Origin of the sequence: Niallia circulans NBRC 13626 (genome assembly GCF_001591585.1) — a bacterium.
Classification (GTDB): Bacteria; Bacillota; Bacilli; order Bacillales; family Cytobacillaceae; genus Niallia; species Niallia circulans.
Genome location: NZ_BCVE01000019.1, coordinates 1 through 57671, shown reverse-complemented (window position 1 = coordinate 57671; position 57671 = coordinate 1). Strand labels below are relative to the sequence as shown.

Annotated in this window: 60 protein-coding genes (1 of these 60 running past the window's edge); 43 read left to right on the top strand and 17 right to left on the bottom strand. The window is 36.1% G+C overall.

The features are described 5' to 3' along the window. Positions 1 to 1340, top strand: the 3' portion of a protein-coding gene (locus tag BCI01S_RS19005; protein ID WP_235844540.1) for a bacteriocin-associated integral membrane family protein. Its footprint begins 235 nt before the window's first position; 1340 of the gene's 1575 nt are visible here — the last part of the coding sequence; its start codon lies off the left edge, out of view; the stop codon is at positions 1338 to 1340. A gap of 657 nt (positions 1341 to 1997) precedes the next feature. Here BCI01S_RS19005 and BCI01S_RS19000 read toward each other — a convergent pair. Continuing rightward, positions 1998 to 2960, bottom strand: coding sequence for a serine hydrolase domain-containing protein (locus tag BCI01S_RS19000; RefSeq protein WP_061800749.1), 963 nt, complete (start codon positions 2958 to 2960; stop codon positions 1998 to 2000). Positions 2961 to 3582: 622 nt separating this feature from the next. On the opposite strand from BCI01S_RS19000, the gene BCI01S_RS18995 reads away from it, so the two are divergent. From BCI01S_RS18995 to BCI01S_RS18975, 5 genes are all read left to right on the top strand, one after another. Continuing rightward, positions 3583 to 4251 (top strand): response regulator transcription factor, encoded by a 669-nt coding sequence (locus tag BCI01S_RS18995; RefSeq protein WP_061800747.1) that lies wholly within the window; start codon positions 3583 to 3585, stop codon positions 4249 to 4251. Continuing rightward, complete coding sequence (locus BCI01S_RS18990) at positions 4248 to 5648, top strand: HAMP domain-containing sensor histidine kinase (RefSeq protein WP_061800706.1); 1401 nt, start codon at positions 4248 to 4250, stop codon at positions 5646 to 5648. Before BCI01S_RS18995 ends, BCI01S_RS18990 begins: the two co-directional genes overlap by 4 nt. Positions 5649 to 5745: 97 nt before the next feature. Further along, positions 5746 to 6657: an ABC transporter ATP-binding protein gene (locus tag BCI01S_RS18985; RefSeq protein WP_061800705.1), complete on the top strand. Its 912-nt coding sequence runs from the start codon at positions 5746 to 5748 to the stop codon at positions 6655 to 6657. After that, positions 6654 to 7364, top strand: a complete 711-nt coding sequence (locus tag BCI01S_RS18980; RefSeq protein WP_061800703.1) for an ABC transporter permease — start codon at positions 6654 to 6656, stop codon at positions 7362 to 7364. The genes BCI01S_RS18985 and BCI01S_RS18980 overlap by 4 nt, the downstream gene beginning before the upstream one ends. A 3-nt stretch (positions 7365 to 7367) precedes the next feature. After that, a complete protein-coding gene (locus tag BCI01S_RS18975) occupies positions 7368 to 8099 on the top strand; it encodes an ABC transporter permease (protein WP_061800701.1) in 732 nt (243 codons plus the stop codon). A gap of 181 nt (positions 8100 to 8280) precedes the next feature. Here the strand turns inward: BCI01S_RS18975 and BCI01S_RS18970 are convergent, their stop codons facing one another. Further along, on the bottom strand, positions 8281 to 8640 hold the full coding sequence (locus BCI01S_RS18970; RefSeq protein ID WP_047943959.1) for a winged helix-turn-helix transcriptional regulator: 360 nt from the start codon (positions 8638 to 8640) through the stop codon (positions 8281 to 8283). A 209-nt stretch (positions 8641 to 8849) separates the two neighbouring features. On the opposite strand from BCI01S_RS18970, the gene BCI01S_RS18965 reads away from it, so the two are divergent. Further along, positions 8850 to 9869: a zinc-binding alcohol dehydrogenase family protein gene (locus BCI01S_RS18965; protein ID WP_061800699.1), complete on the top strand. Its 1020-nt coding sequence runs from the start codon at positions 8850 to 8852 to the stop codon at positions 9867 to 9869. 181 nt (positions 9870 to 10050) lie between these two features. Here BCI01S_RS18965 and BCI01S_RS18960 read toward each other — a convergent pair whose 3' ends face one another. Next, positions 10051 to 10896, bottom strand: a complete 846-nt coding sequence (locus BCI01S_RS18960) for an SDR family NAD(P)-dependent oxidoreductase (RefSeq protein ID WP_235844539.1) — start codon at positions 10894 to 10896, stop codon at positions 10051 to 10053. Between the two features lie 161 nt (positions 10897 to 11057). Between BCI01S_RS18960 and BCI01S_RS18955 the strand changes: the two genes are divergently transcribed. The 10 genes from BCI01S_RS18955 (at position 11058) to BCI01S_RS18910 (ending at position 19795) form a co-directional block, all read left to right on the top strand. Further along, the gene (locus tag BCI01S_RS18955; protein ID WP_053215771.1) at positions 11058 to 11603 is read left to right on the top strand and encodes a TetR/AcrR family transcriptional regulator; all 546 of its coding nucleotides are present in this window, start codon (positions 11058 to 11060) and stop codon (positions 11601 to 11603) included. Between the two features lie 66 nt (positions 11604 to 11669). After that, a complete protein-coding gene (locus tag BCI01S_RS18950; RefSeq protein ID WP_061800697.1) occupies positions 11670 to 12239 on the top strand; it encodes a helix-turn-helix domain-containing protein in 570 nt (189 codons plus the stop codon). 211 nt (positions 12240 to 12450) lie between these two features. After that, positions 12451 to 13668, top strand: coding sequence for a CynX/NimT family MFS transporter (locus BCI01S_RS18945; RefSeq protein ID WP_061800695.1), 1218 nt, complete (start codon positions 12451 to 12453; stop codon positions 13666 to 13668). A gap of 183 nt (positions 13669 to 13851) precedes the next feature. Further along, positions 13852 to 14163, top strand: a complete 312-nt coding sequence (locus BCI01S_RS18940; protein ID WP_061800693.1) for a DUF3243 domain-containing protein — start codon at positions 13852 to 13854, stop codon at positions 14161 to 14163. A gap of 580 nt (positions 14164 to 14743) precedes the next feature. Further along, a complete protein-coding gene (locus tag BCI01S_RS18935) occupies positions 14744 to 15793 on the top strand; it encodes an iron-siderophore ABC transporter substrate-binding protein (RefSeq protein ID WP_047943963.1) in 1050 nt (349 codons plus the stop codon). After that, complete coding sequence (locus tag BCI01S_RS18930) at positions 15794 to 16828, top strand: FecCD family ABC transporter permease (protein ID WP_172885210.1); 1035 nt, start codon at positions 15794 to 15796, stop codon at positions 16826 to 16828. Beyond that, on the top strand, positions 16825 to 17856 hold the full coding sequence (locus BCI01S_RS18925; protein WP_061800688.1) for a FecCD family ABC transporter permease: 1032 nt from the start codon (positions 16825 to 16827) through the stop codon (positions 17854 to 17856). Before BCI01S_RS18930 ends, BCI01S_RS18925 begins: the two co-directional genes overlap by 4 nt. Continuing rightward, positions 17856 to 18659 (top strand): ABC transporter ATP-binding protein, encoded by an 804-nt coding sequence (locus BCI01S_RS18920; RefSeq protein ID WP_047943965.1) that lies wholly within the window; start codon positions 17856 to 17858, stop codon positions 18657 to 18659. The genes BCI01S_RS18925 and BCI01S_RS18920 overlap by 1 nt, the downstream gene beginning before the upstream one ends. Before the next feature lie 162 nt (positions 18660 to 18821). Next, positions 18822 to 19295: a hypothetical protein gene (locus tag BCI01S_RS18915; RefSeq protein ID WP_047943967.1), complete on the top strand. Its 474-nt coding sequence runs from the start codon at positions 18822 to 18824 to the stop codon at positions 19293 to 19295. After that, a complete protein-coding gene (locus BCI01S_RS18910; protein ID WP_047943968.1) occupies positions 19292 to 19795 on the top strand; it encodes a hypothetical protein in 504 nt (167 codons plus the stop codon). Before BCI01S_RS18915 ends, BCI01S_RS18910 begins: the two co-directional genes overlap by 4 nt. A gap of 105 nt (positions 19796 to 19900) precedes the next feature. Here the strand turns inward: BCI01S_RS18910 and BCI01S_RS18905 are convergent, their stop codons facing one another. Both BCI01S_RS18905 and BCI01S_RS18900 read right to left on the bottom strand, forming a co-directional pair. After that, positions 19901 to 20281, bottom strand: a complete 381-nt coding sequence (locus tag BCI01S_RS18905) for a DUF1634 domain-containing protein (protein ID WP_047943970.1) — start codon at positions 20279 to 20281, stop codon at positions 19901 to 19903. Then, positions 20281 to 21123, bottom strand: a complete 843-nt coding sequence (locus tag BCI01S_RS18900) for a sulfite exporter TauE/SafE family protein (RefSeq protein ID WP_047943971.1) — start codon at positions 21121 to 21123, stop codon at positions 20281 to 20283. The genes BCI01S_RS18905 and BCI01S_RS18900 overlap by 1 nt, the downstream gene beginning before the upstream one ends. A gap of 384 nt (positions 21124 to 21507) precedes the next feature. Between BCI01S_RS18900 and BCI01S_RS18895 the strand changes: the two genes are divergently transcribed. From BCI01S_RS18895 to BCI01S_RS18880, 4 genes are all read left to right on the top strand, one after another. After that, on the top strand, positions 21508 to 22143 hold the full coding sequence (locus tag BCI01S_RS18895) for a helix-turn-helix domain-containing protein (protein ID WP_061800685.1): 636 nt from the start codon (positions 21508 to 21510) through the stop codon (positions 22141 to 22143). 19 nt (positions 22144 to 22162) lie between these two features. Beyond that, a complete protein-coding gene (locus BCI01S_RS18890; protein ID WP_047943973.1) occupies positions 22163 to 23134 on the top strand; it encodes an LCP family protein in 972 nt (323 codons plus the stop codon). Between the two features lie 317 nt (positions 23135 to 23451). Then, a complete protein-coding gene (locus tag BCI01S_RS18885) occupies positions 23452 to 25026 on the top strand; it encodes a hypothetical protein (protein ID WP_061800683.1) in 1575 nt (524 codons plus the stop codon). 124 nt (positions 25027 to 25150) lie between these two features. After that, on the top strand, positions 25151 to 26020 hold the full coding sequence (locus BCI01S_RS18880; RefSeq protein ID WP_061800681.1) for an aminoglycoside 6-adenylyltransferase: 870 nt from the start codon (positions 25151 to 25153) through the stop codon (positions 26018 to 26020). A gap of 58 nt (positions 26021 to 26078) precedes the next feature. Here BCI01S_RS18880 and BCI01S_RS18875 read toward each other — a convergent pair whose 3' ends face one another. Continuing rightward, positions 26079 to 26555, bottom strand: a complete 477-nt coding sequence (locus BCI01S_RS18875; RefSeq protein ID WP_047943977.1) for a DsrE/DsrF/DrsH-like family protein — start codon at positions 26553 to 26555, stop codon at positions 26079 to 26081. Between the two features lie 135 nt (positions 26556 to 26690). Between BCI01S_RS18875 and BCI01S_RS18870 the strand changes: the two genes are divergently transcribed. The 3 genes from BCI01S_RS18870 to BCI01S_RS18860 all read left to right on the top strand — a co-directional run bounded on the left by BCI01S_RS18870 (position 26691) and on the right by BCI01S_RS18860 (position 30601). Then, the gene (locus BCI01S_RS18870) at positions 26691 to 27167 is read left to right on the top strand and encodes a GNAT family N-acetyltransferase (protein ID WP_047943978.1); all 477 of its coding nucleotides are present in this window, start codon (positions 26691 to 26693) and stop codon (positions 27165 to 27167) included. 106 nt (positions 27168 to 27273) lie between these two features. Continuing rightward, positions 27274 to 28602 (top strand): branched-chain amino acid transport system II carrier protein, encoded by a 1329-nt coding sequence (brnQ, locus tag BCI01S_RS18865; protein ID WP_061800679.1) that lies wholly within the window; start codon positions 27274 to 27276, stop codon positions 28600 to 28602. A 307-nt stretch (positions 28603 to 28909) separates the two neighbouring features. After that, positions 28910 to 30601 carry a methyl-accepting chemotaxis protein gene (locus BCI01S_RS18860; RefSeq protein ID WP_047944021.1) on the top strand — a complete coding sequence of 564 codons (1692 nt, stop codon included), beginning with the start codon at positions 28910 to 28912 and terminating at the stop codon, positions 30599 to 30601. Positions 30602 to 30703: 102 nt separating this feature from the next. On the opposite strand, the gene BCI01S_RS26250 is transcribed toward BCI01S_RS18860, so the two are convergent. Genes BCI01S_RS26250 through BCI01S_RS18850 form a run of 3 tightly spaced genes read right to left on the bottom strand, consistent with a single transcriptional unit; the run spans position 30704 to position 32597 of the window. Further along, positions 30704 to 30931, bottom strand: a complete 228-nt coding sequence (locus BCI01S_RS26250; RefSeq protein WP_268874871.1) for a WYL domain-containing protein — start codon at positions 30929 to 30931, stop codon at positions 30704 to 30706. 47 nt (positions 30932 to 30978) lie between these two features. Continuing rightward, positions 30979 to 31611 carry a helix-turn-helix transcriptional regulator gene (locus tag BCI01S_RS18855; protein ID WP_268874870.1) on the bottom strand — a complete coding sequence of 211 codons (633 nt, stop codon included), beginning with the start codon at positions 31609 to 31611 and terminating at the stop codon, positions 30979 to 30981. A gap of 53 nt (positions 31612 to 31664) precedes the next feature. After that, a complete protein-coding gene (locus BCI01S_RS18850; RefSeq protein ID WP_016201423.1) occupies positions 31665 to 32597 on the bottom strand; it encodes an RNA polymerase sigma factor in 933 nt (310 codons plus the stop codon). Between the two features lie 203 nt (positions 32598 to 32800). Here BCI01S_RS18850 and BCI01S_RS18845 point away from each other — a divergent pair, with 203 nt between their 5' ends. Then, positions 32801 to 33358 (top strand): DNA-3-methyladenine glycosylase I, encoded by a 558-nt coding sequence (locus BCI01S_RS18845; RefSeq protein WP_061800677.1) that lies wholly within the window; start codon positions 32801 to 32803, stop codon positions 33356 to 33358. Positions 33359 to 33896: 538 nt separating this feature from the next. Then, positions 33897 to 35153, top strand: coding sequence for a GTPase HflX (hflX, locus tag BCI01S_RS18840; protein ID WP_061800745.1), 1257 nt, complete (start codon positions 33897 to 33899; stop codon positions 35151 to 35153). A 69-nt stretch (positions 35154 to 35222) separates the two neighbouring features. Here the strand turns inward: hflX and BCI01S_RS18835 are convergent, their stop codons facing one another. Next, positions 35223 to 36347, bottom strand: coding sequence for a hypothetical protein (locus tag BCI01S_RS18835; RefSeq protein WP_061800675.1), 1125 nt, complete (start codon positions 36345 to 36347; stop codon positions 35223 to 35225). Further along, the gene (locus tag BCI01S_RS18830) at positions 36331 to 36864 is read right to left on the bottom strand and encodes a sigma-70 family RNA polymerase sigma factor (RefSeq protein WP_095320609.1); all 534 of its coding nucleotides are present in this window, start codon (positions 36862 to 36864) and stop codon (positions 36331 to 36333) included. Before BCI01S_RS18830 ends, BCI01S_RS18835 begins: the two co-directional genes overlap by 17 nt. Before the next feature lie 138 nt (positions 36865 to 37002). Between BCI01S_RS18830 and BCI01S_RS18825 the strand changes: the two genes are divergently transcribed. Next, the gene (locus tag BCI01S_RS18825; RefSeq protein WP_047944024.1) at positions 37003 to 37908 is read left to right on the top strand and encodes an NAD(P)/FAD-dependent oxidoreductase; all 906 of its coding nucleotides are present in this window, start codon (positions 37003 to 37005) and stop codon (positions 37906 to 37908) included. Between the two features lie 74 nt (positions 37909 to 37982). Here the strand turns inward: BCI01S_RS18825 and BCI01S_RS18820 are convergent, their stop codons facing one another. After that, positions 37983 to 39140 (bottom strand): class I SAM-dependent methyltransferase, encoded by a 1158-nt coding sequence (locus BCI01S_RS18820; protein ID WP_016201418.1) that lies wholly within the window; start codon positions 39138 to 39140, stop codon positions 37983 to 37985. A 175-nt stretch (positions 39141 to 39315) separates the two neighbouring features. Here BCI01S_RS18820 and BCI01S_RS18815 point away from each other — a divergent pair, with 175 nt between their 5' ends. From BCI01S_RS18815 to BCI01S_RS18785, 7 genes are all read left to right on the top strand, one after another. Next, complete coding sequence (locus tag BCI01S_RS18815; RefSeq protein WP_161798408.1) at positions 39316 to 39822, top strand: GNAT family N-acetyltransferase; 507 nt, start codon at positions 39316 to 39318, stop codon at positions 39820 to 39822. Beyond that, positions 39819 to 40319 (top strand): GNAT family N-acetyltransferase, encoded by a 501-nt coding sequence (locus tag BCI01S_RS18810; RefSeq protein ID WP_061800674.1) that lies wholly within the window; start codon positions 39819 to 39821, stop codon positions 40317 to 40319. Before BCI01S_RS18815 ends, BCI01S_RS18810 begins: the two co-directional genes overlap by 4 nt. 5 nt (positions 40320 to 40324) lie before the next feature. After that, on the top strand, positions 40325 to 40798 hold the full coding sequence (locus BCI01S_RS18805; protein WP_061800672.1) for a GNAT family N-acetyltransferase: 474 nt from the start codon (positions 40325 to 40327) through the stop codon (positions 40796 to 40798). A gap of 217 nt (positions 40799 to 41015) precedes the next feature. Then, on the top strand, positions 41016 to 41588 hold the full coding sequence (locus BCI01S_RS18800) for a sigma-70 family RNA polymerase sigma factor (RefSeq protein WP_082138416.1): 573 nt from the start codon (positions 41016 to 41018) through the stop codon (positions 41586 to 41588). Beyond that, entirely contained in the window at positions 41581 to 42405 is an 825-nt protein-coding gene (locus BCI01S_RS18795; RefSeq protein ID WP_061800670.1) for a hypothetical protein, read from the top strand. Before BCI01S_RS18800 ends, BCI01S_RS18795 begins: the two co-directional genes overlap by 8 nt. Before the next feature lie 32 nt (positions 42406 to 42437). Further along, positions 42438 to 43358 carry an LCP family glycopolymer transferase gene (locus BCI01S_RS18790; RefSeq protein WP_047943987.1) on the top strand — a complete coding sequence of 307 codons (921 nt, stop codon included), beginning with the start codon at positions 42438 to 42440 and terminating at the stop codon, positions 43356 to 43358. Positions 43359 to 43641: 283 nt separating this feature from the next. After that, on the top strand, positions 43642 to 44007 hold the full coding sequence (locus tag BCI01S_RS18785) for a YybH family protein (protein WP_061800669.1): 366 nt from the start codon (positions 43642 to 43644) through the stop codon (positions 44005 to 44007). A 105-nt stretch (positions 44008 to 44112) separates the two neighbouring features. On the opposite strand, the gene BCI01S_RS18780 is transcribed toward BCI01S_RS18785, so the two are convergent. Next, positions 44113 to 44574 (bottom strand): GNAT family N-acetyltransferase, encoded by a 462-nt coding sequence (locus tag BCI01S_RS18780; RefSeq protein ID WP_061800667.1) that lies wholly within the window; start codon positions 44572 to 44574, stop codon positions 44113 to 44115. A gap of 193 nt (positions 44575 to 44767) precedes the next feature. On the opposite strand from BCI01S_RS18780, the gene BCI01S_RS18775 reads away from it, so the two are divergent. The 5 genes from BCI01S_RS18775 (at position 44768) to BCI01S_RS18755 (ending at position 47993) form a co-directional block, all read left to right on the top strand. Continuing rightward, a complete protein-coding gene (locus tag BCI01S_RS18775; protein WP_061800665.1) occupies positions 44768 to 45409 on the top strand; it encodes an FMN-dependent NADH-azoreductase in 642 nt (213 codons plus the stop codon). Between the two features lie 176 nt (positions 45410 to 45585). Further along, on the top strand, positions 45586 to 46011 hold the full coding sequence (locus BCI01S_RS18770; RefSeq protein WP_047943997.1) for a DMT family transporter: 426 nt from the start codon (positions 45586 to 45588) through the stop codon (positions 46009 to 46011). 12 nt (positions 46012 to 46023) lie between these two features. Beyond that, positions 46024 to 46737, top strand: coding sequence for a Crp/Fnr family transcriptional regulator (locus BCI01S_RS18765; protein ID WP_061800662.1), 714 nt, complete (start codon positions 46024 to 46026; stop codon positions 46735 to 46737). A gap of 5 nt (positions 46738 to 46742) precedes the next feature. After that, positions 46743 to 47216 (top strand): DMT family transporter, encoded by a 474-nt coding sequence (locus BCI01S_RS18760; protein WP_061800661.1) that lies wholly within the window; start codon positions 46743 to 46745, stop codon positions 47214 to 47216. A gap of 69 nt (positions 47217 to 47285) precedes the next feature. Then, positions 47286 to 47993, top strand: a complete 708-nt coding sequence (locus BCI01S_RS18755) for a YjjG family noncanonical pyrimidine nucleotidase (RefSeq protein ID WP_061800743.1) — start codon at positions 47286 to 47288, stop codon at positions 47991 to 47993. Here BCI01S_RS18755 and BCI01S_RS18750 read toward each other — a convergent pair. Both BCI01S_RS18750 and BCI01S_RS18745 read right to left on the bottom strand, forming a co-directional pair. Next, entirely contained in the window at positions 47990 to 48475 is a 486-nt protein-coding gene (locus BCI01S_RS18750; protein ID WP_047944002.1) for a CBO0543 family protein, read from the bottom strand. The genes BCI01S_RS18755 and BCI01S_RS18750 overlap by 4 nt on opposite strands. Positions 48476 to 48621: 146 nt before the next feature. Further along, positions 48622 to 49611 (bottom strand): LacI family DNA-binding transcriptional regulator, encoded by a 990-nt coding sequence (locus BCI01S_RS18745; protein ID WP_061800656.1) that lies wholly within the window; start codon positions 49609 to 49611, stop codon positions 48622 to 48624. Positions 49612 to 49884: 273 nt separating this feature from the next. Between BCI01S_RS18745 and ganS the strand changes: the two genes are divergently transcribed. The 4 genes from ganS to BCI01S_RS18725 all read left to right on the top strand — a co-directional run bounded on the left by ganS (position 49885) and on the right by BCI01S_RS18725 (position 55442). Beyond that, positions 49885 to 51153, top strand: coding sequence for a galactooligosaccharide ABC transporter substrate-binding protein GanS (ganS, locus tag BCI01S_RS18740; RefSeq protein ID WP_047944006.1), 1269 nt, complete (start codon positions 49885 to 49887; stop codon positions 51151 to 51153). A gap of 73 nt (positions 51154 to 51226) precedes the next feature. Then, positions 51227 to 52516, top strand: a complete 1290-nt coding sequence (locus BCI01S_RS18735) for a sugar ABC transporter permease (RefSeq protein ID WP_047944007.1) — start codon at positions 51227 to 51229, stop codon at positions 52514 to 52516. A gap of 1 nt (position 52517) precedes the next feature. Continuing rightward, positions 52518 to 53378: a galactooligosaccharide ABC transporter permease GanQ gene (ganQ, locus tag BCI01S_RS18730; protein ID WP_047944009.1), complete on the top strand. Its 861-nt coding sequence runs from the start codon at positions 52518 to 52520 to the stop codon at positions 53376 to 53378. A gap of 18 nt (positions 53379 to 53396) precedes the next feature. Then, positions 53397 to 55442: a beta-galactosidase gene (locus BCI01S_RS18725; RefSeq protein ID WP_061800654.1), complete on the top strand. Its 2046-nt coding sequence runs from the start codon at positions 53397 to 53399 to the stop codon at positions 55440 to 55442. A gap of 48 nt (positions 55443 to 55490) precedes the next feature. Here BCI01S_RS18725 and BCI01S_RS18720 read toward each other — a convergent pair whose 3' ends face one another. Next, entirely contained in the window at positions 55491 to 56402 is a 912-nt protein-coding gene (locus BCI01S_RS18720; protein ID WP_061800651.1) for an SDR family oxidoreductase, read from the bottom strand. Between the two features lie 19 nt (positions 56403 to 56421). After that, complete coding sequence (locus BCI01S_RS18715) at positions 56422 to 57042, bottom strand: cupin domain-containing protein (protein WP_061800649.1); 621 nt, start codon at positions 57040 to 57042, stop codon at positions 56422 to 56424. Between the last annotated feature and the right edge of the window lie 629 nt (positions 57043 to 57671).

Here is a 57671-nt window from a genome sequence, read left to right as displayed (position 1 = left end):
TTACAGAGTTTTGTGTGGCGCTAATAGGCTCGGCAGGAACAGTAGCTATAATTGCGGCAAGCTATGTAGGGATTTTTCATGGCTGGATATATGTTAGTACCTTCCTAAAAATACTGATTAGTTTACAAGCAGTTGTTATTGCTATATCTATATTTGTGGCACTCATTATGTCAGCCTCTGCATGGCCGAGTGTTTTCATGCTAGCTACTAGACAGCCAGCTGTAAAAAGTCTCCGATCAGCAGCGATTGTAATCCAAGCGCTGACGTTTGTTTTAGTGGTGGCTACGACTGCTCCTGCTTGGTCTGCCTATAAACAATCGTCTGCTAAGGAAGCTGAAATGACGCAGTGGAAGAAGCTTTCAGACCAAGCGTCAATTGTGTTCACAACAGATATTGACGAAATGGATCGGATGCAGCCGATGATAGGCAGGATGATAAAGGATTCAGAATTGATGGATGCAGTAGCGCTTTCTTATACTTATAAAAAGGAAATGTGGGCACCGCTTGATTTTGGCGAGTACTCCGGTGTCTCTTTTGTAAACCAGCGTTGGCTTGACTTAGTCTCTAAAGGAGTGAAACAGCCGACTGTAACGAAAATTGCACTCGGCAGCATTTCAAATGATCTTGTTCACGCAATCCAGGAAGAGGTTGATATATTGTCGAGAGAAGAGCATTCCAAGTATCTATTCGAACAATTACAATTCTTCGAACCAGTCGAAGGATACCAACTTCCAGTAGCACAAGGGGGAGGGGGAGAAAGTCTCTATTTTGGAGATGATATCCTGCTTGTTGTCGTTCCCTCGCTGTATGACAGCTTTAATGACACGACTTTGACATCCATGGTCTCGAGTGGCAACATAGTGTTTACTGGTATAACTGCTACGCAGCAATTATTAGAACAACACAGCCTTAATGCCAAGGCGCTGCGCAATCGCGGCATCAGTGGGGAACTAAAAATTGTTTACATCGCAGAAGAGGGTATACTACAAGCTCAGTTCGCAGCATACCTTGTATGGCTGCAGAATCTTTCCATGTTTGCACTGATGATTGCTTTCAGTATTGCTACTGTAATCAGGTCATTAATTGCAGCAGCATCACAGGCAAAACGTGACTTCCCATTACGATTAGCAGGTCAGTCATGGATGAGAATCCTTCAGAACCGTGTGATAAAAGAATTGTTTGTAGGAACTATACTTGTAATCTTTGTTGTCATGTTACAAAGACCTAATGAAATTGAAATTATACTTATGACTGCTGCATATGGATTGCTTATTGGACCAATGTCCCATCTGTTTGCCGTACATTGGTGTTTTAATGGAGTCAGTAAACGCAGGATTTGATTAGATTAATGGAATAGCCAGAGATTTCTCGGCTTTTTAATTGATAAGAAAGGGTTGTAGAAAAACTAGAGAGAAAGTTTATTGATTTCCAACATGTGAATTCGGTAACTTAATCTAAAAAACACTTCATAATAATTTTAAATTTATATCTATACTAATTAATTTAGACGGGACAACAAAGGCTTTGGAGGTTATGGTAAAACTGCTGAACAAGAAGTCTTTTATGTTTATTATAATGTAAAAGAAAAACGCTATTATGAGTTAGCTCTAAAACCCTATACAGCTAACTTTATGCACTTATGTGAGGTTAATTACTGAAAAAAGCTAGAAGCAAACAACTTGTGTGATGGGATTAAGACTAATAGCATCACTCCTAATGGTTTTAAGAAAAAAGAAGATGGAACCACCTATCAAAAGAGAAGTTCTCGGTTATCTTGAGGAGTATCAGTGAAGCTGATACCACCCACAAAAAGAAAATGTCAAGGTTATAATTAAGTTGTTCAATGTCGAATACTTCTACTTACCCCCGTCCTGTTTTGGATGGGGGTGAAATAATAGTGTTTTTCAACACTTGTTCCGGAGCACTGAAGAACTTTATTATCTTGTTCCCCTCACGGTTACCTGAGTTCAAGCAGAAAACTTCACAATTTCTTGACTCTATTCGAACAATGGCATTATATACGTTCTAATCATTTCAATTCTATCCTTGGCACGTGGCATAAAACGAGAAGCAATAGTAATTACCATTTCCTGTTTAGGGTTTATATAAATTACATTGCCCCCATCGCCAAAAGCTGCATAGCAATAATCATCAACAATCCACCACAAGTATCCATATGAAAACTTTCCCCATCGACTTTTTTCCGTTGTGCTGTCCTCTATCCACTGGGAAGAGAGAATTTGATGACCGTTCCATACACCATTATTTAAAAATAACTGACCTATTTTTGCCATATCCCGAGGTGTTAAGGTAAGCCCCCCACCTGCAGTGTTTACACTTTTAGGATCTGTAATCCAACCAGTTACATGTTTATCCTTAAGGAAGGCAAAATATTCTTCTTTATTTAGTATAAATGCACTATTAGGAGCTTTAATATCAAGAGGTTTAAACAAGTTCTCTGTCGCGAAATCAATTACACATTGACCAGTTGCATTAGTAAGTATACCTGATAAAATATGTGTGCCAACAGTAGAATATTTAAATTCTCCAATATCGCCTTTTCCCCCTAGCAAATCCAGTGTAGCTTTTACCCAGTCGTCACTTGTATAAATCTTTGTATATGGCTCTGATTTGTATTTATATGGTGCAGTCATTGTCATCAAATTTTTTATTGTTATATTTTGTATTGTTTTTTCACCACGCTTAACTGTGTAATCTGGAAAAAATTCTAATACTTTCTGTTCTATATTTTTTATATATCCTTTATCTATTGCAATGCCAATAAGAACTGATATAACACTTTTTGTTACAGATGCAATATGCAATACATCCTCTTTGGTGTATCCATCAAAATATTTTTCATAAATCAAACTTTCATTTTTTCTAATAACAATGCCTGCTATATTTGCATATTCTTTTTTTATTAAATTTTCAAATTTAGAAATGGGAGTATTATTCATTTCTACCTTTTCGAATAGACATATTGACGTCAAATACATCCATCCATTCCTTTCGTTAATTCATTGATCAATAATGATGTAAGAATAATTTATTATAAAATTAATTTCAATGCATTTTTAAAAAGAAATGAAATGTGGAAAAAAAGTAGATTTGTTATGCAATTATTGTAATAAAAACGCCACTCTATTTGAAATGTATTATTTTCTATTCGGGTATATATTTATAATTAATATTGGAAATTACTCCACTAATTAGAATAATGATATAATTTTTAGGAAGGCACTTTTCATTAATTTATAGTCATATTTCTCTCTACTAATCAATTACATTAAGCGGGCAAACATGTATGAATTCTTTTAGTAGATACGGCTATCCGTTTGAATACTATCAAAAATTAAAAGAGGTAAATCTTCTGTAGATTTAAAATAAAGTCGATATGTTTATAAAAGTTGCACAGCTTTACCCACCCCTTGGATAATATTGTAAAAAAGGATGTTTTTTTAGATTGAGCAGTGGATGAAACAAGGCCAAGGGAGAGGTTGGAACAAAGATCTCTTTTGATAGGTTGATATAGGTATGTTATATGTTAAAGAAAGCAGCTATTTTAAAAAGGAGGAAGAAATGGTTCATGTATTGTATATAGAAGATCAAAGTGATATAGGCAGCTGGGTGACAAAGGATCTAACGGAAAGAGGATATGAAGTAACATGGCTACAGTCAGGCGAAGGAGTGGAAGAGTATCTATTAACCGTAGATATCCTCATTTTGGACGTAATGTTACCAGGATTAGATGGTTTCTCTATCGGAAAGCGTATCAAAAAAGAAAATAGTGATTTGCCTATTTTAATGCTTTCCGCACGTACCTCAATTGAGGATAAAATAGAAGGTCTTCATTTTGCAGATGATTATTTAACAAAACCTTTTCATCCTGATGAGCTTGCAGCTCGTGTCGAAGTATTAATAAGAAGATATCAAAAAAATGACGATATATTAGAATTGCGACATCTAACTATTTATACAAAAGACATGAGATTAGTAAACAATGACACAGGAAGCGAAATTCAATTAACAGGAAAACAATATCATTTATTTCAATTCTTTATTCGACATTTGAACCAAATATTAACAAAGGAACAGCTATATGAAGGCGTTTGGGGCGAGCGATATATCGAAGGAGATAAGACTTTAATGGTTCATATTCGTTATTTACGAGAAAAAATTGAAAAGAATCCTTCAAATCCAACAATCATTGAAACGATTCGCGGCATCGGATATCGGGTGAAAATATGAGAAGGTTTTTCCAATCATTATTGGCGAAGTACATGATGATTATTTTAATTGCCATTTTTCTTGTTCAATTCGCCTTCCTAGTTGTCACAATATTTGTGTCTGGTGTTGCAGAAAACATGGAAAGTGGAAGTCAATCCCAATATAGGAATGATTTCAATGAAATAGAGACAAAGTGGCATGCTGAAGCAAACCATTTGAAAAACGTCACGCCTGAAACAATTGAACAGCATTTTTCCAAGTGGAAAAATCAATTTCACGATGCCTCTATGTTTTGGGTGGATGAAAATGGTAAGTTAGGAAAGCAAGTAAATGTAAGAGAACAACTTCCTTCCGAATGGTCATCTTTTTTTACAGCAAAATTTATCAAAGGTCGTTATGAAGGGGACCCCTTTACGGTTATTGCCTTTGTTGGAAATGAAGAATCTCGAGGCTTTATAGTTTTTGAGATTCCTAGAACTGCGTTAAAATCTCCGCTTGAAAAAGTAAATGATAATTATGGCACGATATTATTAGTCGGTGTTATCTGTATCATCTTCTTATTTATTATAGCTTCCTTTTTATTTTTTAGAGGCATCAGAAAACGATTATTACAATTACAAGATGCGATGGAGATACGGGATGTTGACGGTTTGCCAATCCAGATTAACGTAAAAAAGCAGGATGAAATTGGACAACTTGAAAAAGCGTTTAATCAAATGGTATTTGAACTCAAGGAAAGTAAGCAACGTGAACAGAAGGAAGAACAAATACGGCGGGAATTAATTGCTAATCTTTCTCATGACTTACGGACACCTTTAACCAAAATAAGAGCTCAAACCTATTCAATTGCTAAAGAAGATTTATCAGAAGAGGGTACAAAAGCAATAAAGGCGTTGGAAGCCTCGGTAGTGAATATTGATAGATTAATTGAAAATTTGATGTCATATACTCTACTAATGGCTAGTAAATATAAAGTTGATTGGAAGGATATAGATGTTATTCGTTATGTGCGTGAATGTTTAGCTTTATGGTATCCGGTTTTTGAAAAAGAGGGATTTGAAATAGAAGTTAAATTACTCCCGTTTAAAAATAGTAAATGGACGGTTGATCCAATTTGGTTAGGACGTATATTAGATAATTTATTGCAAAATGTATTGCGTCACGCTAAAAGTGGAAGATATATTTGTGTGAAAACGGAATCCACAGATCAATATGATGCTATAGTTGTTTCAGATAAAGGAAAAGGGATGAAGAGTATTTCAAATGAAGCAGGTGCAGGAATTGGATTGTCTATTGTTGATATGATGGTGAAAGGTATGGAGTTATATTGGGAAATTAAGTCAAGTGAACATGGAACAACAATAAAAATAATAAAAAAAAGAGACTCAAGTAAAGGTAGATTGGAAAAGGTCATTTAGCACCTTTTCCAATCTATCTTTTTTTAAACAAAATTTAACCTGTCAGCATACCCAGTTTTAACCTTCTTTTCCTAGGATAGAAGATGAGGTGAGAGAAATGGAATATGTAGTGCAGACGGAAAATTTATCTAAACGTTTTGGTAAAGAAGAGGCTGTTGCAGGCTTGAACATGAAGATTAAAAAAGGAGAAATATACGGATTTTTAGGGCCGAATGGTGCAGGGAAGACAACGACGATTCGTATGCTTTTGGGGTTGATGAAATCAACATCGGGTATGATTCATATTTTTCAAAAGGATTTAAGGCTGGAAAGAAGAGACATATTAAAAAGAGTAGGTTCACTAGTAGAGAATCCATCCTATTATCCTCATCTAACTGCTTATGAGAATTTAGAAGCATTGAGAAAGATTTTAGGGGTGCCGAAAACGAGAATTAACGAAGTATTAGAGATTGTTCGATTACAAGACGTGGCAAATAAAAAAGTAAAAGGCTTTTCATTAGGAATGAAGCAACGGTTAGGAATTGCGGCTTCTCTATTAAACAATCCCGAATTATTAATCTTGGATGAACCTACAAACGGACTAGACCCATCCGGAATTATTGAGATCCGGAATTTAATTAAACGATTGCCTGCTGAGACAGGAATGACTATATTAATTTCTAGTCATTTATTGTCAGAGATTGATCAAATGGCGACAACGGTAGGGATCGTTACAAAAGGAAAAATGATTTTTCAGGATTCCATTGAAGCATTACGTATGTATGCGCAGCAAAGGATTTTATTAAAGGTTAGTGATAGTAAGCTAGCTTGGCGCTCCTTATTAGGAAAAGGGATAAATGCTGATTGGCAAGATGGGATCATTTTATTAACCGAGCATTCAAATGAGGGGGTAGCAAAAGCTGTACAGTCTCTTGTTCAAGAGGGTTTTTCGATTTATCGTGTTGAAGAGGAAAAGAGATCATTGGAAGAAATATTCCTTCAAATGACTATGGAGGAGAAAGCAGTATGATTGGAAAACTTTTAAGGGCAGACTTTTTAAAAATTAAACGAAAAGGATTTTGGTTTCTAACCTTTTTAGGCCCCTTTGGTGTTGTCGCATTACAGATGGTTAACTATGGAGTGAGAAAGGATTATTTATTAAAACAAAGTGAGGATGATTGGGGATATTATTTATTGAATGTAAGTTCTTTTACACCACTTGCACTTGCATTAGGCATCGTCATTTTAACATCCTTTATGGCTAGTATTGAAAATGAAACGAATTCATGGAAGCAACTGATTTCGTTGCCTGTTTCCAAAATGAATGTTTATTTATCAAAATTTACAGTGCTTGCATTTTTTTTATTCCTATCATCCGTGCTATTGATGGTATTTACCATAGCTTTGGGAGTCTTTTTAGATTTGGGTGAGCAAACTCCATTTGCTGAGATAGTAAAATATAGTTTTTATCCGTATTTTGCCGCACTGCCTATATTGGCATTACAGCTTTGGATTGCGACTGTTAGTCAGAATCAAGGGATTCCGATTACCACAGGGGTTTTAGGCGTGATTTTTGTTTATTCGGCTTTGGTTTTACCAGATTGGATGATTTGGAAGTGGCCTTCATTAACGAACGAATGGAATGAGCCGATGATCAATGTCCTGCTTGGAATTGGAGTAGGTATTTTATTATATATGGCTGGAATGATAGATTTTACAAGAAGGGATGTGAAATAATAAATGCTCTCTATTCTTCAATCAGAATGGTTTAAATTGCGAAAATCAAAAATCCTATTAATTATTTTTACCGGTCCTCTCATTGGCCTTTTTACAGGGATGACTGCTAAACCCTTCCATGTAGAAATTGAAATAAATGAATGGTATTTACCATTATTATCAATGAACTTGACATATGCTTTACTATTTTTACCTTTGGTCACGGGGGTGCTGGCGAGTGTGATATGCAAATATGAACATCAAGCTGGTGGTTGGAAGCAGCTGTTAGCACTGCCTGTAACAAGAGGACAAGTATTTACAGGGAAATACATATTGTTAATGCTCCTCGTATTGGTTATACAATTATTCTACCTTGGTGCCGTTTATGGAGTGGGAATGATGAAAGGTTTCACAGATCCATTTCCAATTGAAATTGTTTGGAAAAGTATTTTCGGAGGATGGATTGCCACGTTTCCATTAGTGGCTTTTCAATTGTGGATGTCTATTCTATTCAAGAGTTTTGCTGCTCCTTTGGCTGTCAATGTGATCTTCACATTACCGTCAATATTAGCGGTTAATTCTGAGCGTTTTGGACCTTATTATCCATGGGCCCAGCCCTTTGCAATGATGTATATCAGTGATACTAGTGATGATGTGTTTTCTGTTCCTTGGGAGCACTTACTAACCGTGGTGGGAGGAAGTTTTATTTTATTTTTTCTTGGAGGGTATTTATATTTTCATAGGAAAACTGTATAGAACGGATAAGCCTTATTCCCAATCAACTTACTTAATTGTTGTAAATTTATTTTTCCGCATCACAACAAGAAAACCTTGGTATATTCAATTCTTGCTGTACCAAGGTTTTCTTTATAAAATATAAAGGAAGACTCTACAAAGGTGGAGAGACTATATCCGATCGATATATAAGCTTAAAAACCTATTTTAATTCCCGCTTATTTTCTTTTAAAAACTCTTTGTAATTTTCTCCCCATTCATTCATTAGAGAAATAATTGGTTCGAGCGTTCTTCCAAATTCCGTTAATGAGTATTCCACTTTAGGGGGGATTTCGGGATATACTTCTCGATGAACAATTCCGTCTTCTTCCAGTTCCCTTAATTGGAGAGATAACATTCGTTTGGTAATACCAGGCATTAATCTACTGAATTCATTAAATCTTTTCTTTCCATCTAATAAATAAAACAAAATAACGCCTTTCCATTTACCCCCGATCACATCAAGCGTTCCTTCAACCGGACATCCTTCAGGGCATCCATACCCCTTCTTTCGATTTCTCATCGGTACTCATACCTTTCTCATTTCTGCTTGTTCTTCTTTTCTTAATTAGTAACATAGTTAATAGCAGATTACAAGAATGTCAGTTGCAGCTGCTTTCATTTCTCTCCTAATAGGTAACATGTGTGATACCAGATTACAAGAATGTGCGTACTTACTCTTAATATATTTCTTTTTTATAATAAACATGAATAAAAAAGGAGGGCTTTTAAATGAAAGCAGTTGGATTGTATAAATATTTACCGATTGAAAAGGAAGAAAGTTTGATAGATGTCCAAGTGGAAAAACCGACACCAACCAAAAGAGATATACTTGTTAAAATAAAAGCTGTTTCGATTAATCCGGTTGATGTAAAGGTACGTGCTCCTAAAGATAAAGAAGAAACAGAACCAAGAATTTTAGGCTGGGATGCAAGTGGAGTGGTGGAAGAAATTGGACCGGATTGTACAATGTTTAAACCTGGAGACGAAGTGTTTTATTCTGGTGACCTAACTCGACCAGGGACGTATAGCGAATACCATTTGGTTGATGAAAGAATTGTCGGATTAAAGCCAAAGTCTTTAAATTTTGCACAATCAGCGGCTTTACCACTGACATCGATAACAGCATGGGAAAGTTTATTTGATCGATTAATGATAGATATTAATAACTACGAAGAAAATCAATCTAAGAGCATTCTTATTATTGGCGGGGCTGGGGGAGTGGGCTCCATAGCGATTCAATTAGCTAAAATGGCAGGTTTACAAGTGATTGCCACAGCATCTAGAGAAGAGAGTAAGCAATGGGTGAATAAATTAGGTGCTGATTATATCATTAACCATCACGAAAACTTTCGAACTCAACTACAAGATCATGATATAAAAGGCGTTGAGTACATTTTATGTTTGAACGAAACAGAGCAGCATTGGCAAAACATGGCCGATATTATTTTCCCTCAAGGAAGGATTTGCTCGATTGTAGAAATGGCTAATCCTATCGACCTTACTGCTTTAAAAAATAAAAGTGTCACGTTTGTTTGGGAATTTATGTTTACAAGATCCATGTATGAAACTCCAGACATGATCAAACAACATGAACTTTTATCCAAACTAAGTAAACTAATAGATGACGGGAAAGTAACAACAACCCTTACAGAAACTCTTAGACCAATTAATGCCGAAATGCTACGTAAAGCACATAAAATCGTAGAAACAGGAAGTATGATTGGTAAAATAGTAGTTGAGAATGAATAAATGCCTAATGAGATGGTCATCTTATCTAAAAAGTAGACTGTTTGGTTAACAATGACTTAGGATTGAAGATTATTAGTCTATTTAGAACTAAATTTTGGGGATTTGCCTTATAAAAGGGAGAGGAAAACCAGCAAAGCTGTTATCCCCTCCCTAAATAGATTTTTTATTATTGAATTATTCTCTACTCCTCACTATTCAAAAATTCCCTCACATAAATCCTATGTACTCCCTCTAAAACAATGGAACTATATTCAGCAAATGTAACCTTCGTGCTTTTCCCCTTTACAATAAAGTCCCCAGAAACTGCTCCAGTCTTATCCATTGCGGCATCATAGAGTAAAGCAGCCCCTTTTGTCGGTGGGGAAAAGAAAAACTTCATCAATGGTTTTATATAAAAGGGAATACCTGATTTTTTTTCTTTCCGTAACGTATTGTTACTCCCGGGGTCTACACTTAGAAACCGGAATCCATTGGCACTCTCTCTTTTTGCTATTTCTTTTGTCCATAAAGATAAAGCTAGCTTTGCTGTCGCATAGGGACCAAATAACTTTTTAAAGGAAGATGGGTTTTCCAATGTATCTGGATCAAACTGTTTCACGCGAAGGATGACAGCTGAAGATGTATTAACAATTGTCTTATCTTCTCCCATTTCAAATAAAGGGGACAGCTCCTTAAAAATAATATAAGGCACTACTGTCTGAAGTTCATAATGTAGTTCGCGATTTTGCTTAGAAAATAATAACGAAGGAAAACTGCCGCCAGCGTTATTGAAAAGGAAATCTATTTTCTTCTCCGTTGCTTTTATTTCTTCCAGCGCATTTTTTAGACTGTTAAAATCAGATAAATCGGCTTTATAAATTCGTAATTGTCCTGTAGTAATTTTTGATTGAATAAAGAGGTCGTCCTTTGAAAAAGAAGAACGTATTAATGCAATAACTTGACTCCCTTCTGCTAGCATTTTTTTGGCTAATTCTAGACCAATCCCATTATTGGCTCCAGTAATGACTACTACCTTTCCTGTTCCCAAAATAATTACCTCCGATATGATAAATAATTTTTGTTGGTAAATGAACAATTGACACTTAAGTTACAATTGTCACTTAGATTGAAAGGATTGTATAATAAATTTAAGCAAAGAAAAAGCAAAGAATTTTTTTATGTGACACAGGAAAGGAAATTGGTGCATAAATGGATAAACGGGTCGAAAGAACACAAAAATTATTGCTGCAAAGTTTAATGATGTTTAATCTTAAGAATAAAAACTTTTATGAGATTTCCATCCGAGATTTATGCGAGCAAGCTGGAATTGCAAGGCAAACATTTTACAGGAATTATTTAGTGAAAGAAGACATCATTATAAGACAGATATCCAACGTCATGAGTGATTTTAAGTCGGTTTTAAAGCAGCAATCTTTTAACGCTTCAGGCTTTATTCAACTACTAATACAATTTTGGAAACAAAATCAACAGACATTTGCATTAATTGAATGGGCGGGCATTAGTAACGAATTTATTCGTCAGTTAGCCAATTTTAATAAGCTTGTAATGGAGCAACATAAAGCGTTCGGTAAGAATAGTGAATATATTGCAAACTATTATGCAGGCGCTACTTACATGTTTTTAAAGACATTTATGGAAAAGAACGATTTTAGCCAAGAGGCTTATGCCAAAGGAGCTGCGGTTTATAATCAGTTGACCAACCAATGCAAAGGTTTGTTTGAACCACTTAATTAGGAATGGAGTTAAGCTCCTACCATAGGAATAATAATATTTCCCATAATAGAAAAATGGAGGACGAATATGAATAGAGAAACAGATGATTCAAAACAGGTAGTTATTCAAGTTGGAACAGTGCTTAAAAAATTGCGAAAGGAGAGGCGGTTGAGTCTTGAAAATTTATCTGAGATATCAGGTGTAAGTAAGCTGACGCTGGGAAATATTGAGCGAGGAGAAACTAATCCAACAATTGGGGTATTGTGGAAGATTTCGCGAAGTTTATCGATCCCTCTGATGGCGTTATTTTCCTCAGGAAGCAGTGTGAATGTATCGCGGGCTGGTAGCGGGGTAAGAATTTTCGGAGATGATGGCAATTGGGCTGTAGAGCCGATTTTTCAAAATCAAAAGGATGAGATGGAAATGTGTCGAGCATATTTACAACCACATAGTTCTTATTATCCAGAAATGCATCACCCCAATACGACGGAAATAGCTACGGTGATGTCGGGAACCATAACCATTAATGTAAATAATGAGTCATATATCTTAAATGAATATGATTCGATTAGTTTTGATGCAAATGGAAGCCATTCCTATATAAATCATACCGATAAAGTTGCTGTACTCTATATCTTATTGAGATACGGGAGGTAGTGGTTAGGTTATTCCGTCCAATAGCGGGGATATATTTTGTTTCTTCAACTTCTAGAAAAAAGAATGGACAAACACCTGCTTGTTATATTATATTATTCATTATCATAGTGAAAATATATTATAGTATACCAAATTGCTTAACTGACTACTTCTTATTAATGATGAAGGACTCATTTCATAGTCATTTGGCTACTATAATCAGGAGGAAACAATGACTAATCAACATATACAATCAAATCGAGCTGTTCATAAGTCAGCCGTTTGGATGGTTATTATAGGAATAATCTTTATTGCTGCCAATTTAAGAGCTCCGTTAACATCAGTGGGTCCAATAGTAGGATTTATTAGGGATGATCTTCATATTTCTAATACATTAGCAGGGATGATTACCACATTGCCATTATTATCTTTTGCGCTTTTTTCTCAGATTGTACCTAAATTGGCTCGTAAATTTGGTGTGGAAATGATGATTCTGATGTCTATAATCTTTCTTACACTAGGCATTATTTTACGTTCATTATCTGGGGTGGCTGCTTTATATATTGGTACTGCTGTGCTAGGATTGGCGATTTCAATTTCTAATGTGCTATTACCTAGTCTGATTAAACAAGAGTTTCCAACTCGAATTGGATTAATGACAGGCGTATATTCTATTTCGATGAATTTATTAGCTGCTATTGCTTCGGGACTAAGTGTTCCAATTGCCATTGGACTTGGAATTGGCTGGCAGGGTGGATTGGGAATTTGGGGGATACTTAGCTTCGTATCCATTTTATTCTGGCTGCCTCAAATAAAGCATCTCAACAAGGAAACAGCAGCTGTTCGAAATAAAGTAGTAGATTCTCAGGTGAACTTGTGGCGCTCTCCATTAGCTTGGCAGGTGACCTTATTTATGGGGTTACAATCGATGGTCTTTTACATTCTTATTGCATGGCTGCCTGAGATTTTACAACAACAAGGAATAAGTTCAGATCAATCTGGCTGGCTCCTTTCTGTGATGCAATTAGCATTACTTCCCTTTACCTTTATTGTACCTATTATTGCAGGGCGTATGAAAAGTCAGCGTTCTTTAGTCATTATCATGAGCGCTTTGCTTTTAGCGGGGACACTTGGACTAATTTATGGAAGTGCAAAGTTAATTGTATGCTGGATTATCATGATAGGTATTGGGGGAGGTTGTGCCTTCAGTTTATCGATGATGTTTTTTGGCTTGCGAACGGAGAATGGCAGACAGGCAGCAGAACTATCTGGCATGGCTCAATCAGTTGGTTATTTACTAGCGGCTATTGGTCCTACGCTTTTCGGATATTTACATGATGTAACGAATAGCTGGACTATTCCGTTGTTCATTTTAGCTGGTGCGTCATTGCTGCTCTTTGTATTTGGATTAGGAGCAGCTAGAGATCGGTATGTAAGCACAAGTAAATAGTTTATCATAACGAAGGTTTTTTCCGGTGCAACACTGGAGAATCTTCGTTTTTTTTACGGATAACAAAGGACCTGTGAGGAATGAGATAGAAATGGAGATTATTGCTAAGTCGATATAAAGTTTCGCGCGGCTTTTCTGGGGAATAGTTAAGGGACAAACAAATAATTGGAGGGAAGATTATTGATGAATAATTATAATGCAGATCCCAACAAGGCCGAAGAAACAGTGAAAGAAATGGATAGAAAAACAATCCAAGAGAAGCTAGAGAATTTTAATGAGTTTAAATCTTATCTAAGCAGTAAAATAGAAGTGGGCAAAAATCTTGGCATGGATGAAGAGCAATTAGCGAAAAGCGCAGAGAAAGTCGCTGGCTATCTTGCTAACAACGCAGAACCGCAAAATCGTGAGGAGGCACTTCTTCAGGAACTGTGGAAAGTGGGAAATGAAGAGGAACGCCATAAATTAGCACATATGCTTGTAAAATTGGCAAATTAATTCGTGATTTCAATTTTTAAAGGATAAAAGAAATGATGGAAAGTGAAACTCGCCTTTGGCGAGTTTTCTTTTTGCAAAAAATTAGAAGAAGGTGAGACCAAATGATTAAGTCTTTCGTAGAAGAAATAGAGAAACATCATTATTTATAATGATAAACAGTAATAGATTGTAATAACACGGAGGAAGAAATCATGCATTTGTATGATAATGTTTATTATTTGTTTGCTACCTAGCTCTTACTAGCACATTAAGCTTTCATATCGTTTTTGCCAATATTTAATCATTTGGAAAATCTACAAGCATTTAAAGCAAATGAATAGAGTAAAAGTTAATGAGAATTTAAAAAGGGCAATCGCTTTAGCGTTGCCCTTTAAATATGCCTAAAAGAGTTTAAATTTATTAGTAGTCTACTTGATTTTATGGTCTCTTAGTTGGTGAAATGGAGAATTTTCATCAAAAGATGGCAAAATCACGTATAACTTACTATTTGTAATTGACAGAAAAATAGAAAACAAGTATTATAATTGAGAATGATAATCATTTATATTATAAAATTATATAGAAAAAGAGGGACATACATATGTTTAAAAAACAAAGAAAGCCATTTATTTCTATTTTCTTATTCTCAATTGTAGCCATTCTTTTACTAGCGGGTTGTTCAAGTCAGTCATCCTCGAAGGCAGATAAAGAAAAATCAGCTGATTCTAATACAGATTCATCGTATCCAATAACGATTAAGCATGCGCTTGGAGAGACTGTCATTAAGGAAAAACCTGAACGTGTTGCAACAATTGCATGGTCTAACCAAGATGTAGCACTTGCGCTTGGTGTTGTACCTGTAGGTTTCTCAGCAGCAAATTATGGTGTTCAAGATGATAGCGGAATGTTACCTTGGACTGCAAAAAAACTAGAAGAGCTAGGTGAAAAAAATCCTAATATTTATCAAGATACAGATGGCATAGACTTTGAGGCGATTTCTGATTCTAATCCAGATGTCATTCTTGCCGCGTACTCAGGACTTACACAAGAAGAGTATGATACTTTAAGTGAAATTGCTCCTGTTGTAGCATATCCAAAAAATCCTTGGGTTGCTTCTTGGCGTGAACAAGTAACATATAATTCAATGGGAATGGGTATGGAAAAAGAAGGGAAGCAGCTTATTGCAGATACAGAAAAATTCATTGCAGATAAAGCAAATGAGTTTCCTGAATTGAAAGGGAAAAAAGCAGCATTTGTAAGTGTTAATGGTGCTGACTTATCCAAATTTTATATCTATTCACCAACAGATCCACGAGGTGAATTCCTTACAGAGTTGGGGATGGAATATCCGGAAAGTATTACAAGTCAAATGACGGATCCAACTAGTTTCTATTTGGAAGTAAGTGCTGAAAATGCAGACATATTAAATGATGTAGATATTTTTGTATCGTATGGAAATGATGAAACACTTGCTGCTTTACAGAAAGATCCGATTTATGGAAAGATTCCAGCTGTACAGAGAGGGTCTGTTGTCATTATCGAGGATAATACGCCACTTGCAGCAGCCGGAACACCAAGTACACTTTCGATTGAATATACGCTCGACGAGTACCTAAAATTACTCTCAGAAGCTGTAAGTAAAGTGAAGTAAATGGAACAGACATCCGTTCTGAAAAATAAGCAGTTATTAATACCGAGAAAATTTATTAGTGTATTAGTAATTTCTATTATCTTACTCGGTATAAGTATATTGGCGTCTCTTGCTTTTGGATCTCGCACTGTTGGCTGGAATGAAATACTGGATGGATTATTCCATCCAGAAGTACAGTCTCACGGAGCAAATGTTGTCCGCCAAAGAATTGCTAGAACTGTATTTAGTTTGTTGTGTGGTGCTGCATTGGGAGTTTCTGGTGCTCTTATGCAATCCGTCACTCGTAATCCGATTGCAGATCCTAGTATATTAGGAGTAAACACAGGTGCAGCTCTATTTGTTGTTTGTGGGATATCCTTTTTTCATATTGGCACTGCTGGTCAATACATTTGGTTTGCATTAGCAGGAGCAATCTTAACTGCCATTTTTGTATTCGGAATTGGTTCGATGGGGAGTGGCGGTGCCACCCCCCTTAAACTTGTTTTAGCGGGGGCAGCGACAAGTGCAGCATTATCCTCTCTTGTAATGGCTATTATGATTCCGCGTTCCAATGTTATGGATCAATTTAGATTTTGGCAGGTAGGAAGTGTTGGTGCTGGAAATTGGGATTCTATCTCTATTTTCATTCCTTTTCTCGTTGTAGGCATTCTAATCGCCTTGTTCTCTGCCCCGGGCTTAAATGCTTTGGCCTTAGGGGATGAAGCAGCAAAGGGGTTGGGAGTGCGGACCGGCACACTTAGACTTGTTGCGGCATTTGGAGGGGTCTTATTGTGTGGTGCAGCAACAGCTCTAGCGGGCCCAATTGGTTTTATAGGTTTACTTGCAACCCATGTGATCCGTCTTATTATTGGTCCTGATTTGCGCTACATTATTCCAATGTCCGCTCTAGCAGGAGCGATTATCCTAACGATTTCAGATGTGTGCGGCCGGATTATTGGCAGTCCCGGTGAACTGGAAGTGGGCGTAGTTACAGCCTTTATCGGGGCCCCGATTTTAATCTTAATAACTATGAAAGCGAAAATGCGTACGTTATGATGAATGAATCAATGAATCTTATTATGGTAGGTAGAACAAAAAGGCGTCGTCGTTTTATTATTGTGACTAGTTTGTTAGCAATCATTGCTTTTGCTTTATGCTGCATGATGCTTATGCTTGGAAATACGATTTATCCAGTTGGGGATGTAATTAGTGTTTTACTAGGCGAGCAAGTAAAAGGAGCCTCTTTTGCGGTCGGAACAATCCGTTTTCCAAGGATGGTGGCTGGGGTTTTTGCTGGTTTTGCTTTTGGTATTTCTGGACATGTGTTTCAAACAATGCTTCGTAATCCTCTAGCAAATCCAAATGTTATTGGAATAACAGCTGGCTCAAGTGCTGCTGCGGTATTTTGTATCATTGTTCTTCATGCAAGCAGTACGTTTGTTTCCATTGCTTCTATTATCGGTGGACTAGCTACAGTACTGGTTATTTTTCTATTATCGAAAGGCACTTCTTTTTCTATTGGCAGGTTAATATTGATAGGTATTGGAATACAGGCGATGTTAAATGCTGTAATATCCTATTTATTGCTTATTGGACAGCATCATGATGTTCCGACAGCAATGAGATGGTTAAGTGGTAGTTTAAATGGTGTGAAAATGGAGAATCTTTATCCGCTTATGATTACCGTTCTACTTTTGGCACCTATCATTATCTTACTTGGAAAACGATTAGATATGTTAGAGCTTGGGGAACAAACTGCTGCATCACTAGGCGTTAACACAGATAGAACAAGAGTTGTACTGGTTATCAGTTCGGTTCTAATTATTGCGTTAGCTACTGCTACCACTGGACCGATTGCATTTGTTGCATTCCTTTCTGGCCCTATTGCTAAACGATTAGTTGGGATAGGATTTTCTAGTGTTATTCCGGCAGGTCTTGTGGGAATCATTTTGGTTTTAGCATCTGACCTGATTGGACAGTTTGCATTTGTCGCTAGATACCCAGTAGGTGTGATCACTGGTATTCTAGGTGCACCATACTTAATCATGCTATTAATTCGAATGAATCGAAAGGAAGAGTTGTAATGGATAAGATACATGAGTTTCGAGCGGAAAAGTTAACATCAGGCTATGAAGGCAAAATGATATTGCAAGATATTGAGCTTGAAATTCCGAGTAATAAAATTAGTGTGATTATCGGCGCAAATGGCTGTGGAAAATCAACGCTTTTAAAAACACTATCCAATCTTATTAAGTCTTCCTCTGGCAGCATTGCACTCGATGGAAAGGCGATTAGTAAATTTCCGCCAAAACAATTAGCTCGCATTCTCGGTATTTTGCCACAATCCCCTATTGTACCAGAAGGAATAACAGTAGCAGATCTAGTTGGGCGAGGGAGATTTCCTCACCAAAATTTCTTTAGTGGCTGGTCCAAGAAGGATTATGAAGCAGTTGCAGAAGCAATGGAAATTATGAAGATTACAGAATTTGCTAATCGAAATATTGATGAGCTCTCAGGCGGGCAGAGACAACGTGTCTGGATTGCGATGGCACTTGCTCAGCAAACGGATATTTTATTTCTTGATGAGCCAACCACTTTCTTAGATATCACCTATCAAGTGGAAATATTAGATTTGCTGACAGATCTTAATCGGAAATACGGTACAACGATCGTAATGGTCCTGCATGATATTAATCTTTCGGCACGGTATGCGGACTATATTTTTGCACTAGACAAAGGCAAGCTTGTAGGAGAGGGGAAGCCAGCTGACATCATTACAAGTAAGTTGGTTAAAGACATCTTCGGACTTAATTGTACGGTGATTAATGATCCAGTTTCAGGAACTCCTTTAGTTGTGCCGAAGGGCCGATATCATGTTAATGCATAGGTTTATAATGAGAAAGCCTTCAAGTATGAAAACTTGAAGGCCTTTTGTGTCTATATACCGGACGATCTTAATACTGGCAATAATAGTTTATTTTGGAAATAATATTGTTTCTCTTGGGCATATTACATGTTATATGCCAAACCTTTTAAAGGATGATTATTTATGTCCATCGCTATTATGTCACTGTTAGCATGTATAGTATTGATTGTATTTGCTATTGTTCCGAAAGGTTTAATGCTTACGGAGATTGTTTTTTTGTACTTTATTATTGGAATTTTAACAATTACGATATTTACAATATTAGATGTTAATTTGCACTGGGTCCCTCTTACTCGCACGGTTGAAGGTTCATTTGCTATGTATATTTGCCGATTTATTGTGATACCATTTCAAATTCTCCTGTCTATTTGTATCCTTTGCTCTTCATGGAAGACAAAATGGCGATTACTATTTACTGGGCTCATTGTGTTGTTTTTATGCTTGGAGGATCGGATCTATATATGGGCAGATCTTCTTGCCTTCGAGAATTGGAATCAGTTATATTCTGCTCTTTTGTATGTTATATCAATAGTTTTAGTATGGTGGATAGCCCGCTGGTTTATTGGCCTGGATAAAGGAGAGTTGGAAGAAAAATGAAAGAATTACATTATGATTTTCATTTTAGTTTAAATGAGTGGAGTATCCTTATCTCGATTTTTTTGGGATTTTTATTGGTGATATTGCTCCCAAGGCGTTTTACCAAAAAGACGATGAGTATATATCTCATGTGTGGTATTTTTTTTGGTTTCGTTTTTGACCATACGTTAAGTATTTTACCAGTGCGTTATTATATAATAAATGACAGTTCTTCTTTTGAAATAATGGATTTCTTTTCCCATGTAATGTATGCCCCGATAAGCTACCTTTTCTTTTATCTATATGATCTCTTCCATATTAAACCTAATTTTACGCTGTTATACATTTTAGGCTGGGCCCTTGTGAGTGTTGCGATAGAGAGAATTTGTGGCATGATAGGGATTTTTCATTATCAACATGGATATACGATTTATTATTCCTTTGTTATTTATTTATTAGTTATTAGCATTTGGATTATCTTTTACAGATTGATTAAAGAACATGGAGAGAAACAATATTAGCCGAATTCCGTATGAAATAAATCAAGATTTGTTATCCGAAAGAGGATATTTTAACAGGATGAATAAAAACGGGGACTGTTTTCAGGAAGAAAACAAGCCCTTTTTTTAAGAAGTATAACCAATTAAGAAGCTGATAAATAATATTATTAATACTATGGCTGTTATTCCAACATATAACCAGTCCTTTTCTTTATAGAAAGCATAACAGGATATTCCAACTCTTAATACAGGGGTTAGGATTAAACAAAAGAGACCTAGCATAATAATGGCAAATGGTTTAAATGCAGCAACCCCAATAAAAATGTCTTTAAAATTAGTAGGGAACGTTTCCTTATAACCAGAGTTATTTGTAATCAAATAAGTAATAATGCCTACAAAAATAATTAGGGCAGAGACAAGAACCCCGAATCTAAGTATTTTTCCGATTGTTTCCTCAATAATGACTAATTCTTCTTCAGAAGTTTGTTCTTTTTTTTGTGCTTCCATTAAAATTTCACCCCAAATCCTTCTAATATCATTTGAGCACCGATATAGCATAAAAGTGGAATAAAAATAATTCGGATCCATTTTGCTGGTAATATTTGCATTACTTTTGCTCCAATTGTGGATCCAATTAATACCCCAATAGCAACGGGAGCAGCAACTTCTGGTAAGATAGAGCCGTTGAAAAATAATACAGTTGCACTTGCAGCAGCAGTAACTCCCATCATTAGGTTGCTAGTTGCGCTAGAAGGCTTGAGTGGCATTTTCATAAATGTATCCAATGCCATTACTTTAAAGGCACCACTGCCAATCCCTAGTAACCCACTAGCTAATCCTGCCCCAAACATCACACTAAACCCTGCTGGGACTTTTTCGACTTGATAATCAATTTGTGTCTTTAGGCTTTTATCATAATATGTATTATTTAGTTTTAGCCTGTCCGATAAATAGTCAGGTTGCGCCTTTTTCAATACTTCTTCGCCCGAACGGAGCTTTTGTACCATATTGATCGCTGAGTAAAGTAAGAAAGAACCAAATAAAATAAACATAAGAGTCGGCGAGAGAATGCCTACTAAGATTGCTCCTATGATCGCTCCAACCGTAGTAGCAATCTCTAAAAACATGGCCACGCGAATATTGAGCATTCGATCTCTTAAGTATGCTACTGCTGAACCGGAACTTGTTGCAATAACAGATATTATACTTGCTCCAATCGCATGGTGGATATCAAACCCAAATCCTAGTGTTAGAACTGGAGTAAGAATAATCCCTCCACCTATTCCGAGGATAGAGCCCAGAAGCCCGGCAAAAATACAAATAAAAAGAAGTAAAATGAAAGTTAGCATTACATAGCCTCCTAGTGAATAAGGTAATGTCTTAAACATAGTGGTAAATCTCTACATAAAAGAATCGAATGAAAACTAATTCTTACTTAAGAATTAGAATGATAGTTTAAAAGAAAACAAAGATTTGTTGTAAGTCATTTGAACCATACTATTTCATTGACAATATGTCAATATATTTGTTCATTCTAATGTTCTAATCAAGTAATAACCCATACATAGACATAAGTTCATAGATGTTTATGCGTTTTTTATAGGGATAGATAATAGAAAACGATTTGTTTGTTGACAAAAAATCAACAGTCCGCTATTTTAGTAGTATATTGCGTGTTAATATTACAAATTCTTAATATAAAAGAATAATAAAAGATAGGAGCTTAATCTAATATGAGGGACATCAATGAGATTGGATTATTATTAAAAAATCTTTTGAAGAAAAATGCTATGTCAATGAGAAAGCTCAGTGTGTTAACGAATATTGACACAGCTACAATCTCACGAATAATTAACGGCAAAAGAAGACCAACCCCAGAACATCTTCAAAAATTTGCAAAGTTTCTTGATTTTCCTGTAGATAAAATGTTTACAGCGGCCGGTTATTTAACTTCAGAAGTGTCAAGTCAATCAGAAGATATCTTCGATTCTATCGAAACCATTCAAAGTGAATTATTCTCTTCTAACCACTATAAGGAGACCTTTTCTATCAAAGAAGTGCAAGAACAGCTTCAAAAATATAATCATTATGCATTGACTGATGAAGGAAAGGGATTAGTAGCTGATAAATTTGAAGAAAAAGTGCAAAAAGTAGAAGGGGTAGGACCATTCATACAACAACTAAAAGAGTATTATCAACGTTTTTCCAACAAAAAAGGAAATATTACGGAATTAGCTGTTATGGGAGCCGCTCTTATCTATTTTATAATTTCCGTTGATGTTATTCCGGATTACATTTTCCCAATCGGATATTTAGATGATGCGGTAGCAATTAAGATTTCGGCTAAGCTTTTGCCTGCAAAGGGTTAGAGAATAAAGGAGATATAGAATGGAAAATAATACGAGAGTAAAAAGAAAAAAGGGAATAAGGTGGAAGAGGGTTTTTGGTTTTGCAATTCTTATTTTTGCTTTAGCCGTTTTTTATTCTGTTTATCAATATAATAAAGGCTTAAAACAAGCAACCCAAATGAAAGGAAATAATAAAATAGAAAGTAGTTTTGAAGACTTTGAAGGACCTGAGCCACAATTTGGAGAAATTAATATTATGTTGTTAGGAAGTGATTCGCGAGGAGAGGAACATGCTAGAACGGATACACTAATGATTGTGCATTATAATCAAAATACACATAAAATGAAAATAGCCTCTATTATGAGAGACATATATGTAAATATTCCGGAAATAGGATATCAAAAAATGAATGCGGCATTTGCTTATGGCGGACCTGAATTAGTAAGAAAAACCTTGAAAGAGAACTTTGGTATTGATATTAACTATTATGCGATTGCAGATTTTGAGGGTTTTTCCAAAATTGTAGATATAGTAGCTCCTAAAGGAATTGAAGTTGATATACCATATGAGATGTCCTATGGGATTGGTATGACATTACATCCAGGGAAACAAGTATTACATGGCGATCAGTTATTAGGTTATGTCCGTTTTCGCCATGATCGATTAAGTGATTTTGGCAGGGTGGAGAGACAGCAGGAAGCAATAGAAAAGCTGAAAGAACAAGCAGTTAGTATACACAGTGTAGTGAATTTACCTAAAATCCTAGGTACTGTTACGCCTTATATTGAGACAAACTTAGATACACCTACAATATTGTCGATAACAAAAGGGTTAGTAGTAAATAAATCAGACGATTTGGACCGTATTAGAATTCCAGTTCAGAACTCCTATGAAAATGATACGGTTAATGTGGGAGCAGTATTAAAAATAGACATGGATGAAAACGCAAGAGTATTAAATGAATTTTTAGCTGATGGACATGGACTTGTAGAAGGAAAGGCAGGTAATTAATCAAATAAATCTTCCTTTGCTGATGGCTATGCTTTTCTATAGACTTAGTTCAGCAACAATCCTCATCCTAATTATGGATGAGGATTGTTTTAAGTGATAATAAGGTTTACTAGAATAATATTTTTTTGGTAGAACAAGAAATTTGAATGGTGAAACACTTTTTTTATGCTTGGGATTTCCCTATATATAGTTTGTATACAATGAGAGTAAGAAAAGAAATGAATAGAATTCTCTAGCATATTTTGTCAGAAAATATGCTATTATTATTTTATTCATAATACAAAGAGAATTTATTTGGAACAATATGGGGGAATAAGATGAAGACCTGGATACTACAGAAATTATATTGGATCATACCAGGGGTGCTGATTTTATTAGGACTGTTTTTATTGTTTTTTGAAAATTTTTCTAAGGTGACAGCGCAGCCAGGGCCGGATTGGAGCAAAGGATTGTTAGTTGGACAATCTGAAGTAAATAAACTGCCGGCAATCAAGGAGACGGGTGATGGAGGTTACTTGTTCTCTTTCTTTCAGGAAAATAAGTTAAAGACGGCTATCATGACCAATGACTTTAGGATCAAGGAAGAGAAAAATTATGATATACCTGTAGACAAATGGACACAAATATATCAGGGAAATGATGAGCTTATTTATTTTGATTATGAAAATATTTTTGACCAAGATAAGACACAATTAGTTGCGGATGTAGAGGAGTTTATTCCACTCGAGAAAACTATTCTCTATATAAAAGAAAATAAGCTTTTTCAATTAAATCCTGAAACAAAAGAAACGTCGGAAATTATGGATATTGATCTAGAAAAGGAAAAGTTAGCAGTAGAGGAAAATGCGGATGGCATTCACCTTCTATTATTTGCAAAGGAAAAGGGCAATGTTGACCTTGCTTTATCTCGTGTCCAAGATGGGAAAGTCAACCACTTATATGAAACAAAGGTAAAGGTTGATCCTGGGAAGATAGTAAATGGCATATCTTTTACGTTTGAAGATCAAAAACTGGCGTTATTGCTTCAAGAGGAATTAGAATTAACGCAAGGAAAACCAGAGTTTTTCAACTATTATGCAGAAATTGATATTACAAAAGGACAAGAGGCTGTGCAATATGAGTTAACGTTCCAAGATCCTGCAAGGGAGAATGGGAAGCTAACAGAAATTTCAGATGTTGCATTTACCTTTAGGGATGGAAAGCCGCGCCTGCTATTTAAGGCGAATGGTTATACAGAAACGAAATATAATGAGAAGACTGGATTCAATATTTATGAATCGGAAATAGGGGAAAACGGAAGTACAAAGACGGAGCGACGAAGCAATACAGCTGCGATATCGACTATTCCACAATGGTTAAATGAAGATATGATTGCATGGATGGATTTACATGGAGATGGCAATAAAGTCTATGTTTCTTCCAATGAAATTACAAAAATAAACAAACAAATAAAACATACATCTGAGGATTGGCTGCAGGCATTTGGCAAAACATTTGGAATGATTTCCACCTCTTTTTTCGCCTTTGCACTTTCCTTTATATGGTTATTGTGGCCAATACTATTTGTTATTTTCATGTATGTATTTTTTAGTAGAAAGGTTGATTACAATCCACCGTGGATTTTCTATACCGGAATTGGAATCTATTTGATTGCAGCAGTTATATGGAAGGATCGTTTCTTTGTTCCGAATATACTTGCAACTGCACCTAAGTACCTAACATTTACGGGCAGTACTTATTTTTATTTGTTATTATTTGCGGTTATTTCCTATTTTTTATCCATACTAACAAAACGTATCAATGAATGGACAGGTGCACCGAGGATTATCTATTTTGTTGGTGTACACATTATTTTGTTAACTGTATATTTTGGTCCGTATATTATCTATTAGAAAGGAGTGGCTTTTATGAACCTATTTGAGGGATTTTTATAACGACATTGGAGCTGGATTCGTGCCCCGCCAATTATAAATAGAATAATAGAAACATATGAATAAATATAATTGGAGGGATAGCATGAGAACAGAGAAGCAAATATTAGATTTAGTGTTAAAAGTGGCTAATCAGGATAAGAGAGTAAGAGCTGTTTGCATGAATGGCTCGAGAACAAATCCAAATGTACCGAAGGATGCTTTTCAGGATTTTGATATTGTTTATCTAGTAGATGATATGGAATCTTTTTTGAATGAGCCTAACTGGATTGATGTTTTTGGGAAACGAATCATTATGCAAACCCCAGAGGATTCCTCGCTTTTTCCGGCAGAGCTAGGCGGAAAATTTTCCTATCTTATGCTATTTACGGATGGTAACCGCATCGACTTAACCCTTGTTCCGCTGGAGGAAAAGAACAAGTATTGTCAGGAGGATGGGTTGACGGTGATTCTCTTAGATAAAGACAATAGTCTCCCTTGTATACCCCCTAGTACAGATAAAGATTATTGGGTAAAAAAGCCAACTGCCGAACAATTTTCTGATTGCTGTAACGAATTTTGGTGGGTCTCTACCTATGTTGTTAAGGGATTATGGAGAAGAGAAATTCTTTATGCGATTGACCATATGAATATCATAAGGGTGATGCTGTTAAAAATGTTGGAATGGAAGGTAGGCATCGAAACAGATTTTTCCCTTAGTGTAGGAAAAAACAGTAAATACTTAAAACAGTATATTGATGATGATACATGGAAAAGGCTCATGCATACCTATCCGAGTGACGATTATAGTCTAGTCTGGAAATCGTTATTTTCTATGACAGCATTATTTGAGGAAATCGGATTAGAAGTTGGCAGAAAGATGGATTTTCTTTATCCCTTAGAAGAGGCGGAAGGGGTGAAAGCTTATTTAAACCATGTTCGTCAATTGAAGCCTAATGCAGCAGAGGTATATTAAAGATAATAGGCGGTTTTTTTGCAGCAGCAGAGACCGCCTTTTGATGATATGGGAACCTTTAAATAAAAAGCTGAATATCAGACTTTAAAGCATCTTTAAGATAAACCTTAGCGTCGACAATTTCGACTTCTGGATAAAACTCTTCTTGCTTAAATCCAAGTATATCAACTGATAATTTGCAGGCAAGAAACTTAACTTGTTTTTTTCTTGCCCCTTTTAAGAAAGCTATAAGTGGTGAAGCTTCTTCCTCCTCAAGCATTTCCTTCATCATTATTTTACCTAGACCAGCATAATTCATTTTAGATAAAGGAAGCTGCTCTACGTCTTTAGGTTGGAAGGTGCTAAACATTTTTTCATAGAAGGACTTACCTTCCAAATCGACTTTTTCGGGATCACGAAGTAATAAAAGCCCCCAAAAGGTGAAAAACATGGTTACCTCCACATTTATTTCCCGGGCACTATTAGCTAGAATGAAACCAGCCATTGCTTTATCGTAGTCCCCGCTAAACATTAATACGTTTAATTTTTTTTCCATGGAAAAATTCCTTTCTTGTTTAAGAATATCTTTAGCTTTCATCAAATAGTTTTGGATATGCGGATTTCACTATATTGTCATATTTACGGAAGAGAATAGAAAAAAGCGGATATAATAGGAAGGTGATGAGCAGTCATGCTATATCGTAAATTTACAGCAAATGATTTTGAGTTATATTACCAATTAGTTTCTAATGAGCGAGTGATGGCCCAGATTACAGAAAGAGCTATTCCGTTAGAAGAGGCAAAGGCTGACTTTGAGAAATTATTGATCCGCAATGACAAGAATCAGATCTTTGGATCATATGCTTTTTTTCAACCAGCCTCAGAAGTATTTATAGGGCTTGGTCATGTGACTTTAACGGAGCAAGAGCTTGCTGAAGCAGAACTTGGCTATATGCTTTTGCCAGAACATTGGGGGAAGGGATATGGCGGTCTGGTTGCGGATAGATTGATGTCATTAGTGAAGCATACAGATATAAAGGTAATAAAGGCAATTATAGATCCTGCTAATAGAGCCTCGAGAAAAATATTAGTGAGTAGAGGATTTACTTCAGCATGGATTGGAGAAATAGAAGGCCTGCCAGGAGAGATTTTGAAGAAAGTTCTTTAATAGTCTAGAAGGTATTATTTGAAAATTCATTTAAAAAGTTGTTGTGTACTTTTAAACGTTCCCGTATTATCTAATTTATATGTATTTATAAAGGAGTATTAGATTTATGCAATCAAGAATTTCTTTTTCAACTTATGCTCTAATTGGGACGATGCTTTTTGGTATGTTTTTTGGAGCGGGAAACTTAATTTTTCCTATTCAGCTTGGACAGCTTGCGGGAACAAACTTTTGGCTTGCGCTAGCTGGCTTTTTAGTAACAGCGATTGGGCTTCCTTTTCTCGGTATATTAGCAATTGGCTTATCAGGAAGCAATGGCCTGCGCGAGCTTTCAAGTCGCGTTCATCCAGTGTTCGGATTTCTCTTCTCGTTATTTCTTTATTTAACGATTGGTCCATTCTTTGCTATTCCACGTACAGCGACAGTTCCATTTGCAATAGGGATTGAACCGTTTGTCGCTAATAGCCATATTGCTTTATTTTTAGCTATTTTTAGTTTTCTTTTCTTTTTACTGGTTTACTATTTTTCCTTAAATCCGGCAAAGATTATGGATGTGATTGGGAAATATCTGACTCCTGCTTTTCTGCTGTTTTTATTTTTATTAATAATAGTAAGTGTTGTTCGCCCGATGGGGAGCTTTCAAGAGCCACAGGGAGCATATCTAAATAATGCTTTTATGACAGGTTTTAAAGAAGGATACAACACCATGGATGCTCTAGCATCTCTAGCCTTTGGTATAGTGGTGATTAGCGCTATTAAAGGGAAGGGGATTATGGATGTAAAGAGTATTGCGAAGACAACATGGAAATCAGGAATATTTGCCATGCTGCTAATGATGCTTATCTACGGATTTATCACTTATATGGGTTCTTCTAGTGTACAAGCTGTAGGAACTTTTGAAAATGGCGGACTTATCTTTGCTGCAGTAGCTAAGCATTATTTTGGTCCTTTTGGCGGCATTTTGCTTGCGGTTATCATTGTGCTTGCCTGTTTAAAAACAAGTATTGGATTAATAACGTCTTGTAGTGAATTTTTTCATGAAGTATTTCCGAAGATTGGCTATAAGACTTTTGTGCTTAGTCTATGTGTTGTTTCTTTCTTATTTGCCAATTTAGGCTTAAATAAAATTATTCTATTTGCAGTACCTGTGCTCATGTTCTTATACCCTTTAGCAATTGTGCTTATCATACTTGCTCTTTTTTCGCCATTATTCAAAGGCAAGCAAAGTGTGTACCTAACGGCAATGGTGCTAACATTCTTTGTAAGTATATTGGATGGCTATCAAGCACTTGTAAAAAGCATCCCAGAAGCTAAGCTTAGCTTTTTTGAGGAGATTGGTCATTTTTACGAGAATATTCTCCCCTTTTACGAGATAGGGTTAGGCTGGGTTTTACCCGCCCTTATTGGTGCGGTGATTGGATATTTCGTTCGTAAATAGTACGCAGAGGGCGGTTCTCCTGCATTCCATAGAGGAAGCGGGAGGACCGTCTTTTTATTACCATATTTATCAAGTTTATTATTTGATAAACATTCTAAATAATACACCGATAGTAATAGTGCTATTAGTGTTTTATAAAAGAGTCAAGGGATGTCATGTAAGTTAGGGTGGTAGCTTATAACAGGTCAATCTGTAATTAGGTGTAGTAAATACTCTTTATTAAGAGTATTTTTTTAACGCTTAATGATTCTACTTGGGGGAAGCAGAGCAATATAAAGAAAATGAACAGGGAACAAGGGTGAAAGGTATGAAAATAAAATTAAAGCTAGGAACAAAAATAAATATAATTGTTTTTGCAATTATTATTGTTCTGTCTGGGGTTATCGGTTTTTTAGTAAATCAGGAAATAACAAGAGGAATGAAACAATTTGCTACAGAGAAAGCAAAAGGGGATATTGGACTTGCTTATCGGTATATAAATAATAAATATCCAGGTGATTGGGAAATCAAAGAAGATAAACTATATAAAGGAAATACGGTTCTCAATGATAATTTTGAGGTTGTAGATAAAATAGGCGCGGATACTGGTGATACCGTAACTGTTTTCCAAGGAGATACACGCATTGCGACGAATGTCATGATGAATGGAGAACGAGCAATTGGCACACAGGCCTCCCCAGAAGTTGTGAGTACAGTATTAGATCAAGGAGAAAGATTTTATGGGGAAGCAAATGTAGTTGGCCAATTGTATCAAACTGCGTACATGCCTCTAGAGAACAAAGCAGGAGAAGTTATTGGAATTCTATATGTTGGAGCTTCTCAAGAAATTATTGATAGTATTATATCCTCCTTTTTATGGAAGTTTATCGTGGTCTTGGTGATGATGATAGTGTTAGCCTCTGTTGTCGTATACTTCTATACAAGTCAATTGAAAAAGAGACTTTCTAATTTAACAGCTGCCTTAAAATTGGCTGGAGAAGGCGACTTTACAAACAATATTCAAGACAATGCTGGTGATGAATTAAGTCTCTTGTCAGATAGCTATAATAAAATGGCAGACAACCTTAAGTTGATGGTCAATGAATTGATGTTGTCCTCTGAGCGACTTGCTTCTTCTTCAGAAGAATTAACAGCAAGTGCGGAAGAGACTAGCAAAGCAACAGAGACCATAACAGAATCTATACAGCAAGTTGCGGATGGGGCAGATCAATCGACTACTAGTGTTCAGGAAAGCTCGTTTGCTTTAGAAGAGGTCTCAAAAGGGATTCAATCAATTGCCGCTAATGCTGTTATTATTACTGATATGAGTAAAAGTACAACAGAGAAGGCAAAGGAAGGCAGCTTTTTTGTGGATAAGACTGTAAACCAAATACACGAAATCAATCGTTCTGTGGCAATAAGTGGAAAGGTAATGAAGAATTTAGATAATCGATCCCAAGAGATTGAAGAAATTACAAAGGTCATTACAGATATTGCGAACCAGACAAATTTATTAGCATTAAATGCGGCCATAGAAGCGGCTAGAGCTGGAGAACATGGGAAAGGCTTTGCGGTAGTTGCAGATGAAGTGAGAAAATTAGCAGAGCAATCTCAAAAATCATCTTCTCAAATTGCCTTATTGATTAAAACAATACAGGAAGATATGACACAATCCAATCAATCGATGGAAAAAGTAAATACGGATGTAAAAGCAGGATTGGAAGTTGTTAATCAAACAAAGGATAATTTTCAAGAGATTTATCACTTTATGGAAAAAATGACAGAGTTGACGGAGGATATGGCGGCAACCTCTGAACAAATTTCTGCAAGTACGCACCAAGTTTCATCAACCGTATCTGGAATCATTAACATATCAGAGAATACTTCTATGCATTCTCAAAATGTGGCAGCTTCAGCAGAAGAACAGCTTGCATCCATGGAAGAAATTGCGTCCTCTGCTTCCGACTTATCGAATTTAGCGGAGAATTTACAAGAACTAATTAGTAGATTTAAAGTATAAGAATATGAAGGGACGATACTCCTGCTTTTCTTCGGGAAGGAGGGAGAACTGTCCCTTTGTGTATGCTAAGTCAGCAATAAAACCAAAGAATTAATGGCAAAGTCAATATTGATTCATCATTTGCTGAATTCTCCTTTTTATTTCATTTCTTATGTCTGTGGGTTCGATCACTTCTAAATAATTCCCGTAGGATAATAGGTAGCTGTATAACCATTCCCCTTTTATATGAGAGGTGCAAATGATATGATAGCCATCCTTCTCTTTTGAGATATACTTTTCCTCAAATTCATCATAAATCCGATAACTGGCTCTGGAACTAATTCTGAGCACTAAGTCTGCCCATTCTAAATAATCCCCATCCAAAGAATCATTTAAAATTAATTCTTCCGTTTTTTTATGTTGTCATAAATTTCATTAGTTAAAGCTATATTAGACATACGGTTTATTTTAAAAGTTCTATTCGCCGATTTTTCTAGGCAAAAACCTTCTAAATACCAGGCTTTATCCTTAAACAATAATTTTGTCGCAAGAATTCGCCGTAAGCTCTTTTCCCCATTCGAATTGATATAGTGAAACGAGAGGATATGACGCTCTAGAATGGCTTGTCTAAAAAGGGAGAAGTATTCCTTTCTTTTTGTATCACTGCCCCATGCTGAAAAATCTACCTCAATCCACTTAGTTTCGCTTTTTTGAAATAGATGACTTAGTTTCGCTAAAATATCGCTTGTATCTGGGTAATTAGTGGCAGATAGACTTTGCAGGGAAAATAGTATTTCATCCTGCTCTTTGTCTAAAAGGAGTGATTTGTTGAGTACAAACTGATCCATCAAGGTAATTCCGCCACCTTTACCTTGGGTTGTATAAATAGGAATGCCAGACTCCGTAAGAACTTCAATATCGCGGTATATAGTTCGAACAGATACTTCAAGTTTATCGGCTAGTTCGTTAGCCGTGATCATTTTTCTTTCTAGCAATATATAGATAATTTGAAACAGTCTACTTATTTTCATGGGAAGACTCCTTATTGTGGAATATGGAGAGAAACGGAAGAACCGCTCCTCTGTCACCATTTTAATGGTGGTTTATCTAATTGAGCTTCTATTCCTAATTCTTCGGCTGCTGCTAAAATAAATTCTTTGCGGAAGAAGTAGCTTTGGTGGCTGACGATTTTGCCATTCTCGATTTCTTGTATTTGAATATCGTGAATTTTTAATTGCCCATCGATTTCTGCTAATACAATAATAACAGGTTTTCCCCATAAGATTTTTGACATTGCTGTATGTCCGGGTAATCCGTAGATGAGAGAGCCGTTACGCATTTCGTCTTTGGAATACTCTTGGAAGCCAAGGAAAGCTTCATTTTGAGCATAATCACTATAAAGACGTAACATCTTATCTAAATTTCCTTCATTGAATGCCTGCAGGTAAGCTTGAATAGTTTCTTTTTGTGCAAAATTAGCTTCTGTATATGTTTCAGAATTAGAAAAGTCTAAGGATTTAATTTTTTTTCGAGCGCGTTGAACGGAAGAATAGACCCCGCCTGGAGTACTTTTTACAATTCCTGCAACTTCTTCGGCGCTAAAATGAAAAACATCTAGAAGAAGAAAGGCAGCTGTTTGTTTAGGCGTTAAATTTGATTCCAAAGAAAGTAGAATTTCTTCTAAGAGTAGATGATCTGTAAAAGCAACGGAAGGGGTTGGAATATCTTCTAAGATTCCAATCTCTCTTTTCCTTTTTCTACACTGATCAATCCAAGTATTTGTCGCGATTCGAAAAAGATAGTTCTTTTTATCTGTAATCTCATGCCACCTTTGTGGAACCATTCCAAATGATTTAATAATTGTATCTTGAAATAAATCTTCTCCATCCCAAGGGGAACCTGTAACATATTTACAATAGTTCCATAAGGATTCGGAGTAGGATGAAATCATTTCTTCCAATTCATTTAATAATTTTCTTGATTCCTCTGTAAAATGCTTAGTGAACATTTTTTTCATTATTTTACCTCCTAAAGTCTTTTCCTATATATAACGGCCAGGTAGAACAAAATTAAACGGGTAAAATTATTTTTTTTATTAAGTGTATCATCCAAAGAAAAGAGAAGCGAGAAGCGAGAAGCGATCTCAAAATATGACATACTGTTGTCAGGTTAATTGGATTATACTAAGAATAAGAATAATTTTTAAAAGAGGATGGTTTGATGGAAACTAGATGTGCCTGGGCAAATTCCAGTGACTTGATGCGAGAATATCATGATAAAGAGTGGTGTATTCCAAGTCATAATGATCGATATTTGTTTGAAATGCTTGTACTAGAGGGAGCACAAGCTGGATTGTCTTGGTCAATCATTTTAAAAAAGCGAGAAGCATACAAAAAGGCCTTTCACGATTTCGATTTAGAATACTGTGCAAACCTAACAGAAACAGAGTTGGAAAATATCCGAATTAATACAGAGGTTGTGAAACATCCGTTAAAGATTAAATCAGTTAAAAGCAATGCCTTAGCAATGATAGAAATACAGAAAGAATACGGAAGTTTTGCTGAATTTTTATGGTCTTATGTAGATGGAAAACCAATCATATCAAATTGGCAGTATGACAGCGAAATACCAGCGCAAACTGACCTATCAAAGAAAGTCAGCAAAGATTTGAAAAAAAGAGGGTTTAAGTTTGTAGGACCCATAACTATCTATTCCTATCTACAAGCAGTCGGAATAGTCAACGACCACATAACTAGCTGTGCTTTTCATAAAGAATAAAGGAAATCGAGGAGGTTCTCCTGTTTTTGAAAGTATTCCAAGCTTTTAAACAAACTGGATAGGAATCTTACAAAAAAGTATCGAGAGTACAAGGGGAAGCTTGACTAAACCAGCGCTTTTCTTATAAGAAAAATATTCAGCAGAAAACAGAAAAATTGCCCCTCTACTTCCCATTTATGGTATAATAATGTTAATTAGATGAATGGAGGGTTGCTTTAAGATGTGGAATTCTATCTCGATTGTATACTTTATGTAACTAATTTTATAGTACTTAAAGGCTCTGCCTGTGTGTAGAGTAATCGGGATTAGTTTGCCTATTTTTAAAAGCAACCTTTCATTAACGTTATTTATAATGATGTGGTGTAAAAGGGGAGAATTATGCTCTCTTTTTATTAAAATGGAATAATATTTTCTTTAGAAACCCATTTTAGACTTAGGGTTTACTTTATATATATACTATTCCTCTTCCTTATTCCGATTGCTTCACACACAGGTGGCCACCTGTGTGTTTTTTTATGAACAGAATGGAGGAACAGGAATGGAAGGAAAACAAAAAGCGATAGTAGTAGGCGTTCATTATGATCAGAAAGAAGACTTTGCTAATTCAATGGAAGAGCTAATTCAATTGGCAGAAGCTTGTGATATAGAAGTAGTGGGAGAGATAACGCAGAAGTTGGATCGGGTTCATTCTGGACACTATATTGGGAAAGGGAAACTGCAGGAGTTAACTGCATTGCTTGCGGAGAAGGACGTGCAGGCTGTTCTTTTCAATGATGAGCTGTCTCCTTCCCAAGTTCGTAATTTAGAGGAAGCAACAGATTGCCGAATCATTGACAGAACAGTATTGATTTTAGATATATTTGCTCAAAGAGCGAAGACAAAAGAAGCGATGCTCCAGGTTGAAATCGCAAAATTGCAATATATGCTGCCTCGATTAGCTGGTTTAGGAGAATCACTAGGTCGTCAAGGAGGAGGATCTGGCCTTATAAATAGAGGGTCAGGGGAAACGAAGCTTGAATTGGATCGAAGACGGATTGAAGACAGAATTAGTCGCTTGCATAAAGAATTAGATACGCTCGTGGTCCAACGTAAAAACCAGCGAAAGATGCGAAAAAAGAAAGAGTTGCCAAGTATTGCACTCGTTGGCTATACGAATGCTGGGAAGTCGACTTTAATGAATGTGCTGCTTGAAAAATATCATGCTGCAACCGAGAAAATGGTGTTTGAAAAGAATATGCTCTTTGCAACCCTTGAAACATCAGTGCGCAATATTACATTGCCAAATAATAAATCCTTTTTATTAACAGATACAGTTGGATTTATTAGTAAATTACCGCACCAATTAGTAAAAGCATTCAGGTCGACCTTAGAGGAAGTGGCGGAAGCTGATTTGCTTATTCATGTCGTTGACTACTCTAATCCAAATTATCAAGAGCAAATCAATGTGACTAATAAGACTTTAAAAGAGCTTAACGCGGAAAATATCCCAGCTATCTATGCTTTTAATAAGATAGATTTAGCAGCAGGAGATACATCGATGGCAGGAACAGATGGAGTTTACCTTTCTGCTAAAAGGCAAATTGGAATAAATGAACTAGTGGAAGCTATTTCTAAAAATGTCTTTAAGCAGTATATTTCCTGTGAAATGACTATCCCGTATGATAAAGGGAATGTATTATCCTATTTGACGGAAAAGGCAAATATCCTTTCAACAGAATATAAGGAAGAAGGAATATTCCTATCTATCGAATGCAAAGAAGAAGACTATAATCGTTATCGAGAATACGTAATATAAAATACGCAGAGGGACGTTTTACGGCTTCTATTTTTGAAAAAGGGAAGCGCAAGAACCGTCCCTCTGCTCTCATTCTACATCCTGCAAGTACATAGAAAAATCTGCTGCCTCTCCGTTTACTATTAAGGATCCATCATCGGTGAAACGGGGCATGACTAGGCGTTCTTTTATGTTATTGAATATGGGTAGTTCCTTTAAATTTTCATTTTCTAATTGATATAGTTTAACTGTATCTGTATTTTTTTCCACTACACTTAATGCGATGTAATTTTTATAGACAGCATAAGTAGTGAAAGGTGGTGTGTGGATTTCATGGAATTCTCCATTAGAGAGATCAATATACCCTAAAATAGATGGTCCCTCATCCTCATTTGAAAAGGCTGCATATATTTTATTATTTATTAAAGTAACGTTTTCAGCTGCTTTATAGGGAACGCTATATTTCCCAACTTGTTTTCGGCTGGTTAGATTATAGACAAAAAACTCCGTTTTATTTCTGTTATTTGATTTAAACTGCTCAGGAATAACAAGTAAATTACGATTTAAATCAGCTTTACTGTTTCTGGCAATTCCCGTGAAACCATGAATGCTAGTTTCCTTAAGTGTTGATAAATTTAACTGCTTATATCCAGAAGTATCATCATAAATTAATGTATTTCCTTTCAATTGAACATCTCCTATAATGTCTTTTTTATATTCTTTCTGCGACAGTGTTTTTCGATTTTTAATAAAAAGCTTATTATTTCTTTCTCCCCACACAAGCCAATGCGCATTTGCTGTCAGTGCATATGTATCAATGTTTGCACTAGATTCGACAAGTACTTGCTGTGAGTGCGATGTGAGGGAATAAGAATAAATGTTTTTTTTATCAGCATAAATCAATTCGTTCGTTTCCTTTATATAGAAAGAATGGATTAAAGATGAATAATCAACATTTGGTATAGTTACTTTTTCCAGCGGTGTATGAAAAGAAGAGTGTGTTGAAAGCCGGTTTACTAGAGAAGGACTAATTAAAATAAGGAGAAGACTAATAATGGCAACTACACTAAATATTGGACGGACTATTCGTTTTCTTTGATTAATATTTTGCATTTGCTGGTTTGCATTTCGTAAAATCTTTTGTTTGTTTTCTTCGGAAAGGGTGATATCCGCTGGGATTGTTTCATCAAATAATTGTTTAATGTTCTTTGGCATGATTTATCTCCTCCTCACTCATGGTTAGTTGTGCTTTCTTCCGTCCTCTCGCTAGTCTAGTTTTAACCGTATTGCTGGAACAGTTTAATATCTCGCTGATTTCCTGTGTAGATAATTCAGCATAGTAATATAACCATAAGACTTCCTTATACTTTATTGGCAGTTTATTAAGTAAGTCGGCAAGATAATTTTTACTTTCTTGTTTTAAATAGGCTTCTTCGGGTGTTTCTTTATGGATCAGAAAAGTGTTCTTAATCTTCGAAACTTCGACTTTTCGATAAGCCCAGCTTTTAAAGTAGTTTCGGCATTCATTTACCGTTATACGATATAAATATGTTTTCACACTAGATCGACCTTCAAATTGATCAAGCTGCAAATAATAACGAATAAACACATCCTGCACAATGTCCTTTGCTTTTTCCCTATCTTTCACAAGGGCGTAGGCAAGTCGGGATAAATAATGGCCATATGCATCCATCGCGTTTGTAAGCAATTTATCTTTTTCTTGCTTCTCCACAATTCCCTCTCCTTTCTACCTACAGATTAGACAAAACAAACAGACGAACGGTTTCTTTTTTTACAAATTTATTCTAGCACTACGAAGGCAATGTCGTTCATATACTTAAAATAGAAGAAAAAGGGGGAATCTATGGAGATGAATATTCTTGATTGTATAGTTATTGGTGGTGGTCCAGCTGGGATGAGTGCTGCGCTGACACTGGGGAGAGCGAGAAGAAGTGTGGCTATTTTTGATGATGGGACGAATAGAAATAGAGTAAGTCATGAATCACATGGCTTTCTAACAAGAGATGGAATAAATCCGCAGATGTTTAAGGATTTAGGGATGAATGATTTAATGAATTATCCGAGCATTTCTCCCTATAAGGATACGGTAACGGAAATTGAAAAGTTAAGAGAGGCTGAAGTGTTTCTTGTTAAAACGAAAAAACATAAAGAATACTTAGCAGATAAAATCATTTTAGCGACTGGTGTGCAAGAGGTCATTCCCATTCCTAATGCGAGACAATATTATGGGAAAAGCCTTTTTAGCTGCCCATACTGCGATGGCTGGGAGCTAAGAGATCAAGCTCTTCTTATTATTGCTTACACGGAAGCACAAGCATTACATATGGGAAGGTTAGTTTATAATTGGTCGAAGGATTTAGTAATAGCAACAAATGGTGCAGCGATTTCCCAAAATACAAAAGAAATATTTCTTAAGCGGAATGTTCCAATCGTTACCGAACCAATAAAGAGCTTAATAGGAGAAAACGGGTATCTTCAGCAAGTTGTATTTACATCAGGAAGGCAGATTAATAGAACGGGGGGCTTTGTTTCTCCTTCTTATTATCGTTCCAATCAGTTTGTCGAGCAGCTAAGATTAGATGTCCATGAAAATGGAGTGCTAGTAACAGATGGATCAGGGAGAACATCCCAAAAGAATGTTTATGTTGCTGGAGAAACCGAAAAAGAAGGGGCATCATCCTTACTATTTGCTGCTGCTGATGGAAGCAAAGCAGCTATAGCCGTAAATACTGATCTTATGCTGGAAAGATTCTAAAGGAATCAAATGGCCAACTTCTTATGCTCCTATTGTTTCAAAAAGGGAAGTTAAGAACCTTCCCATCTGATTCTTTATCCTCTCGTCATTGGTAACGAATTACTGCTTTTCTTAACCAATAAATATTGAATAACATCAATGTTGCTGGCTTTAAAGGAAGCGGCACAAGCTTGCAAATACAAGTCCCACATGCGGATAAAGCGTTCATCCTTTGTTTTCCTGATTTCCTCTAGGTTAGCGATAAAGTTAGCATGCCATATTTCTAATGTTTTTTGATAATGGCGACGAAGGCTTTCTAAGTCTACTAATTGCAGATTTTCAGCTGTCATATGGCTGACTAGCTCCGCAACCCCAGGAATATAGCCTCCAGGAAAAATATATTTATTGATCCAAGCATTAGTCGCGCCACCTTGCTGGCGTGAAATTCCATGAATTAAGGCTGCCCCATCGTCTTTTAGCAATTGGTGTACCTGGTGGAAATAGGCTTGGAGATTTTCTTTGCCTACATGTTCAAACATCCCAACACTAGTGATGCGGTCAAAGGTCCTATCCTTTAAATCCCGATAATCCATTAAATAGACGGTTATGCTTTCCGATAATCCTTTTTCCTTAGCTAATTGGGTAACATAATTATACTGTTCTTGGCTCAAAGTAATGCCGGTTGCCTTCACCTGATAATCTTTTACCGCAGTAAAAATAAGATTCCCCCATCCGCAGCCAATGTCTAATAGATGCTGGCCCGGAGATAGATTTAATTTTTTTAAAATATGATCCACCTTATTTTGCTGTGCGGTTTCTAATGTGTCTTCTGGGTTTTTGAAATAGGCACAGGAATAAGTCATGGAACGGTCTAGCCATAGTTTATAAAAGTCATTGCCGATATCGTAATGATTTTGGATATCTTCTTTACTTCGCGCTTTCGTATGAGATTGTTTGGGAACAAATTTCCTAAACTTATTATTTTGCATAAAGCTAGATGCATTTTCATAGGCAGACGCAATTAAATCCTCGATACTTCCCTTTATTTCAATCTTCCCGTCCATGTAAGCCTCTCCTAAAGCTAATGACGCGTTATTGTGAATGTCTTTAATACGAATAGGTTTCCTAAAAATAAGCTCTATTGCAGGATCGCCGTTACCATAAACAGCTGATTTTCCATCCCAATAAGTAACCTTCACTGGAATGGTGAAGGAATTGCTTAGAATAGTTTTATATATAGATTTCTCGAACACACCATTCACCCCTTACTCTTATGTTATATGTATAATTTTACCTCTATTCCATGAAATATGTGTTCGATATGCTCAAACGAGAAAATGGATACTTTAGGAAAAAAATTATCCATCTACAAGAATGAGAATGATAAAATAGAGACAAACATCATGAGAGGAAAGAGGTGGAATGAAATTGCAATTTATAACAGCAAGCGCCAAGATGCTTGAAGAAGTTAATGATATCTATATCAAATGCAGAGAAAATCTAATTAAGCATGATATTTTCCAATGGGATGATCATTATCCGAATAGAGGCTATTTTCAAGACTGTATCGAAAATAAGATGCTATTCGTTTTATTAGAAGAGGATAAGATAGTGGGACATGTGGTATTAAATGAATGGCAAACAGAGGAATGGCAGTCCATTCCATGGAATGGAAATAATCCTTTGATTATTCACTCTCTTATGCTTAATCCCCGTTACCAAGGAAAAGGGATAGGAGCAATCATGGTCCAGCATATGGAGGAATATGCTCTTGCCAAAGGATATGATAGCATCCGATTAGATGTATTTTCAGGAAACCCTCAAGCTTTAAAGTTATATAAAAAGCATAGTTATATAGAAAAAGGGGAAGTTTTCTTTGCCTCTAAGCCTATTGGGCATCAAAAATATCTTTGTATGGAGAAGGAATTGATATGAATATTACCGCCATTACTGAAACCAACCGTGAAAAAGTAAAATTATTTTTCCAATCTCATTGGGGAAGCCCTGAAATGGTACTTTCTACAGGTATCTATGATTGCAGTGCTTTAGATGGATTTATTGCCTGGAATAAAGAAGGGGAAATGATTGGTTTAATAACCTATATTTTAAGAGATACGGAGTGTGAAGTTATCTCTTTAGACAGTATCGAAGAAGGAAAGGGTGTTGGGACAAAGCTTTTACATACTGTTGAACAAACAGCCAAACAAGTCCTATGTGATCAGGTCAAAATAGTTACAACAAATGATAATTTACTAGCTTTAAAGTTTTACCAAAAAAGGGGCTATTGTTTAGCAGAATTGCTCTTAGACGCAGTAAAAGAAGCTAGAAAAATTAAACCAGAAATCCCCTTCCTCGGAAACGATGGTATTCCTATTAGAGATGAAGTGGTGCTCATAAAAAATCTATTAACAACCAAAGTGAATGAAAGGTGAAGATAGTGTCTATATCATTGGAAGTTTATGAAGAAAAATATAAGCAGCAATTAGAAGAATATCTTTTGTCAGATGAACAGCTATATTATACAAGTACGCCGCTTGATGCTTTAGAGAAATGTTTAATGGAAGAGGATCGTCACCCTATTGTTATCTTAAATGATGGGATGGTTGCGGGCTTTTTTGTCCTTCATGGATGGGAGGGAGTAAAAGCGTATAGTGACAATAAAGAAGCTATTCTTATGCGAGCTTATTCTATCCAGCATTCATTTCAGGGGCAAGGAATAGGCAGGGAATCAATGGAACAATTAATCCCCTTTGTGAAAAAGCATTTTCCTGCAAAAAAAGAAGCAATCTTGGCTGTGAATGTGAAAAATACTAGAGCGCAATATGTTTATCAGAAAGCAGGATTTGCTGATACAGGAAGAAGGGTAATGGGGCCAAAAGGAGAACAAATTATTCTCAGCAGAAAAGTGTAAGTAAGATTATTTCAAAAGAATAATCTGAAATAGTAGGAAAATCTAATTGTAATCCGAGAAAGTAATAGATGCTTTCTTGGATTTTTTTAGTTGGGTTGTAAATACAATAAATCGCTAAAGAAAGCCTCTTACCATATTAAAAGAAAATATTAAAAAAACAGAACCTAAAGGAGGTTTGTGTCGTCTAAACGTAATAGGAAAAAGGAGGAGGTTTTAGATGCTTGAGAAAAAGCACAATATGCATCAGAGAGAACAAATGAGCTCTGCCGATCCTCTTGAAAAGGAAGAACGCCTTATTTGGTTAATGGATGAGTACGGAAAAAGTGTTGTCCGATTAGCATATACTTATGTTCGCCATAAACAAATGGCAGAGGATATTGCCCAGGATGTATTTATAAAATGTTATGAAAATATCGATGATTTCCGAAACGAGGCATCCTATAAGACTTGGGTATACCGCATTACGGTAAATCGCTGTAAAGATGTATTAAAAAGTTGGTCTTATAAAAATATCCTTTTTGCAGACTTTCTTTCTTTTAAAAGAGATAGTAAAGAACAATCTGTAGAATCACAAATTCTTTTAAATGAGGAGAATCGTTACATCTCCGAGCAAGTCATTTCTTTATCTGTCCCACTTCGAGAAGTGATTATCCTGTATTATTATGAAGGTTTATCCCAATACGAAATAGCAGAATTACTAGAATTGAATGAGAATACGGTAAAGTCCAGGATGCATCGTGCACGTCAGAAGCTAAAAAAACTGCTTGATGGAGGAGATGGCAATGGATGAAAAACTAAAAAATTTAGATGAGAAAATGAATGGAACGATATTAAAGGAAATAAATTTTTCTGAGGAACAGAAGCAAAGGATATTGAAGCAGATTAATTATTCTGGAAAGAAAAGAAAAAGCCCATGGTTTGTTCATAAATATATTCCGGCAACAATTAGTGTAGTCATGATTATCCTTTTTTTTATTGGTATAAAAAGTCTTATGATAAATCAGAGTGTTTCAGCACAATATCGAGATAAAAAGGAAATTGTTGAAAGATTATCCCAAACATTTAAGCCTGTGCATACTGTTGTTGGCCAATTCGAGAATAGAATGAGAGATGGAGATAAAGCTAATACTATAACTTTTACATTAAATCTAGACAAAGAACTATATAAATCCAGCGAGAAAGTATGGACCGAAGATGGTTATCAAACAATAAATATATTATGGAAAGATGGAAAGCTAATCTATAAAAATTCCACAATAGGCGTTTCTGATGAAAAAAAATTAACAAAACAGGAATTTATAGAATCAGGATATTTAGGTTCCATTTTTGAAGGCAGAAAGTATATTTCACTTCTTGAAAATTATAATAATTGGAAATACAAGGAAGTTGAGCGGTTTGGGAGAGTGCTCTATCAGATTGAAGGTAAGCAGCCGGATAATACTCATTTTCCCAAGAAAGATGCTTTTGCTCTGACAGTAGATAAGGAAACAGGTATTATTTTGTATTTAGCTTTATATGATCAAAATGGCATGAGCAAAGTAATAATAGACACAATTGATATATGGATAAATAAGGAAGTTCCGGATGATATATTCCAACTTTTTTAAATAAGGAGTAATAAAAAGAAAGAGAGATAACCATGAAAAAACATAAGAAAATTACTATAAGTATATTATCTATTATTTTTATTAGCATATGTAGTTTTGTATTTTACTTGTATAAAACGATAGATAATACAGTAGATAAGGTTTACGAACCTATTGATGGAGAAACAAAAACGGAAAGTAAGCTAAGAAGTGAAAATGTCAAAAATAAAAAGCCTATCTCCATTTTATTAATGGGAGTGGATGAGCGGAAGAACGATGTGGGGAGAACTGATGCCTTGATTGTTATGACGTTAAATCCGGTGAAGGAAAAATTACAAATGATAAGTATACCGAGAGATACAAGAGCAGAAATAGTCGGAAACGGGGCGATTACTAGAATTAACTCCGCTTATGCGTTAGGGGGAGTGAAGATGGTATTAGATACAGTAGAGGGATTTACTGGGCAAAAATTGGACTATTATATAAAAATTAATATGGAAGCACTAAGTGGGATGGTCGATGCTTTAGGTGGCATAACCGTAGATAATGAAATTGAATGGCTTGATGAAGGGTACTACAAGAAAGGATATCATTATCAATTAGGAAATATAGATTTAGATGGGGAGCAGGCATTAGGTTATGTGAGAATGAGAAAACTGGACCCTAGAGGAGATTTTGGCAGGAATGAAAGACAAAGAAAGGTGATAGCAGCGATTATTGATAAAGGAACTAGTATCTCCTCAGTTACTAAATTTAAGGATATATTAGAGACTTTAGGTGAAAATGTGAAGACTAACATTCCCTTGAATGAGATGGTATCTATTGAAAGAAGTTATAAGAATACTAGAAATAGTATGGAACAATATGAAGTAAAAGGTGAGGATGCTTATATAGATGGTAAGTATTTCTTCGTGGTAAATGAAGCGGAAAGAAATCATGTTAAGGAAATGCTTGCGAATAATCTTTTAGACTGAGACGAGAAGAATTAAATATGCGTTCGACTGTGAAAATAAAGCAAGTATCCATCTACATTATGATTCTGGTGGAAAAGTAGGAAGGTTGATTCTGCTCTTAACGGACGGTAAGACTCCAACTGCCAGCTAATCCCGAATGAGAGAAAGATAGCAGGTATATCAAGAGCCAGTAAAAGCCAATAGAAAACGACTAGCCATTATTTTTATCAAATCGGTTCTCGTTCTATGCAAACATATTATAATAAGCTATATCTAAATAAAATGGGGAAGAAGGTTATTTTATATGGGTCCAATTAATCTATTAGAGCAATATATTGATGCGACAAATACGCATGACTTCGAAAATGTAGAACGGCTGCTGCACCCACAAGCGATCTATTGGTTCTCAGATCAAACATGCAGAAGTAAAGAGGAGATAAAAAATTATTTTGAGAATGCGTGGGACACTATTAAGGAAGAAAAGTATTCAGCTGCAGACATACAGTGGCTAGGTATGGGAAATGACACAGCAACATGCGTCTATCATTATCATTATGAAGGATATTATAAAGGCGAATTTATAAAAGGCAGTGGACGAGCAACGAATGTGTTCGTAAAAGATACAGATGGAAATTGGAAGATTATTCATGAGCATTTGAGCAGCTTGTAATACTGATTAAAAGGAAGATAAAGGCCAAAGTCCGTTTCCAATTATTCATTGTGAATTAGTGGAAACGGAATAGGCTGCAGTATAATCGAATGAATATTTAAAATTTTATTTTTCTAATGCTAACGTCATAAAAACACTATTCGGATCTTCGGTATAATCCGAAAATGGGCCGCAATACTCAAATCCTAAGCTTTCATATAGTTTTTTGGCTGGTAGAAAAGCATCCATGGAACCTGTCTCTAAACTTAATCGGCTATAGCCACGATTTTTGGCTTCTGCGATAATATGGAGGAGCAATTTTCTTGCTACTCCTTTTCGTAAATGATGAGGGGAGGTTTTCATAGACTTTATTTCTCCATGCTTGTTATCTAGCTCTTTTAATGCACCGCAGCCAGTTAGCTCTCCATCCTCCCATGCACTCCAAAAGGTTACATCTGGTTTTCTTAATCCTTCCACATCTAATGCATGAATGCTCTCAGGAGGGGAGTGGAGGGTCATGCTATGTAAATGATCCTCTAATAAAGCAATGATTTCTTTTGATGTAACAGGGTCGATTATAATGTGCATCCTCATCATCCTTTTCATTGTTTTACCTACTATTCTACTAATTTCCTGATTCAAGTGGAATAGCTTATTTGCATTTTGATTGGAAATATTTAATTAAATATCTTTAATTAAAAATATTTGCCTTTGAACCATTTTTTTTGTTATGATGTTCACATAGATTTAAATTTGTATAAGGGAAAGGAAAATGAAATAAATGAATGTATTAGTAGTAAAAGCAAACAATCGTCCGGCAGCTGAAGCTGTATCAAGCAAAATGTATGAAACATTTATGGAATCTGTTAAGGGTGCTGAAAACCTTAATGTGAATGTATATGATGTCTATGCAGAAGATACTCCTTATTTTGGTCAAGAATTATTTGATGCTTTCGGTAAAGTACAAAGCGGAGAAGAATTAACAGATATAGAGCAACGCTTATTAGCTGCAAAGCAAAAAGCGATGGATGCTTTAACAGCTGCTGATGTAGTAGTGTTCGCATTCCCACTTTGGAACTTAACTATTCCAGCTAAATTACAAACATTTATTGATTATGTATATGCTGCAGGCTTTGCCTTTAAATTTGATGCAGAAGGTAACATGATTCAATTAATGACAGATAAGAAAGCAATCCTTTTAAATGCTCGTGGCGGCGTTTATTCTACTCCAGAAGCTGCTTCTTCTGAAATGGCTGTTAACTATATGCGTGCTGTATTTGGTGGCGTATTTGGTATGGAAATCATTGATGAAGTTATTATCGAAGGTCATAACGCAATGCCTGATAAAGCTGCTTCTATCATTGAAGAAGGATTACAAAAAGTTGCTGCTGCTGGAAAGAAATTAGCAGCACAAACTGTTTAATAAATATTTAACTAGTTAAATAGATAAACTCCGTTTGAAATTAAGTTTTCAGACGGAGTTTTTTTATGGAAAAAAGATTATACTAGGAGAAGGAATGTTTAGGACATATGTCCTTTTCCTATTTTTAGAAATCGATTATCTTTAAAAAGGAAATCAAACAACAAGGGGTCGAACAAATGAGAGGTATTTTATTTGCACTAATGGGTGGGGCATTCATTACCCTTCAAGGAGTGGCAAATGCAAAAATTAGTCAGGATATTGGTTCTTGGCAGGCAGCTACCATTACACAATTTACTGGTTTTGTACTTGCATTTCTAATCTTATTAATCGTAAAGGAAGAAGCATTTTCAAAATATAAACAAGTAAAGCCATTATATTTGGCGGGAGGTTCGTTTGCTTCGGTTGTTATTTTCAGCACGATTACCGCCATGCATTTAGTGGGGGCAACGTTAACAATCTCAACTGCTTTGATTGCCCAGTTATTTATAACCTTTCTAATAGATAGCAATGGCTGGTTTGGACTGGAAAAGCAGCAAATGAGAGCTCCGCAGTTTATTGGAATTGGTATGATGATAATAGGTGTTCTTTTATTAAAAATGTAAGGAGAACCATCCGTGAAAGAAATGGGAAATCTAGAGCAGATAGAAAAATATATTCGCAAGTTTCAATTAGAAGCAATCTTTCCGAAAAAGTTGAAAGACCATTTACATCTTTATGCTTTTAATCAAGGGGAATTTATTTGTACGCAAGGACAGGCAGCGGAATATCTTTACATTTTGGTAGATGGCAAGGTGAAAATATATACGACAACAGCAGAAGGAAAAACGTTAATTCTATCCTTTAAAACACCAATTGAAATGGTTGGGGACGTTGAATATGTAAGGAATACAGATAGTTTGAACACGGTGGAAGCTATCACAGATGGGGTGGTCATTGGTGTACATAAACGATATTTAAAGCAATATGCGAATGATTATGCCCCTTTCTTGCAGTTTCTATTGGATGTTATTACGAAAAAATTCTATATAAAATCTAGTTCGATGCGTTTCAATTTATTTTACCCAGTGGAAGTGAGACTGGCTAGTTATTTAGTATCTGTTTCTTTTGATAAGGAGGATCCTTTATACAATACGGATGGTAATGAAATTAATCTTAAGGATACAGCCAATCTAATTGGCACTAGCTATCGTCATTTAAATAGGGTAATACAGCAATTCTGTCAGGATGGATTGATTGAACGGAAAAAGGGGTTTATTATGGTGAAAAACCGCGATGGTTTATTGAATTTAGCTGGTAAAAGTATTTACGAAGAAGGGGCAGGTGAATAAAAAACATGATATATGGATTACTGATTGCATTTATTAGCGGGAGTCTCGTTGGGGTGCAGAATATATTTAATAATCGAGTAAATCAGAAGGCTGGTCTTTGGGCAACGACGACTCTAGTGTTAGCGTTAGGCTTTATTGCCTCCTTTACTTTGGGTATTATTTCAGAAGGTACAGGCCTTTTTCACTTAGAAAATATGCACACATGGTATTGGTTCAGCGGAATTATTGGTGTCGGTGTTGTTGTATGCATGACAAAGGGGATTAAGCATTTGGGAGCAACATATGCTGTGTCGATTTCTTTGTCTTCTCAGCTTGTTTTTGCCTTGCTATTTGATTCCTTCGGTTTATTGGGATTAGATCAGGTTCCGTTTACTTTCAAGCAATTAATAGGAGTATTAGTTATTATCGGTGGAATTCTCGTGTTCAAAATGGGTGGTGCATCAGAGAAGAAACAGCCAGTGAAAGAACTGCTGAAATAATAGGAGTGAGTTTACATGCAAGGATTACTGAATAATAAGGAAGAAACAATCAGCAAAAACGCTGGGAGCATGAAGTATTATCAAACATTGCTTTTTGATGTGGACGATACTTTACTAGACTTTGCAGCTGCAGAGGATCACGCCTTTCGATTATTGCTGCAAGAGCAAGGAGTTTCCTACAGAGATGAATGGAAAAAGCAATATCAAGAGCTCAATAAAGATCTTTGGAAAGCCTTTGAAGAAGGAAAAATAACGCGCGATGAGGTCGTCAATACAAGATTTACCCTCTTCTTTGACACATTGGGCATAAAAGTAGATGGTGTTGTATTACAGCAAAGCTACCGCAAGTATTTAGGAGAAGGAAATCAGCTGCTAGATGGAGCACTTGATTTAATACAAAGGATTTCCAATCGTTTTGATTTATATATTGTGACCAATGGAATATCAAAAATCCAAGAAAAGCGGTTAAAATCCTCAGGTCTTTACCCATTCTTTAAAGCTATATTTGTCTCAGAAGATACTGGCTATCAAAAGCCGATGAAGGAGTTCTTTGATTATTGCTTTGAACGAATCCCGCAAATCAACAAAGAGACAACTTTAATTATTGGCGATTCGCTAAGCGCCGATATACAAGGCGGCTGCAATGCAGGAATTGATACATGCTGGTTTAATCCATTAAAAAAGAAAAAGGAATTAGAAGTCCAGCCAACATATGAAATAGCCAAACTAGAAGAATTGCTTATTCTTCTAGACCAAGAAGAACAATCGAACCCTTAATGGATCGATTGTTTTTTATCTTCTTTGTCTAATTTTCGGATAAGTCCAATACAAGTTCTGGAAATTAAGAAGGTACAAGTTTCGGTTAGCAATGTATCATACCAATTCCAGCCCTTCTTATAGGAGATTAACTTTGTGTATTTTTCGAACAGAATTTCTACAATCGTCATCGGGATACTAAAACAAAGTGCTTTGAGAATAATTCCCGGTAGTTTGGAATGATAGCTTATTTGATTATAAACAACACAGGTGATTGGAAATAGTAAATAATCAAATAACACATTTATTTTAAAATGCTTTGGTAAAAATCGAACAGGGAAACTAAGGCGTTTTTTCGAAGTAACAATACCGTCAATAAAACTAGACAGATACCCTTTTAAAAAGAAAACAAGAAACCAATCCTTTGCTTGTTTTTTTCTAAAGATAATTGGTAAAAGTCCAATTCCTAAAAATAGGAGGAATCTTAATATTTTCCGTTCCACTAAATAATCACCCGTCTAGTTACGATTATCCTTTCTCTAAGTTATCACAGGATTTTTTTATATTCCCCCAATACGAAGAAAGTATGAAAAAAAAGCATCTGTTTGGATGCTTTTTTTGTGACAATGAAACCCCGTTGCTTTTTTAATCATGTGCTTTTCCGTTTAATTAATTCTGACTGCAGTAAAACAGTTTTTGGAATTTGTCTTTGATCTAGAATTTGCTCGAGAAGTAAAGAAACACCCGTCTTGCATAGTTCCGGTATATCAATATGAAAGGTTGTTAAGGGAGGTGATACATATTTCGCCACACTTATATTATTGACGCTTATAATACTAACTCTATTTGGAATCGAAATATTATATTCATTAAAAGCTTGAAGACTTCCGACTGCAATTGGATCAGAGGCAATAAAGAAGGCAGTCGGCAATTCTTCTTTTAAGCAGTCAATTGCTTTCTTTGTAACGGTATAGCCATCATTTACGGAAAAATGCCTTTCGCCAAATATATATCTTTCATCGAGCAATCCTATATTCTGCATATGTGCACGAAACGTGATTTCGCGAATATCCATTTCATCTTCATTCGTATCTGGATTATGATAGGTTCCACCAATAAACCCAATTTTTTGATGTCCATTTTCAATGAAGTAATCGATTGCCTTTTTGGTGATTCTTATAGTATCCGGTAATACAGCATCATATAGGTCAGGGACAGGATTAGTATCAATGAAAACCCCTTTTTTCGTTTTCTTTCTTAGTTTTTGAATTTCTTCCATCGAAAAGGCACCAACTGCAATAAAGCCAGAAATATCATGGGGGATACTATTTATACCGTCTTCATGTTTGTATAGATGCAATTCAATATTATGGTTAATAGCATTTTTTTCAAGTTCTAATCGCATTTGTTTAAAATAAACATCCTCCAGCTCTTCTTTATCCGTAATCCAGTAAAGAAGTGCAACCTTTTCAATAAGTGGTTGAATACTTTTTCTTTCATATCCTAACTCAAATGCTGTATCTAAAATTCTCTTCTTGGTTTCTGGAGAAATGGAGAGTGTTGAATCATTATTTAATAATCTCGAAACGGTAGATGGTGAAAAACCTGCCTTTTTTGCAATATCTTTTATGGTGACCATGTAAACCTCCTAAAAGCACTGTTCTCAATACATACATTATAAGCGATTTGTTTATAAATTAGTAATGTTTTTTAGTAAATTATTTTCCTGATGTTATTCTTAATAAGTAAATATTTTTATTAGTATTTATTATATTATTAAATTTATTAAGTATTGTATTTTTCTTTTTTAATAAAATATATTACTAAATATATTTACAAAAAATTCTTTGTATAGTATTCTTTTGTTAGAAAACGTTTTCAGACAATAGAAAAAGCAAAGGGTGGAAAAAAGATGAAAAAGAGGCTTACCGCAATACTTTTGAGTAGTTCTTTAGCTTTAGCGTTAGCAGGTTGTGGACCATCAGATGAGGCAAATAGCGATACATCTTCAAAGAAAAATAACAATGGCTATGATCTCCTTGTATGGGAAGATCAAAGCAAGTCGGAAGGAATTGCAGATGCAATTAAAAAATTTGAAGAAGAAAATAACGTGAAAATTAAAGTTGAAGAGAAAGCTTATGCAGATCAATTAGAAGATTTGCGATTAGACGGACCAGCAGGTACAGGAGCTGATGTTATCACAATTCCCGCAGATCAGATTGGAACGGCTGTAACAGAGGGGATTTTAAAGGAAATCACAGTTGATGATACGCAAAAGTCAATGTATACAGAGGCAGCGATGGAATCCCAAATGGTTGATGGCAAAGTATATGGGCTTCCTAAAGCCGTGGAAACGACCATTTTATACTATAACAAGGACTTAGTAAGTGAAGACCAATTGCCGAAAACAACAGAGGAATGGTATGAGTTCTCTAAAGGGGTAACCAAGGATGGAAATTATGGCTTATTGGCTTTATGGGATCAAATATACTATGCAAATGGTGTTCTAAGTGGATATGGAGGTTATGTATTCGGGCAGGACAGTTCTGGAGCATACAATCCAGAGGATATTGGTTTAGCAAATGAAGGAGCCATTGAAGGAGCAGAGTATATTTCTAAATTTTATAAAGATGGATTGTTCCCATCCGGAATTATTGGCGAGCAAGGGATAAATGTTCTGGATTCTCTATTTACAGAAGGGAAAGCCGCTGCGGTTATTTCTGGACCGTGGAATTTAGAGCCGTATGCGAAAGCAGGCGTCAATTATGGAGTAGCAGAGCTCCCGATGTTAGCAAATGGAGAACATATGGGATCCTTCATCGGGGTGAAAAGCTATAACGTAAGCACTTATAGTAAAAATGCAGAACTAGCAGAAAAATTAGTTGGATTTTTAGCAAATGAAGAGAATTCGAAAACACGCTATGAAATTACGAAAGAAGTTCCAGCAGTAAAGGCGTTAGCAGAAGATCCAGCTGTGACAGAAAGTGAAAATGCAAAGGCAGTAGCGAATCAATCTCAATATTCACAATTAACACCAGGCATTACAGCAATGGATGCAGTGTGGCAGCCAATTGACTCAGCACTTCAAACGATTGCAACAGGAAAAGCGAAGCCAAAAGAGGCTCTGTCAACAGCGGTCGAGACAATCAAAGGTTCCATTGCTGCTAATAGTGGAAACTAACTAGGAACAAGGAGGGGGCACAGTATCCAAAAAATACTGGTCCCTTTTAAAAGGAGAGAGGTGAAGTTTAAGTATGAGCTTCCAAGCAAAGGCAGTTGATACAGATACAAAGACAGCGAAAAGGGCTGCATTATTATCAATCATTCCAGGTTTAGGGCAGTTCTATAATAAACAATGGGGAAAGGGAGCATTCTTCCTTATCTTTTCTATCGCATTTATTGTTGTTTTTAAGGATTTATTTAATATGGGACTATGGGGGATTGTTACGCTTGGGGAACAAGTGCCCCGAGATAATTCCATCTTCTTACTTGCAGAGGGCATTATCGCTGTAATTGTTATTTTTTTCGGATTAGCTTTTTATTACTTCAATATAAAAGATGCGTATGCGATTGGAAAGAGAAGAGAAGAAGGATTTGCTATTCCCTCCATAAAAGAGCAGTATCAGGTTCTTTTAGCAGAAGGATATCCATATATCATTACAAGTCCAGCTTTCCTTTTACTTATTTTCTCTGTTATTTTTCCGATCCTATTTTGTTTTGCACTTGCCTTTACTAACTATGACCTGTACCATTCCGCTCCTGCTAATTTAGTGGATTGGGTAGGACTTGAGACATTTAAGAAGATATTTACCGTCGATATATGGCGAGCTACTTTTTTTGATGTATTAGGATGGACTTTAATTTGGACACTGATTGCCTCAACGCTTCAAGTGGCAATAGGGATTTTTTTAGCGGTGGTGGTTCATCAGAAGGAATTACGCTTTAAAAAATTCTTTCGTACTATTTTAGTGTTACCGTGGGCTGTACCTGGATTTGTAACAATTTTAGTATTTGCAGGCATGTTCAATGATAGCTTTGGGGCGATTAATACTTCCATCTTAGCTTTTTTTGGGATAGATAGTATTCCTTGGCTGACAAGCCCAAACTGGACACGATTGGCATTATTGCTTATACAAGGATGGCTTGGGTTTCCGTATATATTCATTGTCACCACCGGGGTACTTCAATCGATTTCCGATGATCTATACGAAGCAGCAACGATTGATGGAGCTTCCCCCATTCAAAAGTTCAAAAATATTACGCTGCCACTTATTTTATACTCAATGGCACCTATTATTATTACGCAATATACGTTTAATTTTAATAACTTTAACATTATCTATCTGTTTAATGCGGGAGGACCAGCTGTGCCAGGATCAACAGCCGGTGGTACAGATATTTTAGTTTCCTGGATTTATAAATTAACTATGCAGAACAGTCAATATGCACTTGCTGCTGCATTGACGATTTTACTTAGTATTTTTGTTATTAGTATTGCTTTATGGCAATTCAGAAGAACGAATTCTTTTAAGGAGGTAAAATAAGATGGCCAAAAAAACGGTCAGTATCAAAAAACAGCGGACTATTCGAATGACACTTACTTACCTCCTTTTGCTTATTGTATGTACCCTTATTATTTATCCGTTAGTATGGACGATTGGTGCTAGCTTCAATCCGGGTAACAGCTTGGTAAGTACGAGTATTATCCCAGATAATCCAACAGTGGGTCATTATAAAGACCTTTTTCAACAGGAAGGTACTCTTTACTATGGAAAATGGTATATGAATTCGATGAAGATTAGTATTCTCACAATGGTGTTTTCGATACTATGTGTCTCTTATACAGCATATGCTTTCTCTCGTTTTCGGTTTAAAGGGAGAAAAAATGGTTTAATGTTATTCTTGCTATTACAAATGATTCCACAGTTTTCTGCTTTAATCGCAATCTTTGTTTTGGCGCAAATGCTTGGGTTAATCAATAGCCATTGGCTCTTAATATTTATTTATGTTGGTGGCCAAATCCCAATGAATACGTATTTAATGAAAGGATATATTGATTCTATACCGCTTGACCTGGATGAAAGTGCGAAAATTGATGGAGCTAGCAACACCAGAATATTTTGGAGAATACTCATGCCCTTATCTAGACCGATGCTTGCGGTAGTTGCAATGAATGGATTCACTGCTCCGCTGGGAGACTTCGCGATATCATCGGTTATATTGAGAAATCCAGAATACTATACACTTCCGATAGGCTTGTATAAATTAGTCAGCGACAAAATGGGAGCAAGCTACACCACCTTTGCAGCTGGAGCTATTCTGATAAGTATTCCGGTTGCGATTGTATTTGTAGCTTTACAGAAGCATTTCGTATCTGGATTAACAGCAGGAGGAACAAAAGGATAAGAATCGGAGGGCATTAAGATGACAGATAAAACAGTAGCAGATAATCGCTTATTGCATGGTGGAGATTATAATCCAGATCAATGGCTCGATTATCCAGAAATATTGAAAGATGATTTACGATTGATGAAATTAGCAAAAGCAAATACGTTCACTTTAGGGGTATTTGCATGGAGTGCACTTGAACCAACAGAAGGGGAATTCCAGTTTGACTGGCTCGATGAAAGAATAGAGGCCATTTATCAAATGGGCGGGAGAGTTATCTTAGCTACTCCAAGTGGCGCTAGACCAGCATGGATGTCTAAGAAGTATCCAGAAGTCTTAAGAACCACCGAAAATCGCATGAAAATGTTACATGGGGGACGCCATAATCATTGTTTTTCTTCCCCTATCTATCGTGAAAAAGTAGCAATTATTAATAGAAAGCTAGCGGAGCGCTATGGAAATCATCCTGCGTTACTAATGTGGCATATTTCCAATGAGTATAGCGGCGATTGTCACTGTGGACTTTGCCAAGATAATTTCCGTAATTGGCTGAAAAAGAAGTATGGGACCTTAGATAAACTAAATCATGCTTGGTGGGGACCATTTTGGAGTCATACGATCACAGATTGGTCAGAAGTTGAATCTCCTTCTTCCATTGGAGAAAGTATGGTTCATGGTTTGAATTTAGATTGGAAACGTTTTGTCACTGACCAAACAATTGATTTTTACAAGCATGAAATAGTGCCATTAAGGGAAATCTCTCCATCTATCCCTATTACAACAAACTTTATGGCAGACACGCATGATTTAATACCCTTTCAAAGTTTGAATTATAGTGAGTTTGCAAAGCATGTGGATATTGTTAGTTGGGATTGCTATCCTGCTTGGCACAATGATTGGGAGGAAACAAAGGACTTAGCTGCAAAAGTTGGTTTTATCAATGATTTGTATCGCTCTTTAAAACAACAGCCTTTTCTCATTATGGAAAGTACACCAAGTGGCGTCAACTGGCATGATGTGAATAAAACGAAGAGACCTGGTATGCATTTGCTATCCTCCATGCAATTTATCGCACATGGTTCAGACAGTGTTCTGTATTTTCAATGGAGAAAATCAAGAGGATCCTCCGAGAAATTTCATGGGGCAGTAGTGGATCATGATAATAGTGAAACGAATCGAGTCTTTCAAGAGGTTTCAGCAGTTGGTGGAGCTCTAGAGAAGATTGCTGAAGTAAAGGGAACACATAAACAAGCAAGAGTAGCAATTGTATATGATTGGGAAAATAACTGGGCGTTAAACGATGCACAAGGATTCTCCGATTCAACAAAGCAATATCCTCAAACGTTGCAAAAGCATTATCAAAGTTTTTGGAAAAAGGATATTAGTGTCGATATAGTTACATTAAATCAAGAGCTTGCTTCCTATGATTTAGTTATTGCTCCAATGCTCTACATGATGTCTCTTGATACAATTTCTAAATTAGAAAACTATGTTGCAAATGGAGGAACACTTGTAAGTTCATATATTAGCGGCCTTGTTAATGAAACGGATCTTGCCCATTTATCAGGTTGGCCGGCAACGCTAAAACGAATATTTGGCATTGATGTAAAAGAAACAGATACTCTTTATCCAAAAGATAGAAATACCCTTACCTATAACGGGAAGCAATATGAAATAAAAGATTATTGCACCATTTTTGAAAGGAAAGAAGCGAATATTTTAGCGACGTATATGGAGGACTTTTATCAAGGGAATCCTGCTGTTGTAGAAAACTGCTACGGGAAAGGAAAAGCCTATTTTATAGGGGCAAGAACGGAACAGGCCTTTTTAGATGATTTTTATGAGGAATTGCAAAAAGAAGGTAATCTTGACAGCGAAAGGGAAATTCTGCATAAAGAAGGTGTTTCCGTCCAAAGAAGGGATTCGGCTGAGTGCTACTATTTATTTGTCATGAATTTTACAGAACAAAAGCAAACAGTAACGTTAAAAGAATCCTTTTTCGATTTACTTACACAAGAAATAAAGCAAGAACAGATAGAACTTTTGCCATATGAAGTAAGGGTGTTAAAAAGAGAAAAATAATGAGGAATAACAAAAGAGGACGACGGATATCGTCCTTTTTTTGCTGTTCTAAGTCGTAACCATAGCACCGCCATTTACATGAATCGTTTGTCCTGTCATATAAGAACCATCATCAGAAGCAAGCAACACATAAACTGGAGCAATTTCATACGGCTGCCCCGCCCGCTTCATTGGTACATCTGAGCCTAATGTAGCAATATTTTCAGCTGATTGTGAAGCAGGCTGGATGGGTGTCCAGAAAGGTCCAGGAGCAACAGCGTTCACACGGATACCTTTTTGCACAAGGTTGTTGGCTAGCGCTCTTATATAACTAACAATCGCACCTTTAGTCGTCGTATAATCAATCAAGTCACTTACCCCAATATAGGCAACCAAAGAGGTCGTATTAACAATACTGGCTCCTTCTTTCAAATAAGGTAGGGCAGCCTTTGTTAAGTGGAAATAGGCATGGATATTTACATCAAATGTTAATTCCCATTGTTCATCTGGTATGGAAGTTAAGTCTTCTCGCAAAAATTGTACAGCTGCATTATTAACCAAAATATCAATTTTCCCAAACGTTTCTAATGTTTTTTGCACAATGAATTCACAATGTTCTCTTCTTCGCAAGTCTCCTGGAATTAGTAAGCAGGAACGACCATAATGCTCGACAACTCGCTTTGTTGTTTCCGCATCTGTATGCTCGTCAAAATAAGAGATAACAATGTTCGCCCCTTCCTTCGCAAAAGCGACGGCAACGGCTCTGCCAATGCCGCTGTCTCCGCCGGTAATAATAGCTGTACGATCCTTTAACTTACCTGTTCCGATATATTTAGGGTTATCAAAAATTGGAAGTGGATCCATCAAATATTCAAACCCCGGCTGCCGTGTTTGCTGCTGAGGAGGAAACGTCCATTCAATTTCTTCACATTTTACTTCAGAACCATAATGTTGTTTCTTTATCGCAGTAATAACCTCCATCCTTTCTTACTTTTCCTGATTAATAAGCGTGGGGAGGAGAGGAAAGATTGAGATAAGGATGTATAGTGGGTGAAGGCTGAGTGGCATGGTATGGATAGTTTAGGACTCCTCCGGTTTGGTCACATCCTGGTGGTGGCCCGAGAATAGTAGACTGGGTAATGGGGGCAATGGCATGTGCGTAGGCGGCTTCGTTTACACAATAAGCTCTGTTAGCAATTTCCTTTGGCAAAAAACGTAGAAAATCAGAACCAAACACGATATCAGGTTGCGGCTGGTCGAAAATAGTAAGAAAATGAGTATTGTTTCGCAATGCTACTATCCAGTGGAACCACCCCTTTGGAAATTGGGAAGCTTGCCCGGGTTTTACATGATAAGTCATGATGCTTTGTGTAAAGGGGTTGAAGACAGAGGTCATAACTTCCCCACTAACGACAAAAACAAGTTCATTCACATTTGTGTGCCAGTGTGGCTGAACAATGAATCCTTGATTAAGATGGACATTGAATAACCCAGTATGTATCGCAGGCAATTGTTCAGAAAATAACTGTGTAATGTAATTATAAGAATCCCTTTTATAATTAACAGACTGGGTAGAATCCCCGAATAGTTGAAAGGAAGGGGAAGCTGGATTAACAGACATGATGTAGCCTCCTATTTTTCATATGGAAATATTTATATGGCTTACAACTTTAAATATATACAAAACTAGGTTGGCCTATGAGTGGGAAAATCAGTTTGTTTGTAGGAAAAGTAGGCAATGGCTTGATATGGATAGGGAAGGGCGGAAATCGAAGTGGGAGAATCGGCAAAATTTTGGGTATAACAGTTAAAATAGTGGGGAAATCAGTAAAAGTATAAGTATTATATTAGTCAAAATAGTAGGGGAATAGGTGAAATTATGAGTGTACCAGCCAAGGTGAAGGGGAAATTGGGCAAAGTGGAGAGGGAATCAGCCAAACTCCGAATATATCAGCCAAAGTGGAGGTAGAATCAGCCAAACTCTGAATATATCAGCCAAAGTAGAGAGGGAATCAGCCAAACTCCGAATATATCAGCCAAAGTGGAGATAGAATCAGCCAAACTCTGAAAATATCAGCCAAAAGGGAGGTAGAATCAGCCAAACTCCAGATAAATCAGCCAAACTCCAGATATATCAGCCAAAGCGGAGAGGGAATCAGCCAAACTCCAGATATATCAGCCAAAGTGGAGATAGAATCAGCCAAACTCCAGATAAATCAGCCAAAGTGGAGGTAGAATCAGCCAAACTCT

Excerpts from the sequence above, each read along its gene's own strand:
- BCI01S_RS19000 (WP_061800749.1), bottom strand. The coding sequence starts at position 2,960 with ATGAATAATACTCCCATTTCTAAATTTGAAAATTTAATAAAAAAAGAA.
- BCI01S_RS18995 (WP_061800747.1), top strand. The coding sequence starts at position 3,583 with ATGGTTCATGTATTGTATATAGAAGATCAAAGTGATATAGGCAGCTGG.
- BCI01S_RS18990 (WP_061800706.1), top strand. The coding sequence starts at position 4,248 with ATGAGAAGGTTTTTCCAATCATTATTGGCGAAGTACATGATGATTATT.
- BCI01S_RS18985 (WP_061800705.1), top strand. The coding sequence starts at position 5,746 with ATGGAATATGTAGTGCAGACGGAAAATTTATCTAAACGTTTTGGTAAA.
- BCI01S_RS18980 (WP_061800703.1), top strand. The coding sequence starts at position 6,654 with ATGATTGGAAAACTTTTAAGGGCAGACTTTTTAAAAATTAAACGAAAA.
- BCI01S_RS18975 (WP_061800701.1), top strand. The coding sequence starts at position 7,368 with ATGCTCTCTATTCTTCAATCAGAATGGTTTAAATTGCGAAAATCAAAA.
- BCI01S_RS18970 (WP_047943959.1), bottom strand. The coding sequence starts at position 8,640 with ATGAGAAATCGAAAGAAGGGGTATGGATGCCCTGAAGGATGTCCGGTT.
- BCI01S_RS18965 (WP_061800699.1), top strand. The coding sequence starts at position 8,850 with ATGAAAGCAGTTGGATTGTATAAATATTTACCGATTGAAAAGGAAGAA.
- BCI01S_RS18955 (WP_053215771.1), top strand. The coding sequence starts at position 11,058 with ATGGATAAACGGGTCGAAAGAACACAAAAATTATTGCTGCAAAGTTTA.
- BCI01S_RS18950 (WP_061800697.1), top strand. The coding sequence starts at position 11,670 with ATGAATAGAGAAACAGATGATTCAAAACAGGTAGTTATTCAAGTTGGA.
- BCI01S_RS18945 (WP_061800695.1), top strand. The coding sequence starts at position 12,451 with ATGACTAATCAACATATACAATCAAATCGAGCTGTTCATAAGTCAGCC.
- BCI01S_RS18940 (WP_061800693.1), top strand. The coding sequence starts at position 13,852 with ATGAATAATTATAATGCAGATCCCAACAAGGCCGAAGAAACAGTGAAA.
- BCI01S_RS18935 (WP_047943963.1), top strand. The coding sequence starts at position 14,744 with ATGTTTAAAAAACAAAGAAAGCCATTTATTTCTATTTTCTTATTCTCA.
- BCI01S_RS18930 (WP_172885210.1), top strand. The coding sequence starts at position 15,794 with ATGGAACAGACATCCGTTCTGAAAAATAAGCAGTTATTAATACCGAGA.
- BCI01S_RS18925 (WP_061800688.1), top strand. The coding sequence starts at position 16,825 with ATGATGAATGAATCAATGAATCTTATTATGGTAGGTAGAACAAAAAGG.
- BCI01S_RS18920 (WP_047943965.1), top strand. The coding sequence starts at position 17,856 with ATGGATAAGATACATGAGTTTCGAGCGGAAAAGTTAACATCAGGCTAT.
- BCI01S_RS18915 (WP_047943967.1), top strand. The coding sequence starts at position 18,822 with ATGTCCATCGCTATTATGTCACTGTTAGCATGTATAGTATTGATTGTA.
- BCI01S_RS18910 (WP_047943968.1), top strand. The coding sequence starts at position 19,292 with ATGAAAGAATTACATTATGATTTTCATTTTAGTTTAAATGAGTGGAGT.
- BCI01S_RS18905 (WP_047943970.1), bottom strand. The coding sequence starts at position 20,281 with ATGGAAGCACAAAAAAAAGAACAAACTTCTGAAGAAGAATTAGTCATT.
- BCI01S_RS18900 (WP_047943971.1), bottom strand. The coding sequence starts at position 21,123 with ATGCTAACTTTCATTTTACTTCTTTTTATTTGTATTTTTGCCGGGCTT.
- BCI01S_RS18895 (WP_061800685.1), top strand. The coding sequence starts at position 21,508 with ATGAGGGACATCAATGAGATTGGATTATTATTAAAAAATCTTTTGAAG.
- BCI01S_RS18890 (WP_047943973.1), top strand. The coding sequence starts at position 22,163 with ATGGAAAATAATACGAGAGTAAAAAGAAAAAAGGGAATAAGGTGGAAG.
- BCI01S_RS18885 (WP_061800683.1), top strand. The coding sequence starts at position 23,452 with ATGAAGACCTGGATACTACAGAAATTATATTGGATCATACCAGGGGTG.
- BCI01S_RS18880 (WP_061800681.1), top strand. The coding sequence starts at position 25,151 with ATGAGAACAGAGAAGCAAATATTAGATTTAGTGTTAAAAGTGGCTAAT.
- BCI01S_RS18875 (WP_047943977.1), bottom strand. The coding sequence starts at position 26,555 with ATGGAAAAAAAATTAAACGTATTAATGTTTAGCGGGGACTACGATAAA.
- BCI01S_RS18870 (WP_047943978.1), top strand. The coding sequence starts at position 26,691 with ATGCTATATCGTAAATTTACAGCAAATGATTTTGAGTTATATTACCAA.
- brnQ (WP_061800679.1), top strand. The coding sequence starts at position 27,274 with ATGCAATCAAGAATTTCTTTTTCAACTTATGCTCTAATTGGGACGATG.
- BCI01S_RS18860 (WP_047944021.1), top strand. The coding sequence starts at position 28,910 with ATGAAAATAAAATTAAAGCTAGGAACAAAAATAAATATAATTGTTTTT.
- BCI01S_RS18855 (WP_268874870.1), bottom strand. The coding sequence starts at position 31,611 with ATGAAAATAAGTAGACTGTTTCAAATTATCTATATATTGCTAGAAAGA.
- BCI01S_RS18850 (WP_016201423.1), bottom strand. The coding sequence starts at position 32,597 with ATGAAAAAAATGTTCACTAAGCATTTTACAGAGGAATCAAGAAAATTA.
- BCI01S_RS18845 (WP_061800677.1), top strand. The coding sequence starts at position 32,801 with ATGGAAACTAGATGTGCCTGGGCAAATTCCAGTGACTTGATGCGAGAA.
- hflX (WP_061800745.1), top strand. The coding sequence starts at position 33,897 with ATGGAAGGAAAACAAAAAGCGATAGTAGTAGGCGTTCATTATGATCAG.
- BCI01S_RS18835 (WP_061800675.1), bottom strand. The coding sequence starts at position 36,347 with ATGCCAAAGAACATTAAACAATTATTTGATGAAACAATCCCAGCGGAT.
- BCI01S_RS18825 (WP_047944024.1), top strand. The coding sequence starts at position 37,003 with ATGAATATTCTTGATTGTATAGTTATTGGTGGTGGTCCAGCTGGGATG.
- BCI01S_RS18810 (WP_061800674.1), top strand. The coding sequence starts at position 39,819 with ATGAATATTACCGCCATTACTGAAACCAACCGTGAAAAAGTAAAATTA.
- BCI01S_RS18800 (WP_082138416.1), top strand. The coding sequence starts at position 41,016 with ATGCTTGAGAAAAAGCACAATATGCATCAGAGAGAACAAATGAGCTCT.
- BCI01S_RS18795 (WP_061800670.1), top strand. The coding sequence starts at position 41,581 with ATGGATGAAAAACTAAAAAATTTAGATGAGAAAATGAATGGAACGATA.
- BCI01S_RS18790 (WP_047943987.1), top strand. The coding sequence starts at position 42,438 with ATGAAAAAACATAAGAAAATTACTATAAGTATATTATCTATTATTTTT.
- BCI01S_RS18785 (WP_061800669.1), top strand. The coding sequence starts at position 43,642 with ATGGGTCCAATTAATCTATTAGAGCAATATATTGATGCGACAAATACG.
- BCI01S_RS18780 (WP_061800667.1), bottom strand. The coding sequence starts at position 44,574 with ATGCACATTATAATCGACCCTGTTACATCAAAAGAAATCATTGCTTTA.
- BCI01S_RS18775 (WP_061800665.1), top strand. The coding sequence starts at position 44,768 with ATGAATGTATTAGTAGTAAAAGCAAACAATCGTCCGGCAGCTGAAGCT.
- BCI01S_RS18770 (WP_047943997.1), top strand. The coding sequence starts at position 45,586 with ATGAGAGGTATTTTATTTGCACTAATGGGTGGGGCATTCATTACCCTT.
- BCI01S_RS18760 (WP_061800661.1), top strand. The coding sequence starts at position 46,743 with ATGATATATGGATTACTGATTGCATTTATTAGCGGGAGTCTCGTTGGG.
- BCI01S_RS18755 (WP_061800743.1), top strand. The coding sequence starts at position 47,286 with ATGAAGTATTATCAAACATTGCTTTTTGATGTGGACGATACTTTACTA.
- BCI01S_RS18745 (WP_061800656.1), bottom strand. The coding sequence starts at position 49,611 with ATGGTCACCATAAAAGATATTGCAAAAAAGGCAGGTTTTTCACCATCT.
- ganS (WP_047944006.1), top strand. The coding sequence starts at position 49,885 with ATGAAAAAGAGGCTTACCGCAATACTTTTGAGTAGTTCTTTAGCTTTA.
- BCI01S_RS18735 (WP_047944007.1), top strand. The coding sequence starts at position 51,227 with ATGAGCTTCCAAGCAAAGGCAGTTGATACAGATACAAAGACAGCGAAA.
- ganQ (WP_047944009.1), top strand. The coding sequence starts at position 52,518 with ATGGCCAAAAAAACGGTCAGTATCAAAAAACAGCGGACTATTCGAATG.
- BCI01S_RS18725 (WP_061800654.1), top strand. The coding sequence starts at position 53,397 with ATGACAGATAAAACAGTAGCAGATAATCGCTTATTGCATGGTGGAGAT.
- BCI01S_RS18720 (WP_061800651.1), bottom strand. The coding sequence starts at position 56,402 with ATGGAGGTTATTACTGCGATAAAGAAACAACATTATGGTTCTGAAGTA.
- BCI01S_RS18715 (WP_061800649.1), bottom strand. The coding sequence starts at position 57,042 with ATGTCTGTTAATCCAGCTTCCCCTTCCTTTCAACTATTCGGGGATTCT.